The sequence below is a fragment of the Lacticaseibacillus boliensis genome, assembly GCF_054784775.1.
Window position 1 is genome coordinate 1 of record NZ_BAAIHN010000017.1, and the last position, 57,671, is coordinate 57,671.

The 57,671-nt window shown below is 52.3% G+C and carries 53 protein-coding genes and 2 pseudogenes; 31 read left to right on the forward strand and 24 right to left on the reverse strand.

Annotation, left to right across the window (positions count from 1 at the left end):
- On the forward strand, positions 1–271 hold a 271-nt coding region (locus tag ACYVRB_RS08185; protein ID WP_461214672.1), incomplete at its 5' end, for a transposase.
- A 116-nt stretch (positions 272–387) separates the two neighbouring features.
- Here ACYVRB_RS08185 and rpsR read toward each other — a convergent pair.
- The 11 genes from rpsR to dnaA all read right to left on the reverse strand — a co-directional run bounded on the left by rpsR (position 388) and on the right by dnaA (position 13,640).
- The gene (gene rpsR / locus ACYVRB_RS08190; protein ID WP_225049327.1) at positions 388–624 is read right to left on the reverse strand and encodes a 30S ribosomal protein S18; all 237 of its coding nucleotides are present in this window, start codon (positions 622–624) and stop codon (positions 388–390) included.
- A 27-nt stretch (positions 625–651) separates the two neighbouring features.
- Positions 652–1,245, reverse strand: coding sequence for a single-stranded DNA-binding protein (gene ssb, locus ACYVRB_RS08195; RefSeq protein WP_461214673.1), 594 nt, complete (start codon positions 1,243–1,245; stop codon positions 652–654).
- Positions 1,246–1,277: 32 nt separating this feature from the next.
- The gene (gene rpsF, locus ACYVRB_RS08200; RefSeq protein ID WP_461214674.1) at positions 1,278–1,574 is read right to left on the reverse strand and encodes a 30S ribosomal protein S6; all 297 of its coding nucleotides are present in this window, start codon (positions 1,572–1,574) and stop codon (positions 1,278–1,280) included.
- A 756-nt stretch (positions 1,575–2,330) separates the two neighbouring features.
- On the reverse strand, positions 2,331–3,035 hold the full coding sequence (locus tag ACYVRB_RS08205; RefSeq protein ID WP_461214675.1) for an MgtC/SapB family protein: 705 nt from the start codon (positions 3,033–3,035) through the stop codon (positions 2,331–2,333).
- Positions 3,036–3,099: 64 nt separating this feature from the next.
- Positions 3,100–5,673: a DNA gyrase subunit A gene (gene gyrA / locus ACYVRB_RS08210; RefSeq protein WP_461214676.1), complete on the reverse strand. Its 2,574-nt coding sequence runs from the start codon at positions 5,671–5,673 to the stop codon at positions 3,100–3,102.
- A 368-nt stretch (positions 5,674–6,041) separates the two neighbouring features.
- Positions 6,042–8,003, reverse strand: coding sequence for a DNA topoisomerase (ATP-hydrolyzing) subunit B (gyrB, locus tag ACYVRB_RS08215; RefSeq protein ID WP_461214677.1), 1,962 nt, complete (start codon positions 8,001–8,003; stop codon positions 6,042–6,044).
- Positions 7,996–9,126, reverse strand: coding sequence for a DNA replication/repair protein RecF (gene recF, locus ACYVRB_RS08220; protein ID WP_461214678.1), 1,131 nt, complete (start codon positions 9,124–9,126; stop codon positions 7,996–7,998). Before recF ends, gyrB begins: the two co-directional genes overlap by 8 nt.
- Positions 9,123–9,341 carry a S4 domain-containing protein YaaA gene (gene yaaA, locus ACYVRB_RS08225; RefSeq protein WP_461214679.1) on the reverse strand — a complete coding sequence of 73 codons (219 nt, stop codon included), beginning with the start codon at positions 9,339–9,341 and terminating at the stop codon, positions 9,123–9,125. Before yaaA ends, recF begins: the two co-directional genes overlap by 4 nt.
- Positions 9,342–9,532: 191 nt before the next feature.
- Positions 9,533–10,852 (reverse strand): hypothetical protein, encoded by a 1,320-nt coding sequence (locus tag ACYVRB_RS08230; protein WP_461214680.1) that lies wholly within the window; start codon positions 10,850–10,852, stop codon positions 9,533–9,535.
- A 119-nt stretch (positions 10,853–10,971) separates the two neighbouring features.
- On the reverse strand, positions 10,972–12,111 hold the full coding sequence (gene dnaN / locus ACYVRB_RS08235) for a DNA polymerase III subunit beta (RefSeq protein ID WP_461214681.1): 1,140 nt from the start codon (positions 12,109–12,111) through the stop codon (positions 10,972–10,974).
- A gap of 173 nt (positions 12,112–12,284) precedes the next feature.
- Positions 12,285–13,640: a chromosomal replication initiator protein DnaA gene (gene dnaA / locus ACYVRB_RS08240; protein WP_461214682.1), complete on the reverse strand. Its 1,356-nt coding sequence runs from the start codon at positions 13,638–13,640 to the stop codon at positions 12,285–12,287.
- A gap of 596 nt (positions 13,641–14,236) precedes the next feature.
- On the opposite strand from dnaA, the gene rpmH reads away from it, so the two are divergent.
- The 6 genes from rpmH (at position 14,237) to mnmG (ending at position 20,241) form a co-directional block, all read left to right on the forward strand.
- Positions 14,237–14,377: a 50S ribosomal protein L34 gene (gene rpmH, locus ACYVRB_RS08245; protein WP_003568442.1), complete on the forward strand. Its 141-nt coding sequence runs from the start codon at positions 14,237–14,239 to the stop codon at positions 14,375–14,377.
- A gap of 149 nt (positions 14,378–14,526) precedes the next feature.
- Positions 14,527–14,883: a ribonuclease P protein component gene (rnpA, locus tag ACYVRB_RS08250; RefSeq protein ID WP_461214683.1), complete on the forward strand. Its 357-nt coding sequence runs from the start codon at positions 14,527–14,529 to the stop codon at positions 14,881–14,883.
- Between the two features lie 71 nt (positions 14,884–14,954).
- A complete protein-coding gene (locus ACYVRB_RS08255; protein ID WP_461214734.1) occupies positions 14,955–15,737 on the forward strand; it encodes a YidC/Oxa1 family membrane protein insertase in 783 nt (260 codons plus the stop codon).
- Positions 15,738–15,813: 76 nt separating this feature from the next.
- On the forward strand, positions 15,814–16,533 hold the full coding sequence (jag, locus tag ACYVRB_RS08260; RefSeq protein ID WP_461214684.1) for an RNA-binding cell elongation regulator Jag/EloR: 720 nt from the start codon (positions 15,814–15,816) through the stop codon (positions 16,531–16,533).
- A 385-nt stretch (positions 16,534–16,918) separates the two neighbouring features.
- Positions 16,919–18,298 (forward strand): tRNA uridine-5-carboxymethylaminomethyl(34) synthesis GTPase MnmE, encoded by a 1,380-nt coding sequence (gene mnmE, locus ACYVRB_RS08265; protein WP_461214685.1) that lies wholly within the window; start codon positions 16,919–16,921, stop codon positions 18,296–18,298.
- Between the two features lie 44 nt (positions 18,299–18,342).
- Positions 18,343–20,241: a tRNA uridine-5-carboxymethylaminomethyl(34) synthesis enzyme MnmG gene (gene mnmG / locus ACYVRB_RS08270; protein ID WP_461214686.1), complete on the forward strand. Its 1,899-nt coding sequence runs from the start codon at positions 18,343–18,345 to the stop codon at positions 20,239–20,241.
- A 61-nt stretch (positions 20,242–20,302) separates the two neighbouring features.
- Here the strand turns inward: mnmG and ACYVRB_RS08275 are convergent, their stop codons facing one another.
- The 3 genes from ACYVRB_RS08275 to ACYVRB_RS08285 form a co-directional block, all read right to left on the reverse strand.
- Positions 20,303–20,479, reverse strand: a complete 177-nt coding sequence (locus ACYVRB_RS08275) for a hypothetical protein (RefSeq protein WP_461214687.1) — start codon at positions 20,477–20,479, stop codon at positions 20,303–20,305.
- 1 nt (position 20,480) lies between these two features.
- Entirely contained in the window at positions 20,481–20,741 is a 261-nt protein-coding gene (locus tag ACYVRB_RS08280) for a hypothetical protein (RefSeq protein WP_461214688.1), read from the reverse strand.
- 396 nt (positions 20,742–21,137) lie between these two features.
- Entirely contained in the window at positions 21,138–21,941 is an 804-nt protein-coding gene (locus tag ACYVRB_RS08285) for a Cof-type HAD-IIB family hydrolase (RefSeq protein WP_461214689.1), read from the reverse strand.
- 110 nt (positions 21,942–22,051) lie between these two features.
- Here ACYVRB_RS08285 and ACYVRB_RS08290 point away from each other — a divergent pair, with 110 nt between their 5' ends.
- The 10 genes and pseudogenes from ACYVRB_RS08290 to ACYVRB_RS08335 all read left to right on the forward strand — a co-directional run bounded on the left by ACYVRB_RS08290 (position 22,052) and on the right by ACYVRB_RS08335 (position 28,980).
- Entirely contained in the window at positions 22,052–22,960 is a 909-nt protein-coding gene (locus tag ACYVRB_RS08290) for an ABC transporter ATP-binding protein (RefSeq protein ID WP_461214690.1), read from the forward strand.
- Positions 22,960–23,733 carry an ABC transporter permease gene (locus ACYVRB_RS08295; protein WP_461214691.1) on the forward strand — a complete coding sequence of 258 codons (774 nt, stop codon included), beginning with the start codon at positions 22,960–22,962 and terminating at the stop codon, positions 23,731–23,733. Before ACYVRB_RS08290 ends, ACYVRB_RS08295 begins: the two co-directional genes overlap by 1 nt.
- Positions 23,734–23,745: 12 nt before the next feature.
- On the forward strand, positions 23,746–24,069 hold the full coding sequence (locus ACYVRB_RS08300) for a heavy metal-binding domain-containing protein (RefSeq protein ID WP_461214692.1): 324 nt from the start codon (positions 23,746–23,748) through the stop codon (positions 24,067–24,069).
- Positions 24,070–24,126: 57 nt separating this feature from the next.
- On the forward strand, positions 24,127–24,474 hold the full coding sequence (locus tag ACYVRB_RS08305; protein ID WP_461214693.1) for a transposase family protein: 348 nt from the start codon (positions 24,127–24,129) through the stop codon (positions 24,472–24,474).
- 308 nt (positions 24,475–24,782) lie between these two features.
- On the forward strand, positions 24,783–25,502 hold the full coding sequence (locus tag ACYVRB_RS08310; protein ID WP_461214694.1) for a GntR family transcriptional regulator: 720 nt from the start codon (positions 24,783–24,785) through the stop codon (positions 25,500–25,502).
- Between the two features lie 239 nt (positions 25,503–25,741).
- A pseudogene (locus tag ACYVRB_RS08315) lies at positions 25,742–26,401 on the forward strand (transporter substrate-binding domain-containing protein); the annotation flags it as partial.
- A pseudogene (locus ACYVRB_RS08320) lies at positions 26,390–27,166 on the forward strand (amino acid ABC transporter permease); the annotation flags it as partial. The pseudogenes ACYVRB_RS08315 and ACYVRB_RS08320, both read left to right, overlap by 12 nt.
- A complete protein-coding gene (locus tag ACYVRB_RS08325; protein WP_461214695.1) occupies positions 27,166–27,903 on the forward strand; it encodes an amino acid ABC transporter ATP-binding protein in 738 nt (245 codons plus the stop codon). The pseudogene ACYVRB_RS08320 and the gene ACYVRB_RS08325, both read left to right, overlap by 1 nt.
- A gap of 268 nt (positions 27,904–28,171) precedes the next feature.
- On the forward strand, positions 28,172–28,627 hold the full coding sequence (locus ACYVRB_RS08330; RefSeq protein WP_461214696.1) for a hypothetical protein: 456 nt from the start codon (positions 28,172–28,174) through the stop codon (positions 28,625–28,627).
- A 17-nt stretch (positions 28,628–28,644) separates the two neighbouring features.
- Positions 28,645–28,980, forward strand: coding sequence for a HesB/YadR/YfhF family protein (locus ACYVRB_RS08335; RefSeq protein ID WP_461214736.1), 336 nt, complete (start codon positions 28,645–28,647; stop codon positions 28,978–28,980).
- A 266-nt stretch (positions 28,981–29,246) separates the two neighbouring features.
- Here ACYVRB_RS08335 and ACYVRB_RS08340 read toward each other — a convergent pair whose 3' ends face one another.
- Entirely contained in the window at positions 29,247–29,834 is a 588-nt protein-coding gene (locus ACYVRB_RS08340; protein ID WP_461214697.1) for an NTP transferase domain-containing protein, read from the reverse strand.
- A 257-nt stretch (positions 29,835–30,091) separates the two neighbouring features.
- On the opposite strand from ACYVRB_RS08340, the gene ACYVRB_RS08345 reads away from it, so the two are divergent.
- The 3 genes from ACYVRB_RS08345 to ACYVRB_RS08355 all read left to right on the forward strand — a co-directional run bounded on the left by ACYVRB_RS08345 (position 30,092) and on the right by ACYVRB_RS08355 (position 33,067).
- Positions 30,092–31,915: a bifunctional diguanylate cyclase/phosphodiesterase gene (locus ACYVRB_RS08345; protein WP_461214698.1), complete on the forward strand. Its 1,824-nt coding sequence runs from the start codon at positions 30,092–30,094 to the stop codon at positions 31,913–31,915.
- A gap of 133 nt (positions 31,916–32,048) precedes the next feature.
- Complete coding sequence (locus ACYVRB_RS08350; RefSeq protein WP_461214699.1) at positions 32,049–32,750, forward strand: AzlC family ABC transporter permease; 702 nt, start codon at positions 32,049–32,051, stop codon at positions 32,748–32,750.
- The gene (locus ACYVRB_RS08355) at positions 32,747–33,067 is read left to right on the forward strand and encodes an AzlD domain-containing protein (protein WP_461214700.1); all 321 of its coding nucleotides are present in this window, start codon (positions 32,747–32,749) and stop codon (positions 33,065–33,067) included. Before ACYVRB_RS08350 ends, ACYVRB_RS08355 begins: the two co-directional genes overlap by 4 nt.
- 666 nt (positions 33,068–33,733) lie before the next feature.
- Here ACYVRB_RS08355 and ACYVRB_RS08360 read toward each other — a convergent pair.
- From ACYVRB_RS08360 to ACYVRB_RS08375, 4 genes are all read right to left on the reverse strand, one after another.
- Positions 33,734–34,090, reverse strand: a complete 357-nt coding sequence (locus tag ACYVRB_RS08360; RefSeq protein WP_461214701.1) for a cupin domain-containing protein — start codon at positions 34,088–34,090, stop codon at positions 33,734–33,736.
- Between the two features lie 50 nt (positions 34,091–34,140).
- Positions 34,141–35,394 (reverse strand): PTS ascorbate transporter subunit IIC, encoded by a 1,254-nt coding sequence (locus tag ACYVRB_RS08365; protein ID WP_461214702.1) that lies wholly within the window; start codon positions 35,392–35,394, stop codon positions 34,141–34,143.
- Positions 35,395–35,537: 143 nt separating this feature from the next.
- Positions 35,538–36,569 carry a LacI family DNA-binding transcriptional regulator gene (locus tag ACYVRB_RS08370; protein WP_461214703.1) on the reverse strand — a complete coding sequence of 344 codons (1,032 nt, stop codon included), beginning with the start codon at positions 36,567–36,569 and terminating at the stop codon, positions 35,538–35,540.
- Positions 36,570–36,706: 137 nt separating this feature from the next.
- Complete coding sequence (locus ACYVRB_RS08375; protein WP_461214704.1) at positions 36,707–38,134, reverse strand: PTS galactitol transporter subunit IIC; 1,428 nt, start codon at positions 38,132–38,134, stop codon at positions 36,707–36,709.
- Between the two features lie 457 nt (positions 38,135–38,591).
- Between ACYVRB_RS08375 and kduI the strand changes: the two genes are divergently transcribed.
- The 3 genes from kduI to ACYVRB_RS08390 all read left to right on the forward strand — a co-directional run bounded on the left by kduI (position 38,592) and on the right by ACYVRB_RS08390 (position 42,907).
- Positions 38,592–39,437 carry a 5-dehydro-4-deoxy-D-glucuronate isomerase gene (gene kduI, locus ACYVRB_RS08380; RefSeq protein WP_461214705.1) on the forward strand — a complete coding sequence of 282 codons (846 nt, stop codon included), beginning with the start codon at positions 38,592–38,594 and terminating at the stop codon, positions 39,435–39,437.
- A gap of 173 nt (positions 39,438–39,610) precedes the next feature.
- Complete coding sequence (locus ACYVRB_RS08385; protein ID WP_461214707.1) at positions 39,611–42,307, forward strand: HAD-IC family P-type ATPase; 2,697 nt, start codon at positions 39,611–39,613, stop codon at positions 42,305–42,307.
- Between the two features lie 90 nt (positions 42,308–42,397).
- Positions 42,398–42,907, forward strand: a complete 510-nt coding sequence (locus ACYVRB_RS08390) for a 3H domain-containing protein (protein ID WP_461214708.1) — start codon at positions 42,398–42,400, stop codon at positions 42,905–42,907.
- Positions 42,908–42,969: 62 nt separating this feature from the next.
- Here the strand turns inward: ACYVRB_RS08390 and ACYVRB_RS08395 are convergent, their stop codons facing one another.
- Entirely contained in the window at positions 42,970–43,770 is an 801-nt protein-coding gene (locus tag ACYVRB_RS08395) for a Cof-type HAD-IIB family hydrolase (protein WP_461214710.1), read from the reverse strand.
- 360 nt (positions 43,771–44,130) lie between these two features.
- Positions 44,131–45,363, reverse strand: a complete 1,233-nt coding sequence (recA, locus tag ACYVRB_RS08400) for a recombinase RecA (protein WP_461214713.1) — start codon at positions 45,361–45,363, stop codon at positions 44,131–44,133.
- Between the two features lie 222 nt (positions 45,364–45,585).
- On the opposite strand from recA, the gene ACYVRB_RS08405 reads away from it, so the two are divergent.
- The 3 genes from ACYVRB_RS08405 to ACYVRB_RS08415 all read left to right on the forward strand — a co-directional run bounded on the left by ACYVRB_RS08405 (position 45,586) and on the right by ACYVRB_RS08415 (position 48,373).
- Positions 45,586–46,575 (forward strand): aldose epimerase family protein, encoded by a 990-nt coding sequence (locus tag ACYVRB_RS08405; RefSeq protein ID WP_461214715.1) that lies wholly within the window; start codon positions 45,586–45,588, stop codon positions 46,573–46,575.
- Positions 46,576–46,702: 127 nt separating this feature from the next.
- Positions 46,703–47,515: an HAD hydrolase family protein gene (locus tag ACYVRB_RS08410; RefSeq protein ID WP_461214716.1), complete on the forward strand. Its 813-nt coding sequence runs from the start codon at positions 46,703–46,705 to the stop codon at positions 47,513–47,515.
- Positions 47,516–47,827: 312 nt separating this feature from the next.
- On the forward strand, positions 47,828–48,373 hold the full coding sequence (locus tag ACYVRB_RS08415) for a 5-formyltetrahydrofolate cyclo-ligase (protein ID WP_461214718.1): 546 nt from the start codon (positions 47,828–47,830) through the stop codon (positions 48,371–48,373).
- Positions 48,374–48,439: 66 nt separating this feature from the next.
- Here ACYVRB_RS08415 and ACYVRB_RS08420 read toward each other — a convergent pair whose 3' ends face one another.
- Complete coding sequence (locus tag ACYVRB_RS08420; protein ID WP_461214720.1) at positions 48,440–48,925, reverse strand: hypothetical protein; 486 nt, start codon at positions 48,923–48,925, stop codon at positions 48,440–48,442.
- Between the two features lie 422 nt (positions 48,926–49,347).
- Here ACYVRB_RS08420 and ACYVRB_RS08425 point away from each other — a divergent pair, with 422 nt between their 5' ends.
- The 4 genes from ACYVRB_RS08425 (at position 49,348) to ACYVRB_RS08440 (ending at position 54,108) form a co-directional block, all read left to right on the forward strand.
- Positions 49,348–50,532, forward strand: coding sequence for an RNA-guided endonuclease InsQ/TnpB family protein (locus ACYVRB_RS08425; protein ID WP_461214722.1), 1,185 nt, complete (start codon positions 49,348–49,350; stop codon positions 50,530–50,532).
- Between the two features lie 159 nt (positions 50,533–50,691).
- Positions 50,692–51,717 (forward strand): DUF916 and DUF3324 domain-containing protein, encoded by a 1,026-nt coding sequence (locus tag ACYVRB_RS08430; protein WP_461214723.1) that lies wholly within the window; start codon positions 50,692–50,694, stop codon positions 51,715–51,717.
- A gap of 330 nt (positions 51,718–52,047) precedes the next feature.
- Entirely contained in the window at positions 52,048–52,506 is a 459-nt protein-coding gene (locus ACYVRB_RS08435) for a WxL domain-containing protein (RefSeq protein ID WP_461214724.1), read from the forward strand.
- Positions 52,507–52,995: 489 nt separating this feature from the next.
- Positions 52,996–54,108 (forward strand): GGDEF domain-containing protein, encoded by a 1,113-nt coding sequence (locus ACYVRB_RS08440; protein WP_461214725.1) that lies wholly within the window; start codon positions 52,996–52,998, stop codon positions 54,106–54,108.
- Positions 54,109–54,181: 73 nt separating this feature from the next.
- Here the strand turns inward: ACYVRB_RS08440 and ACYVRB_RS08445 are convergent, their stop codons facing one another.
- A complete protein-coding gene (locus ACYVRB_RS08445) occupies positions 54,182–54,850 on the reverse strand; it encodes an EAL domain-containing protein (protein ID WP_461214727.1) in 669 nt (222 codons plus the stop codon).
- A gap of 167 nt (positions 54,851–55,017) precedes the next feature.
- Between ACYVRB_RS08445 and ACYVRB_RS08450 the strand changes: the two genes are divergently transcribed.
- The gene (locus tag ACYVRB_RS08450) at positions 55,018–55,407 is read left to right on the forward strand and encodes a helix-turn-helix domain-containing protein (RefSeq protein ID WP_461214728.1); all 390 of its coding nucleotides are present in this window, start codon (positions 55,018–55,020) and stop codon (positions 55,405–55,407) included.
- Between the two features lie 169 nt (positions 55,408–55,576).
- On the opposite strand, the gene pbp4 is transcribed toward ACYVRB_RS08450, so the two are convergent.
- Positions 55,577–57,565, reverse strand: a complete 1,989-nt coding sequence (pbp4, locus tag ACYVRB_RS08455; protein WP_461214730.1) for a penicillin-binding protein PBP4(5) — start codon at positions 57,563–57,565, stop codon at positions 55,577–55,579.
- Positions 57,566–57,671: the final 106 nt, after the last annotated feature.

Consider the following 57,671-nt stretch of genomic DNA (forward strand, 5'->3'; position numbering starts at 1 on the left):
GTATATCTCGGTACACGACGCGTTGATGAATCATGACACGCGGGCAGTCTGGCGTCTCATCGATACTTATCAACCCGCAGGGACAACGATGGATACCACTATTGAGACCCTGAGAAAGAACCGTAGTGGTGTGTTAGCCGCAACGGCAAGCCCAAGATCAAATGGGCCTATTGAAGGCACCAACCGTTTGATCAAATCCCTGAAGCGTTCATGTTTCGGCTTTCGCAATCAAACCAATTTCTTCAATCGCATCTACCAATTAACTGCCTAAAATAACAAAAAGCCTCCTATCATGGAGACTTTCCTAAAAGATAAATTTATTCTTCAACACCAGTTGACGCAGAGCCAAAAAAAGACCCACCCGAAGGCGAGTCTTCTCAACGCATATTAGTCTTCTGCAACGAATGGAAGCAGGCCCATGATACGGGCGCGCTTGATCGCAACGGTCAGCTTGCGTTGGTTCTTAGCGCTGGTGCCGGTTACCCGACGTGGTAAGATCTTACCGCGTTCGGAAACGAAGCGTTCCAACAAGTTCGTGTCTTTGTAATCGATATATTCGATATGGTTAGCGGCGATGAAGTCGACTTTGCGACGACGACGGCCACCACGGCGTTGTTGTGCCATGAATGTCACTCCTTTTCAAAGATTCTTTTAGAATGGTAAATCGTCATCTGAGATGTCGATCGGTTGGCCGTTGTTGGCAAACGGATCGGCAGTATTGTTATTGGCGTCGTTTTTCTTGTTGCCGCCAAAGTTCGGTTGGTTGTTGCCACCGTTGTTAGATGACGTATTCGAGGAAGAGGATGGATTACCGCCAAAATTATTCTGGTTAGGCTGTTGTGCCCCACCAAAGTTGTTTTGGTTGTTGTAACCATTGTTCTGATTGCCACCCTGGTCAGGCTCTTGCGGCCGCGCTTCGGTCACTGCCCGTGATTCTAGCAAAGCAAAGTTTTCAACGACCACTTCGGTCACATAAACCCGCTGGCCTTGGTTGTTGTCGTAGTTCCGGGTCTGAATATGACCCATCACGCCGAGCAACGACCCTTTACGCGTAAAGTTGCTGAGGTTTTCAGCACTCTTACGCCAGATCACGCAGTTAATGAAGTCAGTTTCGCGCTGCCCTTGGGCGTTCGTGAATTGCCGATCAACGGCAAGCGTGAACGTCCCGACGGCAGTCCCGCTTTGGGTGTAGCGCAACTCGACATCCCGCGTTAAGCGGCCCGTTAAAGATACACTATTGATCATCCCTTAGCTCTCCTCTCGTAATTCGCGATGAATTAGTCTTCGCGCTTAACGATCATGTGACGCAAAATGTCGCCAGAGATCTTGGACAAGCGGTCGAATTCGTTGATCGCGTCGGCGTTTTCTTCAGTTGCGTTCACAATGTGATACGTACCTTCAGTGTACTTGCCGATTTCGTAAGCGAACTTACGCTTTTGCCAATCCTTAGAATCGATGATGGTAGCACCATTATCCTTCAAAATATTGTCAAAACGTTCGATCAAAGCAGCTTTGCCTTCTTCATCCATGTCAGGACGAATGATGTAGGTAATTTCATACTTCGTTTCAGCCATTTTAACTTTCACCTCCTTATGGACTTTGGCCCATCGGTCACCCGTGGGCAAGGAGTCGATGGCCTAAAAGGCCACATACTCACAAACTAGAATTATACCATAGCCAACGCCATAACTCAACATTTTTCTGTAAAGGCTACACGACAATAATCACTATCCGGGTTGGTGGGTCATGGCGGTATGAGTACGGACGGGGTGCACTGTGACGGGAGATGGCTGGAACGGTGCGAGGCGCTCGGGAGCTAACTCTCCGCAACGCTTCGAGTGGATCTCCCTCAACGCCTTTGTTGTAAGCGGCAAGCCGCTAACAACAACGTCGCGCCTGAGCCATCTCCCGTCTCCGCACACCCCGTCCTCACTTCTGTGTTCAATCATCGAAGGTAATGGTTTCTAAGAAAATAGAAATAGAATAGCCCCGGCGATAATTCTCGACGTATACATACTATCGGTGATTGATAGATTGTCTAGCGTTCATCACAACAGATTAACCCAATACACAGAATCCAGGGTGTGGGCGAAAGTGACGGAAGCAGGTCGATCTGACGTGGTGGCATCGTTGTTGGTGACTTGTCGCCATACAACCAGCGCAGGTGAAGATCCACTCGAAGCAAAGCTTCGAGTTAGCTTCGCCGAGCACCGCCTCCACGACAGATCGATCCTACTGGAGTCACTTTCGTCCACACCCGGCAGTTAACTAATCACCAAACAACATAGCCATCTCATCAAATAGATTCGCAATAATGGCCTTTTGCGAACTTACAGGCTGACCGTTTGGATGCGCATGATGTTCTTGTTCAATGAAATGTCTTCGATGATATCTGGCAGGTTCTGGTCGCGAGGGATCGAGATTTCGTAGATGTTGACGTAAGTCGTCTGCTCGCCGCTTTGGGTGACACGAAAATTCACATCGTTCACTTCGATGTGATGCTGTTCGAAATAATCTTGCAGGAACTTTTTCGTCTCTAATTTATGGTCATACTGGATCTCGATGCGCTTCATCGCGTTGACGTGGATGATCCGTTTGAGAAACAGCAACACCCCCATCACTGCGATGGCGCTGGCGATCGCGATCTGATAATCGCCCATCCCGATCGCCAGGCCTAGCCCAGCGACCGCCCAGAGGCTCGCGGCGGTCGTCAAGCCGCGCACGGTGCGGTGTTGGACGATGATCGTGCCGGCGCCGAGAAAGCCGATGCCGGAAACGACCTGCGCGATCAGCCGGGCATCGTCTGCGCGGATGACGCCAGCAAGGTGCGGATGGGCGAGCGCGATATTGAGGGCATCAAACCCGATCTCTTTTTGCACCAGCGCGACGATACAGGCGCCTAAACACACCAGCACGTGCGTCTTCATCCCCGCCGGCCGATTCTTATGTTCGCGATCATAGCCGATCACCGCTGAGACCAAGATCGCCAGCATCAAGCGCCCGACGATCTCGATCAAGCTCAATCGAAAAGTCATCTTATCCCTCCTTTATCATAAAAAAAGCCGAGGCCTCTTTTCAGAGGCCCCGGCGCGGTGGTGCTTATTCATCGTCTTCGTTGTTATTTGTGTCGTCTTCTGCGCGGCGTAAGAGTTCATCCACCTGCGCGTTGGCATCCCCGGCAGGCGCATCAGAAGCTTGCGGTGTCGCTTGATCAGAGGCATCTGCGTCAGTTTCTTCATCGGGTTCCTTGGCGAGTTTAGCCACGGTGACGACCTTCGTGCCGTCGTCGACCCGCATCAACCGGACCCCTAAGGTTGCCCGGCCTGTTTGCGAGACGTTGTCGATGCTGAAGCGGATCATGACGCCGGCATCGGTCACGGCCATGATGTCTTCATCGCCGGAAACCGTGGTGACGATCGCCAGCGGGCCGTTCTTTTCAGTGATGTTGGCGGTCTTGATCCCTTTACCACCGCGACCCTTGACCGGATACTCATGAGCAGCGGTCCGCTTGCCGTAGCCTTTTTCAGAAACGACGAGCACTTCAGAATCAGGGGCCAAAACGTCTGCGCCGACAACATAATCGTCGTCACGCAACCGGATCCCGCGTACCCCGGTGGCACTGCGACCCATCGACCGCACGTCAGCTTCTGAGAAGGTGACCGAGTAGCCGTTGTGGGTCCCGATCAGCATCGTGTCGGTGCCGGTTGTCGGGATCACGCGGCTGAGCTCGTCGTCTTCATGCATGTTCAACGCGATCAGCCCATTCTTGCGAATGTTGAGGAACTCGCTGACCGGCGTGCGCTTGACGACGCCGTGCTTCGTGACGAAGAACAAGAAGCCGTCGTTGTCATCGCTTGGATGCACGTTGATCACAGTCTGGATCTTTTCGTTGTTGTCGATCCCCAGCAGGTTGATGATCGGAATGCCTTTGGCCGTGCGCCCATATTCTGGGATCTCGTAGCCTTTGGCCCGATAAACCTTACCTGAGTTGGTGAAGAACAGCAACACATCATGCGTCGAGGTCGTTACCAGGTGCTCGACAAAATCATCGTCGTGCACGCCAGTCCCTTGGATCCCCCGACCGCCACGGTTTTGCGTCTTGAACTCGTCTGCAGGCAGGCGCTTGACGTAACCGTTATGCGTTAACGTGATTACCACGGTTTCTTCTTCAATCAGGTCTTCGTCTTCGATGTTCAAGTCTTCGCCGACCAGCAACTCGGTCCGCCGCTTGTCGCCAAACTTGCGCTGGATCTCCAGCAGTTCATCATAGATGATCTGGTGAACCCGTTGCGGATTAGCCAAGATGTCTTTGTAGTCGGCGATCGCTTTGCGGATCTCGCTCAACTCGTTTTCGACCTTGTCGCGTTCCAGACCGGTCAGACGAACCAGACGCATGTCCAGGATCGCCTGGCTTTGCTTGTCAGACAAGTTGTACTTGTCCATCAAGACGACCTTGGCCTTGTCCCCGGTTTCACTCCCACGGATAATGCTGATGATCGCATCGATATGATCGAGCGCGATCTTCAACCCTTCGAGGATATGTTCGCGTGCCTGCGCCTTTTTCAGTTCAAAAGCGGTCCGCCGCCGGATAACCTGCTCTTGGTGCTGCAGGTAATAGGTCAGGATCTCTTTGAGGCTGAGCGTCTTCGGGGCGCCGTTAACGATCGCGACCATGTTGAAGGAGAAGCCGGTTTGCAACGGTGTCAGCTTGAACAAGTTGTTCAAAACGACAGACGCCGACATGTCACGCCGGATATCGATCGTGATGCGCATCCCTTCGCGATCAGATTCATCGTTGAGATCTGTGATCCCTTCGATCTTCTTTTCACGCGCAAGTTCTGCGATCCGCTCGACCAACTTGGCCTTGTTGACCATGTAGGGGATCTCGGTGACGATAATGCGTTCGCGGCCAGACTTTTCGGTGACGATATCCGTTTTTGCCCGCACCGTGATGACGCCTTTGCCGGTTTCATAGGCGCGGCGAATACCGGACTTACCCAGTACCAAGGCCCCGGTTGGAAAATCAGGGCCTGGTAAGGCCGTCATCAAATCGGCGGTGGTGGCTTCCGGGTTGTCCATCAAAATGTGTAGCGCAGAGATGACTTCAGAAAGGTTGTGCGGCGGAATGTTGGTGGTCATCCCGACCGCGATCCCGGTCGCCCCGTTGACTAACAGGTTAGGAAAACGTGCCGGTAAGACGACGGGTTCTTTTTCCGTGCCATCATAGTTATCTTGATAGTCGATCGTATCTTTGTTGATGTCGCGCAACATTTCCATCGTGATCTTGCTCATCCGCGCTTCGGTATAACGCATTGCGGCGGCACCATCACCATCGACAGAGCCGAAGTTCCCGTGCCCGTCGACAAGCATGTAGCGGTATGAGAAGTCTTGCGCCATGCGCACCATACCTTCATAAATCGAAGAGTCCCCATGCGGATGGTATTTCCCCATGACATCCCCGACAATACGCGCAGACTTTTTATATGGCTTGTCTGGGGTCACCCCGAGTTCGTTCATCCCGTACAGAATCCGACGCTGAACCGGCTTGAGGCCGTCGCGTACGTCAGGCAAAGCCCGGGCGACAATAACACTCATCGCGTATTCCAGGAACGATGTCTTCATCGTTTTAGCCAGATTAACTGATGTGATCCGGCTTTCTTGGCGGTCATCCATTGACGCAATTGCTCCCTTCAAAGTTGTTTCAAGTACAGCTGGTGGCTGTAGGTTACGGTTAAATTTTTACGTTATGCGGCGGGGTGCGGTCGGCTAGGTGCCTGACCCGCTAAGTGCCGTTTCGTCGAGCTACTCGAGGCAACGCGCTAGGCATAACGGTCCTATCAGTTACGCAAACAAGTTTGCTTACTGATAGCACACGTTCTGCTACGCGCTAAAACCGCCTCGATCCGCTCTGGGTTTTTCGTCGAGCTGCGTGGCGCAACGCGGGTACAGCTAGCTACGCTATCGCACTCGGGGCCAAACCCGCCCCAAGCGGCGATAGCTAGGCTACCTGACCCGCTAAGTGCGCGCCACTCCGCTCTGGTTTAGGCGTCAATGTTCTTAGCATCAACGTAAACAGCGTTGTCTTCGATGAACTTGCGTCGTGGTTCGACCTTGTCGCCCATCAACATTTCGAAGATCCCGTCTGCAGCTTCCGCGTCTTCTGGCGAAACTCGCAGCAAGCGGCGTTTGTCAGGATCCATCGTGGTTTCCCACAGCTGGTTGGCGTCCATTTCACCAAGCCCTTTATAGCGCTGGATTTCAGGCTTAGGACTCGGCTGCAATGTGCCCAAGACCTCATCCAATTCTTCGTCGGAATCGATGTAACGCATCATCTTGCCTTGGCGGATCCGATACAACGGTGGCTGGGCGATGTAGACAAAGCCTGCATCCAACAGCGGCCGCATGTAGCGATAAATCAGCGTCAACAACAGCGTGCGGATATGCGCGCCGTCGACATCGGCATCGGTCATGATGATCAATTTGTGATAACGCGCCTTAGCGACGTCGAATTCTTCGCCGAAGCCTGTGCCCATCGCGGTGAACAGCGTCCGAATTTCTTCGTTGGCCAAGATGCGCTCCATCGAGGCCTTTTCCACGTTCAAGATCTTGCCTCGAATCGGTAAAATGGCCTGTGTCAGCCGGCTACGACCGGACTTGGCGGAACCACCGGCGGAATCCCCTTCGACGATAAACAATTCAGAGATCTCAGGGTCTTTGCTCGAGTTATCCGCCAGCTTACCGGGTAAGTTAGAGATTTCCAACCCAGACTTTTTCCGGGTGACTTCACGGGCACGCTTGGCAGCGGCACGCGCTTTGCTTGCCAGCAAAGATTTATCGACGACTTGGCGCGCTTCTGCTGGGTGTTCCATCAAGTACTTGGAGAAATGCTCGGAGAACGTCCGGTCAGTCACCGTCCGCGCGTCAGCGTTGCCAAGCTTGGTCTTGGTCTGCCCTTCAAACTGCGGATCAGGATGCTTGACGGAAACCACGGCGGTCATGCCTTCACGCACGTCTTCACCAGACAAAGCGTCATCAGACTCTTTGAGCTGGCCCGACTTGCGCGCGTAATCGTTGATCACCCGCGTCAAAGCGGCCTTGAAGCCCGTTTCATGCGTCCCACCTTCGTAGGTGTGGATGTTGTTGGCAAAGGTCATCAAGTTGGTGTGGTAATCGTCGGTGTATTGCAACGCGACTTCGACCGTGATGCCGTTAGCTTGGCCTTCAACATAGATCGGATCAGCCAGTACCGCAGTTTTGCCCTTATCCAAAAAGGCCACGTATTCCTTGATCCCACCTTCGTAATGGAAAACAAGCTTTTCATGCGTCTCAGCCCGCTTATCAGTGAAGGTCAGCTTCAAACCCTTGTTTAAAAAGGCCAGCTCGCGGATCCGTTGCGTCAAAATCTTGTCGTCGTAGGTCGTGGTTTCGGTGAAGATGTCAGGATCCGGCACAAAATGAACCTTAGTGCCATGCGCGTGTTCAGGCGCATCCCCGATCACCTTCATCTTAGTAGTCACCTTACCGCGTGAGAAATCCATGTAATAGTATTTCCCATCATGAGCTACGGTAACATCCAAGGAAGTCGACAGGGCGTTAACAACAGACGCACCAACCCCGTGCAACCCACCGGAAACTTTGTAGCCGCCACCGCCAAACTTACCGCCGGCGTGAAGGATGGTGAAGACCGTTTCCAGCGCTGGCATCCCTGTTTGCTTTTGGATGTCGACCGGGATCCCACGGCCATCATCGAACACGGTGATCGAATTATCAGGCTCAACCGTCACATCGATCGTCGATGCAAATCCGGCTAAGGCTTCATCGATCCCGTTATCGATAATTTCCCAGACCAAGTGGTGTAGCCCTTGGCTAGAGGTCGTCCCAATATACATCCCAGGACGCTTACGGACGGCTTCGAGCCCTTCGAGGACCTGGATCTGGCTGGCGTCATATTCCGCCGCTTTTTCTTCTTTAGCCTCAATTTGGGCTTCTTCTTTGTCAGTCACGACTTGTTTCCTCCTTCGTCAACTGCCCGTCTGCCACGTGGTAGACGGCTGGTGTGTCAATGATCTCCCGCGCGATCCCATCTAAGCTAGTGGTCGTCAGGAAGGTCTGCACCTTATTTTGAATTGCTTTAAGCAAGTGGGTCTGGCGATCATCATCAAGCTCAGACAACACGTCATCGAGTAGCAACACTGGGTATTCGCCGGTTTGCGACTTCATCAAATCGATCTCTGCGAGTTTTACCGCCAAGGCGGTCGTGCGCTGTTGGCCTTGACTGCCAAAATTCGCGACGTTTTTGTCGTTCACGATAAACGCAACATCATCTCGGTGCGGACCGACCAGTGTCGTTCCTTGTTCCAACTCGCGTGCCTGGTGCTTGGCGAGTAACTCACCCATGGTCGCGTAAGTTTTTTCAACATCGTCACGCACGTCTTCCGGCACCTGACTTTGATATTGGAACGTCAGCTTCTCGCGTCCCTTGGTGATGTCGCTGTGAATCTCCGCCGCAAAACCCGCCATCTGTTTCAACAGATGTGCCCGCCGCGTCACGATCTCGGCGCCTGCCGCGGCCAGCTGGTCGGACAACACATCCAGCAACACCATGTCTTTGGCCTGGTGATATTTTAGCTGCTTGAGATACGCGTTTCGCTGGCGCAAGGCGATCCGGTACTCGCTGAGCGTCTGCAAATACTTGACACTCATCTGGCCGAACTCCATATCAATGAACCGCCTGCGATTAGCCGGGCTGCCTTTGACGATCGCCAGGTCTTCCGGTGCGAACAACACAACGTTAAAATGGCCGACATAAGTCGACAACCGCGGCTGTTCGATCTTGTTGAGACGCGCCTTTTTGCCTAGCTTAGAAATCACCAGCTCCAGCTGATGCTTCCCAATTTCACGCGCCACCGTCCCTGTGATCTTGGCGAAATCAGCGCCGAAACGAATCAATTCCTTATCATTATTCGTCCGGTGACTACGCGCTAACGCTAACACATACACCGCTTCAAGCAAGTTGGTTTTGCCTTGCGCATTCTCTCCAATCAACACATTGATCTGCGGAGAAAAATCGACATCGACCTTGGCATAATTGCGGTAATTGCGTAGCGTCAGGTGTGTCAGCCTCATTCTGAAGCAGCCACGGCAATCTCAGTGCCGTCAGGCAACGTCGCCGTGTCACCGACACGCAACTTGCGACCACGCCGCGTATCTGCTTCACCATTCACCAAGACCCGGTTTTCTGCCAGGAACCACTTGGCTTGACCGCCGCTGTCGATCACCCCAGCATCTTTCAGTAATTGTCCCAGCGTGATGTATTCAGTCGAGATCTCAACTGTTGCCATTGAACGTCCACTCCCTTTGCCGTTAAGTTAATACTACCTATATATTATAGCTTTTTTTGGTGTGAAACACAATGTCATTAAGCGATTATAAGCCGCTATCACGCGTTTTATAGCGAATCAGTATCCCGCTACGTATATGCCCTTAAACGGCAAAAATGGCCAAATTTTTGCATTTGACCATTTTTGCCATATTATTCCGGTCCTGAGATCACCGTGAAACGGACTGTCGCGTTATATTGGCCAACTACAGGCGTTAGCTGTTGCTGTAACAGCCACTCAGCCTGTGTCAACGCCAAGACCTGATCTCCGCTGAAAGCCAACCGTTTGGTCTCGCCACCGGCGACCTGAGTGCCACCGGGCAAAACTAAAGCCGCCGGCATCCTGACACCGCTATTGGTTTGTACCGGCGACACCGCCACCTCAAGCTGCCAATCGCCGGTTTGCGTGATCGGCCAGTCGGCGATCCTAGCGTTGACGTGAATATCGTGCTGTAGCAAATCACTCACAGCAAAGGTGGACGTTGCACGTATTACCTGGGGTTGGTAGTGATACGCCACAGTGTTTGATTTGATAGGCACAGACTTTCCATCATACGAATAAATAAGTGTCACATAAATACTGCCGTCAGCGTGCCAATTATCTGGAATTGGAAGCGAAGGCGTATCGCTGGCGATTGTTTGGGCTTTACCGCCTTTGACGGTATAAGTCCAATTAAATGTCAACTTGGTGCCAGGCATTGGCTTGAGGTACAAAGCATCCAAGGTTATGGGGTGCCCTTCTACTGCCGTGATGTTAGCGAGGCCATATGATAACGTTTGAGTTTGGGGCTGTCCGTTGAGATAGAACGTAAATTCCTGAGTTTGCGGGTCTATATTTATCATTGTTCCATCCCACCAGGTTAGTGGATAAACATAATATATTGGCTTAGTAAGTCTCCATATGAAGGCATGCTCTCTTTGGTCAGGCTCAAACTCTTTTTTAATTTCAAGAAAATTGTTGCCACCGCTGCTCGTTGTCTCAAGCAGCGTCGGTAGTGGTGATAGTAACCGTTGTTTAGGCAGTGGCAATAATTGCCGGCTATTCACCGGATCCGTCACGTGCACGATAACTGTCCGAGTTATCACTGAACTTTGAGCCTTATCTGTCGTTAACTTTAAGTCAACTCGGTAGTCACCAGTATTAGCGAATCGGGCAATCACACCTAAATTGCTATTATTAGGGGTGACATATCCCGTAGATGATTCTGGAGTTGTTATCGTGCCATCATCGTTTAGCTTATACCACGTGCTTGCGAGACTCGTACTCGTTGCGGTGGTAACCGATAGATTGCCGGGTGCCGCATAGCCAAACGGAATAAACTCCTCCGTATTTATATAGGTCAATATCTCTGCCGGTGGTTCCCAAAACACGCCACCCTGCGCAGGATCATACGACACCACCGCTGACACCGCACTTGTTGGCGTCCCCCACCAACTTAATCCGATCACAACAAGTAACCACAATTTGCGCATCACAATACCTCCTCACCCCGTTTAGGTATAGATACGCTTTTGACCACGAAAAAAAGCCACCCTACGCGTAGCTTTTCGATTTGATAATAAAAATCACTCTTCAAACAAATTAAATAACACTAGAAAGTCCGCACCGGCGTAATCAGCTGGATGAAGTGCGCGTGATCTTCGGATGGGACCAGCGTGAATGGACGCAACGGCGCAGTGAAATCGATCTCAATGGTTGTTTGGCCAAATCCTTGCAAGGCATCCTTCATGTAGTCTGGGTTGAAGGAAATCTCAAGATTCTCGCCTGAAAGATGGTTGAACGACAAGGCTTCTTCCACGTTCCCGACATCCGGAGAGTTCCCGTAGATCGTCGCGGTTTGGGCCACAGTGTCCAAGTTCAGCTTAACGACGTTGTTTGCACTTTCGTGACTCAGCAAACTTGCACGTTGGATAGCGGCCAACAACACTGGTGCGTCGAACTCGATTTGCGTCGTACTTGAAGTCGGGATCAGGCGGCTGGTGTCTGGGTAGTTGCCTTCGAGCAACCGTGAGTAAAAGCTTGTCGCTCCGGCCACAAAAAGCACCTGGTTTTCCGCGAAACGGATCTCGACATTGGCGATATCATCCGTCAGCGTACGGCTGAGTTCAGACAGACTCTTCCCTGGGATGATGACATCATACTTAGTGCTACTTGGATTTGGCAATTCGATGACCCGTTGCGCCAGACGGTGTGAGTCCGTGGCTACGGCCAACAATTGATTGCCTTCGATCACAAGGTGGACACCGGTCAGTGTCGGCCGGTTTTCTTGGTTGCTGACGGCGATGACGGTTTGGTTGATCAGCTGCTTCAACACATCCGCTGGGACACTAAGCGGTTCTGGGTTGACGATCTCTGGCAGGCGCGGATAGTTGTTGGCGTCCAACCCGTTGATCGTGAATTCAGACGACCCACTGGTGATGACGGTTTGGAAATTCTCTTGAACGTCCACGGTCATTTTGGCTTCCGGCAGGCGCTTAACGATTTCGTTGAAAAAACGGGCAGGCAAAACGATGCTGCCGGTCGATTCGATCAATAGATCGTTGGTTTCAGCGTTGGCGTCGATGCGGGCTTCGATCGAGATATCGGCATCACTACCGGTAAGGACTAAGCCGTTATCGCTAAGGACTAACTTTAAGCCGGTCAAAATCGGAATGGTACTTTTGCTGGTAATGGCTCGGGAAACATCGTTCAGCGTTTTGATGAATGTTGAGCGCGTGATGGTGAATTTCATAGCAGACCTCCTGTGTCGGTGACTGTATATATAATAATGCTTTTTAAGTAATAGTAGTAGGCCCTGTGGACCTTGTGGATAACCTCGTGAAACCCGGTGAGATAACTTTTCCACCTGTGGATAAAATGTACGGAAAACTGCGGTTAACTTTGTGAGTTTTCCACAACCGCGATTTAGCCGCGGTTCTTCAGGCGATTTTTGAGTTCTATAATTTCAGTTTTCAATTGCTCATCTAAACCGAGTTGCTCGGCAATTTTTTCATGGGCGTGAATGACGGTGGTATGGTCTTTGCCGCCAAATTCTGCGCCGATCTTAGGTAGCGATGAATCGGTCATTTCGCGAGAAAGGTACATCGCGATCTGCCGCGGCATGACGATTTGCTTGACCCGCTTTTTGCCTTTGAGATCTGACACCGTCACTTGATAGTACTTGGCGACGACTTGTTGGATCTGGCCGATGGTCAGCGCGGAATCTTTGTCGGATAACTTGAGGCTCTTCAAGGCGTCTGCAGCGAGGCTGGTGGTGATGTCCGAATGGTTCATGGTCGCGTAAGCCTGGACGCGCACCAAGGCGCCTTCGAGTTCCCGGACGTTGGAATCGATCTGCCCAGCGATGTAAGACAAGGTGTCGTCAGGGATGACGAGGTGTTCCGCATCGGCTTTGTTACGCAAGATTGCGATCCGCGTTTCCAGATCTGGTGGCGTGATGTCGACGGATAATCCCCATTTGAAGCGCGACACCAAGCGTTCTTGAAGCTTCGGGATCTCGTTGGGTAGACGGTCTGAAGTTAACACGATCTGTTTTTTGTTTTCATATAAAGCGTTGAACGTATGGAAGAACTCTTCTTGGGTCGCTTCCTTGTCGCCAAAGAACTGAATGTCGTCGACTAAAAGCAGATCAACGTTGCGGTATTCTTGCCGGAACTGTTCCTGCTTCTTGGTTTGGATCGAGTTGATGAAGTCGTTGGCGAAGGCTTCACTCGTCACATACTTGACGTTGGCGTTGGGCTTGTACTCAACGAGTTGATGGCCGATCGCCTGCATCAGATGGGTCTTGCCCAACCCCACGCCACCGTATAAGAATAACGGATTGTACAAAACGCCGGGTTCTTCAGACACGACTAAGGCCGCAGCATGCGCCATCTGGTTCCCTTTGCCGGTGACGAAGGTGTCAAAAGTATATTTGGGATTGAGATGCGTCGTTTCCTTATAAGTTGGCACCACCGGTTTTGGCGTCGGCGTTTGGGCCTGCATGCCCAGGTCGACCGTTTCTTCCGGTAAGCTTCCTGAAATTTCAATGATCGGACTAATTTCAAGATTGTTATAGGCGAACGCCCACTCGACGACTTTGGTGACGAGTTTCTTCTCCCAATAACTTTTGTGTAACTCTGAAGGGACGCTGATGGTTAGCGTTGTCTCTGTCAGGCGTACAGGCTTGGCGTCTTTGATCCATGTGTTGAACCCAGTTGCAGTCAAGCTTGTGCGGAATTTGTCTTGTAAATACGCCCACAGTTCTTCAATAGTTGGCACCCTGAACCCTCCTTTAGCAAACCCACCCAGTGTGGATCAGCAGTTTCGTTTTGTCGCAGATGTATAAATATTCACGTCAAAAAAGACGCGCTGACGACAAAGTATCGCGAGTTTCAGTTTAGCATTTTTAACGAAAGTTTTCCACAAGCAAACGCGTTTTCCACACGATACACAACTAGGGGATAAGGTTAGTGACAGGGGTGTCGAAAACTTTTCCACAAGGCGGTGAACAGCACTGCTTGATATTAAAAAATAGACAACTTATGCACAATGACGTAACACAAAAATACCGCCAAGCAATGCGTGTTTCACAAGTTATAAACAAGTTAAAAACAACCTGTGGATAACTATTCAACACCCATGTTCACTTCCGGATAACCTGCTGATAGGCTGTGGATGACTGAAAAAATAAGATAGGGCAGTTTCACAACTTATACACAGATTTTCCGGAATTTTGCCGATTTTGTGGAAAAGACTTTTGCGCGAATTTTCATAGTAATGCTTGACGCACCTCTATGCAGTCCGTATAATGGGATAATGTTTGATAAGTAAATAGCGTTACTGAAAATAGTAATCAATTAATAGGAGGTGCTACCATGACCACCAAACGGACTTTCCAACCAAAGAAACGTCATCGCGAACGCGTCCATGGCTTCATGAAGCGCATGAGCACGAAGAACGGCCGTAAAGTTTTAGCTCGTCGTCGCGCTAAGGGACGTAAAGTATTATCTGCCTAAAAACCCCACTGACCGCGTCAGTGGTTTTTTTTTGCAAAACCGCGCCTAAATTCGGGCAAAATTCAACCTACATATAGGAAATATCACGAAACAGGTGCGCCGGCTCGGTGCATCTTGTATACTTAAGGACAGATTGTGAGGGAGAACTCGTGCGTAAGTCGTATCGCATCAAAAAAGAAGCTGAATTTCAAGATGTGTTTGATCACGGGCAGTCGGTAGCTAACCGTAATTTCGTGATCTATCACCTGCGTCGAGACCAACCACATTTTCGCGTTGGCATTTCGGTCGGCAAGAAAGTCGGGCACACGGCGGTCATGCGTAACCAAATCAAGCGTTACATCCGCCAAAGCCTGCTAGAGCTCAAACCGCAGATCGATCCCCAGATGGATTTTCTGGTGATCGCGCGGCGTGGGGCTAGCAAGTTAGACATGGCAGAAACCAAGAAGAACTTGGTGCATGTCTTGAACCTGGCTGAAGTCTTGAGCCCCGATGTCGATATCATCTAGTACACGAAAGAAGGATACACGTGAGTAAGAAAACCGTTAAGCGGCTGGTTACCGTTCTCGGCTTGCTGTGCATGGCAGTTGTGCTGACGGCTTGCGGGACATCGACGGTTACCGTTCATAGTACTGGTTTTTGGGATCGGTACGTGATCTATAACGCCGCGCAGTTCATTCTATGGTTAGCCAAGCTCTTTGGAGGCAACCCCGGGATCGGGATCATCGTCTTCACCTTGCTGGTGCGGATCATTATCTTCCCATTAAGTTATATTTCGTTGAAGAGCATGGGCAAGCAGCAAGAAATCGCGCCGCAGCTCAAAGACTTGCAGAAGAAATATAGTTCTAAGGATCCTGACACGCAGCGTAAGTTGCAACAAGAGACGCAGAAGCTGTACGCAGAAGAAGGCATCAACCCGATCATGGGCTGTTTACCGATCGCGATTCAGATGCCGTTCCTGTTTGCTTTGTATCAGGCCATCTTCCGGACCAAGGAACTGAACACCGGCCATTTCTTGTGGCTTAACTTGGCGCAACCCGATCCGTATTGGGTAATGCCGATCTTGGCCGCGGTCTTCACGCTGTTGACCAGTCTGGTGTCGACGCTGGCCCAACCGCAGCGCAACAACATGTCGTGGGCGATGGTTGCGATCTCGCCGATCATGATTTTGGTCATGGCGTTCCAATTCCCAAGTGCGCTGGCAATCTACTGGGTTGTCACCAACGCCTTCTCGTTGGCCCAGACGTTCTTGATCCAAAATCCCTTCAAACTGCGGCGTCAACGTGAAGAAAAAGCACAGGCAGAAAGAGAACGCGAGCGTGCCAAGCGCAGAGCTTTAAAGCGAGCTTTGAAAAAGCATTAGTCGTGCAGACGCGCCGGTAGCTTGCTGCCGACGCGTTTTTTTGCCACTTAAGCTGGAGACGATTTGGAGGAGAAGCATGCCGACTTTTCAAGGAACAACGATTCAAAAGGCAATTGATCTTGGCTTGCAGACGCTTGGCGTTGCCCGTGAGGCCGTCAGTGTCGATGTGATCCAAGAAGGAAAAAAGGGGCTGTTCGGGCTCGGTAAAAAAGCGGCGATCGTCAACTTGAAGTTGCTGGCCCCGGAACCTGAGCCAGAACCAGCCCCGAAACCGGCCCCAAAACATCACCACCACCCGCAACACCATCCGGCGGCAGGCTCGCTACATAAGCGCGATGACCAAACTGCGATAGCGTTAGTCCAAAGCTACCTCGAAGACATCGTGCGTGAGCTCGGGATCACGGCGACGATCGATAGCACGCGGCACGGGGATAAGGTGTGGTTTGCCATCAATACGGACAAAGAAGCCCAGCTGATTGGTAAACACGGGAAGATCATCAACGCGATTCAATACCTCGCGCAGACTGAATTCAACCGCTATGGTAAATCCAAGTGGACGATCATGCTAAACGTCGGGGACTATCGCGAACGCCGTGACAGTGCCGTCAGACGACTGGCGGGTAAAACTGCGCGTGAAGTCATCGCGCGCGGGACTGCCGTTTATCTGGATCCGATGCCTTCGTTTGAACGCAAGGCGATCCACGCCGAACTGGTCGATAATGACTATGTCGAGACCCATTCTGAAGGCATCGATCCGCGGCGTTATGTTGTGATCACACCGAAGCGGCGGGTGTAGCTAGCTAACCTGATCCGCTAAGTGCGTGCCACTTCGCTCCGAATCGTCGAGCTACACAGGACAACGGTATTGCATATAAGCCGTCTCGGTCACGCGCGGCTTTGCCGCACGCACCCAAGCCGTCTTATATACATGCCTAAACCCGTCCTGTTTCGCTCTGGTTTCGTCGAGCTACGTGGCACAACGCGGGTACAGCTAGCTACGCCATCCGACCCGCTAAATGCGTGCCACTTCGCTCTGGGTTTTGACAAGCCGTGTACTTTTAGTTAGAATTAACACGAAAATCAACTGATGAAGTAGTCAAAGTGCTTTGTCCAGCCGTCGGTCATTCAATATGAGCGACGGCTGGATGGTGCGCTTTTTTGTTTGAGAAAGGAAGCATATTGTGGCAACGACCGTTACAGAATATGACACCATTGCGGCGATTTCGACGCCGCCTGGCGAAGGGGCGATCAGCATCGTCCGGCTTTCGGGCGAATCAGCGATCGCAACCGCGCAAGAGCTGTTCAAGGGTAAAGATCTGACGCAAGTCGCGACGCATACGATCAATTACGGCCATATCTTAGATCCGGACACCGATGCGGTGGTCGATGAAGTGATGGTCAGCGTGTTGCGCGCACCCAAAACCTATACCCGCGAAGACATGGTAGAGATCAACTGCCATGGGGGGATCGTGCCAACCAACCGCATCTTACAGCTGCTTCTTGGGCTGGGCGCGCGGTTGGCGGAACCTGGGGAATTCACCAAGCGGGCCTTCTTAAACGGCCGGGTGGATCTGACTCAGGCCGAGTCTGTGATGGATCTGATCCGGGCCAAAACCGACCGGGCGATGCAGGTGGCCGTCGATCAGCTCGATGGCGATCTGCGGCGCTTGATCACGAATCTGCGCCAAGAGATCCTTGATGTTTTGGCGCAAGTCGAGGTCAATATCGACTATCCAGAATATGATACCGATCAGATGACGACGCAGATGCTTCAAGAAAAAGCCCAGATGGTGCTGGCCAAAGTTGATGAGCTGCTACAAACTGCGAGTCAAGGCAAGGTCTTGCGCGACGGGCTGGCGACGGCCATCGTCGGCCGACCCAACGTCGGGAAGTCGAGTCTGCTCAACCACATGCTGCACGAAGATAAGGCCATCGTCACCGACGTTGCCGGCACCACGCGCGATGTCTTGGAAGAATATGTGAACGTCCGCGGCGTCCCGCTGAAGCTGGTCGATACCGCGGGGATCCGTGACACCGAAGATAAGGTCGAAAAAATCGGCGTTGAACGCTCACGCCGGGCGATCACGCAAGCCGATTTGATTTTGCTGGTGCTCGACGCCAGCCAGCCGCTGACGACAGAAGACGAGCAATTGTTGACGGCGACCGCCGACAAGCGGCGGATCGTGGTGCTGAACAAGCAGGATCTGCCAACGGCGCTGGAATTGGGCGGCCGGGTCGATAAATCACAGATTGTGCGGACGTCGATCACCACCGGCGCAGGCGTGGACGCGCTAGACACCAAGATCGCGGATCTGTTCAACGCCGGTATCGAGAACTCGCAGGCGACGACAATGGTCACCAACGCGCGTCAGATCGGGCTGCTGCGGCAAGCAAAAACGAGCCTGCAAAGCGTTTTAGACGGGATCCAAGCGGGGATGCCGATCGATCTTGTGCAGATCGATATGACGGCCGCCTGGGACAAGCTGGGCGAGATCACAGGGGATGCCGCGCCTGATGAATTGATCACGCAGCTGTTCTCCCAATTTTGTTTAGGAAAATAAGCTGGGAATATTTCCCGGGAAATTATCAGATTAAAGGAGTAGTCATGCCAGAAGTTCGTGAATATGAAGCCAGCACCTATGATGTGGTGGTGGTTGGTGCCGGTCATGCCGGTTGTGAAGCCGCGCTAGCCGCTGCACGGATGGGAAATAAGACGCTGCTGATCACCATCAGCTTGGAAATGCTGGCATTCATGCCTTGCAATCCAAGTGTTGGCGGGCCGGCCAAGGGGATCGTTGTGCGCGAAATCGATGCTTTAGGCGGCGAGATGGCACACAACATCGATAAGACCTACATCCAGATGCGGATGCTCAACACCGGCAAGGGCCCGGCGGTACGCGCCTTACGCGCCCAGGCCGACAAGGCGGCTTACCACCGGAGCATGAAGGCGACCATCGAAGCTGAACCGAATCTTGATTTGCGCCAAGGGCTGGTTGAACGCCTGCTGGTGGAAGACGGAACTTGTGTCGGCGTGGTCGCGGCGACTGGGGCACGTTATCGCGCCAAAAGTGTCGTTTTAACCGCCGGCACCTCGAGTCGTGGGAAAATCATCATCGGGGAGCTGATGTACTCCAGCGGCCCTAATAACAGCTTACCGAGCATCCGGCTTTCCGAGAGTCTGGAAGCTAACGGCTTCAAGCTCCGCCGGTTCAAGACCGGGACCCCGCCACGTGTGGTTGGGAATTCGATCGACTTTGACAAAACCGACGAGCAACCAGGCGATACAACGCCGAATCATTTTAGCTTCATGACCCCAGATTCTGTGTACCTCAAAGACCAGCTCTCTTGCTGGATGACTTACACTAACAGCAAAACTCACGATATTATCCGTGAAAACCTCGATCGTGCCCCGATGTTTTCCGGCGTGATCAAAGGCGTTGGCCCGCGTTACTGCCCGTCGATCGAAGACAAGGTCGTGCGGTTTGCCGACAAGCCGCGGCATCAGCTGTTCTTGGAACCGGAAGGCCGGGACACCGACGAATATTATGTTGGCGATTTCTCGACATCGATGCCGGAAGAAGTGCAGCTCAAGATGCTCCATTCTGTCGCCGGGCTCGAGCATGCTGAACTGATGCGGCCAGGCTACGCCATTGAATATGACATCATCGAGCCTTGGCAGTTGACCGCGACGCTGGAAACCAAAGTGGTGCGCAATCTTTTCACCGCTGGCCAGATGAACGGGACTTCCGGCTATGAAGAAGCCGCCGGCCAAGGCCTGATCGCTGGCATCAACGCCGGTTTGCGCGCCCAAGACAAGCCTGGCTTCACCCTACGGCGCTCTGATGCCTACATTGGTGTCATGATCGACGATCTTGTTACCAAAGGCACCAACGAGCCGTACCGCCTGCTGACGAGCCGTGCAGAATATCGCCTGATCTTGCGGCACGACAATGCGGACTTGCGCTTGACCGAGATGGGCCGGCAACTGGGCTTGATCCCGGATGCGCGCTACGCCCAGTTCGTCGCCAAAAAAGACGCGATCGAAGCAGAACGCAAGCGCCTTGAAACCACCCGCCTGCGGCCTAAGGATGTGAATCCTTGGCTGGCCGAGCGCAACCTGCCGGCATTAAAAGACGGCGTGTTGGCCGCTGATTTCTTGCGGCGGCCAGAGGTCAGCTATGCTGATTTGATGCAGTTTGTGCCCGCACCTGAGCCGGTTGGCCGCTATGTTTCTGAAGAAGTGACGGTCCAGATCAAGTACGCCGGCTACATCGACAAGGAGATGCAAAGCATCGCCAAGTTGAAGCGGATGGAAGCCAAGAAGATTCCTGACAAGTTAGACTATTCAGCAATCAACGGCTTGGCGACCGAAGCGCGGCAGAAGTTGACCAAGATCCAGCCGCAAACGCTAGCGCAAGCCAGCCGGATCTCCGGGGTCAACCCGGCCGACGTCGCCATCTTGTCGGTGTATATCGAACAAGGACGACTCGCCAAAGTACAATAACAACAAAATCGCCGCAACCAGAATATTTTCTGGCTGCGGCGATTTTTGACTGTTGGTGATTTTAACGAACGACCAACAAGCTGATCAAGACCCCAACTAAAACGACCCCGACGATCCCTTTGAGCGTGTAGGAAGCGCGGTTGCCGGTGTGGGTGCGAAGCTCTAACCCGATGAGGGCAACGGTGACGATCAAGGCGGTAACGACCATGATCAGCAGTTTGATGACAAGAGCATCCATGTTATACCTCCAAATCGAAGTAAGGGTTCAGGCGTTTTTGGATGGCATGGATCTGCAACAGGTCGATCTTCGGGAGCAGCCGGTAAATAAACCCGGCGAAGGTGTCGCGATGGAACTTATAGTCCATGCGGCCGAGACGCTGTTCATGATCGTTGTCGTCGCGCTCCCATACCTCAAGGTTATAAGGTGCGTCTGGGACGAGGGTAATATAACAATTATCGTTAAGCCAAACGATGGGTTTCAAAGACGATTGATCGATCACAACAATACCTCCAAGTTATCTTATCTGTGTGCAACGGATGTGGGATGCACATCCCAAGCGCCAACGCGGTTTCTATTATAGCAGAAATACCGCGCGACAAAATAATGGCGAGCTTGTGAATCATCGTTCACAAGCGTCTCGGTGGCATGCTGGCGGGGCTGGTGATGTCAAGGCTTAATTTGCTGATACAGGCCGGTATAACAGCGTTACCCGTTGACGGCGTAGCGACCGGCCAAGAAAATATTTATTTTCCCCCGCGGCGGGTGGTCCTGTTTCCTTCACAAACGCTGGTGTTGGCGCGGCGGCGAACGATGGCACAAAACGAGATTATTGTTAGCGCCATAAACGCCAATTTGAAGACAAGCAAACCGTTATAGACGTTATTTAATCGAGTGTTCAGATCAAATTGAAGTGGCGTAGCGCCTTAGGGATGCCACCGTGGAGGTAGTCATCGGTTTGATAATCAGCGATCGCGGCCACCTGGGGCAAGGCGTTGCCCATGGCCACGCCAACGGTCGCGGCTTTGAGGATCGTGATGTCGTTGTTGCCGTCACCGAAGGCATACGTGGGCAGGCCGGCCAAGTCGGGCTGTTGCATCAACAACTTAAGGCCAGTCGCTTTGGATTGACCGGCGTTGACGATGTCTAAGGCGTGTTCGCCGTTGCGATAGAAGGCAAATTCTGGGAAAGCGGCGCGATATTTTTCAGCGCGCGCGTCGCCTTGTTCGTTGTGCGCTAAGAAGATCAAGAGCATGCAGACTGCTTCGCGGGTGTAAAAGGTGGTGTCGATCGGTGGTGGGGTCTGGCGGGCGATTACGTAGTTGGCATCAGACTCTGCTGTGGTCATCGATAAGGCGGCACCGTTGGAGTTGTAATAAGCCAACGCGACATCATGAGCGGTCGCCAAGTTGGTCAGGCGGGTCAGCTGAGGTTGGCCCATCGGACTCTGATATAAGTGGGTGCCGGCGTGAAAGACGTCAGCGCCGTTGGCGGCGATGGCGCTGGGAATATGGCCGACGCGCATCCAATCCGCGAGCTCATAATAGTTGCGGCCGGTCGAGATGACAGTTAAGACGTGATTGGCGTTAAGTGCTTCTAAGGCCGCGAGGTTTTCTTCTGGAATCTGTTTTTGCGGGTTCAAAAGGGTCTTATCGAGATCGAACAGTGCGACTGCCTTGTATGTCAAAAGCGTGTCCTCCATAAGTAAAAGATGGTTCTAGTTTAGCATAGAATCCGCCTCTAGCAGGAGGTGCTTCTCGACAAACGTGGTACGCTAGACGCAACTGGGTATTTAATTGGAGGAGGAAACATATGGAAGCTTTATTGAAGGTATCTGGGCTGAAGAAATCATTTGGCAAAAAACAGGTGCTTCATGGCGTGGATTTTACCGTTGCTTCAGGACGCGTCGTTGGCTTAGTTGGGCCTAACGGTGCGGGGAAAAGCACGATCATGAAGGCGATTTTGGGCTTAATTCCCACCGACGCGGGCGATATCGCGATCGCCGGAGAGCCGGTGGCCATGACTAGCCACAAGGCGCTACGACATGTCGGCGCGCTGATCGAGTATCCCGGGATCTATCCGTTTTTGACCGGCAGACAGCACCTTGAGTTGTTTGCGGCCAAGCGCAACAAGGCGACACATGTGGCAGAAGTCACTGCGGCGCTAGGCATGACCGATTACATCAATAAACCAGCGAAGTCTTATTCACTGGGGATGAAACAAAAGCTTGGTATCGCCCAAGCCTTGGTCGATCGTCCCCAGTTGGTCATCCTCGATGAGCCGATGAACGGCCTGGATCCGCAGGCGGTCAAGGATCTGCGCGATACCATCCGGACGCAGGCGGCCAGTGGCACCAGTTTCTTGATCTCCAGCCACATTCTGGCAGAATTAGAGAAGGTGGCTGATGATATCTTGATCTTAGATCATGGCCAGATCGTTCGGCAAAGCACGATGGATGATCTGACTGAAGCTGGTGGCGTGGTTTATCTGCTCAAAACCGTCGATAATCGCGCGGCGCTGGCCGCGTTGCAGGCTGCCCACGTGCCGGTCGACGGCGACAACGCGCAACTGCGCTTGGCAGTTACCAACAGCACCGGATTGAACCAAGCGCTGACGTCACTGGTGAACGCCGGCATCGCGATTCAAGATATCACCAAGGCGCATCATGACCTCGAACAGTCCTTCTTGGACATGGTGGCACATGACAAGGAGGCGCAATAATGGGGACGTTGGTCAAACAAGAACTGTTCAAGCTCACACATAAAAAAGGAACCTGGTTTGCCGTGATCTTCATGGTCTTAGTCCAGGTCGGGTTTGCCGGGCTACGGCTGAAGTATCCAGATTTCATGGCGTTGCCTAGGTTGATTGCCAATGGTTATATCGGTGGGATGCTGGTGTTGTTTATCATGATCGCCAGTTGTGCATCGACGATCGCGATGGAGTTTCAATACGGCACGATCAAACAGTTGCTGTACCGCCAGTATTATCGTAGCCAAGTTTTCGTCAGCAAGCTGATCGTCTTGGTGTTACAACTGGTCGTTTTGCAGGCGATCGCCTGTGCTGTGTCGTTTTTGTTGACGGTGATCTTGTTCCCTGAATTTGACTGGCAACAATCCGTTGCTGGCGGGAACACTTGGATCCAACAATATGGGTTGGCGTTAGCCGGTAACCTGTTGATGATGCTATTATTATTGAGTGTGGTGGTGTTGCTGGCGACGTTGTTCAAAACCAACGCCGCGGCGATCGCGACCGGCTTCATTGGCTACTTCGTGATCCAGGCGGCTGCAAGTCTGATCTTGTTGCTGATTCAAAAATGGGAATGGCTGAAGTGGAATCCGTTCACCATGTTGCTGATTGGGTCGCAAATGGCGGCCCCAAAGGTTTATTCGCCGCTGACGCACCTCGACACCGGGATAATGGCGCTTTGTACGTTCGGTTATACGGTCTTGTTTACCCTGATTGCTTATCTCAGTTTCCGTCGCCGCAGTGTTTAAGGAGGAATTCTCATGTCAGAAATGCTTGTGACCACCACTGAAAATATTCCCGGTCGTCATTACGAGATCATCGGTGAGGTGTTTGGCCTCACCACGCAGTCCAAGAACGTCTTTTCGAATATCGGGGCCGGCCTGAAGAATGTCGTGGGCGGCGAAATTAAGGCCTACACCAGCATGTTGCACGACTCGCGGGAAAAAGCCATCGAGCGCTTGCGTGACGAGGCCGCGGCCAAAGGTGCAGATGCCGTTGTGATGATGCGCTTTGATTCTGGGGCGATCGGCGGGGATATGCAATCCGTCGCCGCTTATGGCACGGCAGTAAAGTTTATCGACTGATCCTGTAATGCCGCTGAATGCGCTATAATAAAGGCAAAAGCGCGAGGGGGCGGTCACGTGGCCACAGTCGAGTTGAATCGGTACACAGTCGTCAATGATCAAAATGAGTTTTTAGAAGCAGACAACTTATTGTTGTTGCCGGTGTGGACGCAAGACATCCGCAAAATGTGGTTGACCGCTAGCCAGCTAGAGGCCCAAAAAGTGGCCAATCAAGTCCATGCCACGGCGTGTCGGTTGCAGGTGACTGCATTGGCCGATAATCCCGCCGCAACAAAGCATCGTGGGATCCCAGTGGCGGTGCAACAACAGATCGTGTCGTTACGAGCGCAAAACATGAGCTACCGCCAGATCGCCGCACTGTTGCACATTTCTAAATCTACCGTCGGTAATATCTTGAATCGCTAGGCGGTTAAGGCTTGAAGCGTGATTTCCCGGGAAATCTGCTTCAAGCTTTTTTTGCGAAATTTTTGACAAGCACAATTAATAAAGACTATACTTTTCAGTATAAATGAGTACGTTTTATATGCATTGCTTGTCGGGAATGCGGGTCAATATTCCGGGGGGAAAGTTGCATCTCACATCGGGTTAAGATGTGAGATAATACTGATTGACAAGGTTTAGCGTTATCAAATCAACTGACGCGGGGTTTTTCTACTAAAGCCCGCGTCTATTGACGTATAATGGAGAATAAGGCAGATAAGGAAGTGATAAGCATGGCGGTCCCAAAATATCAGGTGATTGCAGACGAAATTCGGCGGCGGATCCATACGAACGTTTATCCGGCGAAATCGTTGATCCCTGACCAAAATTCGCTGGCAAAAGAATTCGGTGTCAGCCGGATGACGATCAAAAAAGCGCTTGATGGTTTGGCCACTGAAGGCTTGATCTACAAACGTTCCGGCTTGGGGACGTACGTTCTTGGTGACATTTCGGTTCACACTAGCGATTCGCCGGCCGAACGGTTTGATGGACTGACGCAGCAAGAAGGCGCAGGACACGTCACCTCCAGTGTGATCGGGTTTGATGTGACGATGCCTTCCGAACTGGTACAAAAAAAGCTTGATATCGCTGCGGACGAGCCGGTGTATATGATCGATCGTCTGCGTTTGGTCGATAAAGTGCCACGGGTGTTGGAGCACACGATCTTCCCGTTGAAGCTGGTGCCAGGCTTGACGCATGACATCTTGTTGGGGTCGATCTATGATTATATCCATCACGACCTCCACTTGAAGTTTGGTGGCGCCTTGCGCCGGATCAACGCGACGTTGGCGACAGACTATGATGTGGCCCATCTGCAGGCGACCAAAGGCGAGCCGGTACTCGAGGTCGAACAGGTGGTTTGGTTGCCGACTGGTGAGAATCTCGAATATTCGACCAGCCGCAACCTTGCGAGCTGGCGTGGTTACACGGTATTAGATATCAATAACGACTGACCTGAAGCTGCCGATCCTCGGCGGCTTTTTTTTGCGTATTGAGGGGTTGGTATGTTAGCTTAGAAACAGAGGATTAGTCTTTAATCTTACATGGATGTGTCAGCTAATATAACATGTCTCATGGACAAACGTTTGAACAATAGGTAGAATTTAAACTGGTTTTTCAAAAATCTGAGAAAGTGGTGTGTTGTATGAAACGAAAGTGGCTATGGTCCACCTTGTTCGCAGGCTTGTTGGTGATGTTGGGGTTAACGTTCTCGACTCAGCAGGTCCACGCCGCGCAAAAGACCTATACAATTGGGACTGACGTGACTTTTGCACCGTTCGAATTTGCCGACCAGAACAATAAATATGTCGGTATCGATATTGATTTGATGAACGCGATCGCCAAGGAAGAAGGCTTCAAGGTCGACATCAAGCCTTTGGGGTTCAACGCCGCTGTGCAGGCCCTAGAAGCCGGCCAGATCGACGGGGTGATCGCCGGGATGAGCATCACCAAGGATCGTCAAGAGAAGTTTTCGATGAGTGATCCTTACTACAAATCCGGTGTCGTGATGGCTGTCGCCAAAGGGTCTAAGGTGCAGTCACTCAAGGATCTTCGCGGTAAGAAAGTCGCGGTGAAAACCGGGACGGCCAGCGCGGATTACGCGAATTCGGTGAAGGCCAAGTACGGTTTTTCAACCGTCACCTTCGACGATTCTAACAACGTCTATGACAACGTCAAAACCGGGAACGCGGATGCCTGCTTCGAAGACAAGCCGGTCATGCAATACGCGATTTCCACCAGCTACAAAGATAGTTTGGAATTAGCGAAGAACTTCAAGATGGCGATGGCGAACAACTACGGGATCGCGGTCAAGAAGTCGGAAGCCAATACGCTGACCAAAAAGATCAACTCCGGGATCAAGAAGCTCAAGGCCAATGGTCAGTACACCAAGATCGTGGAGAAGTACTTAGGTAACGGTTCAGCCGCTTCCCAAGCCAAGAAAACAGCCAAGATGCAAGAAACCGACCGGAGTTTCTTCGGCTTGCTGAAGTCTAACTGGGGCACGTTGATGTCTGGGTTAGGCGAGACCCTGTGGCTGACCGTGGTCGGGATCGTCTTTGCGACGGTCGTGGGGATCTTGATCGGGTTGCTCGGTGTGGTTCCGAACAAGTTTGCTCAAGGCCTGTCGACAGTATTCATCTACGTCTTCCGCGGCTTGCCTATGATGGTTCTGGCACTTTTCATTTATTCTGGGGTGCCGACCTTGATCGACCAGAAGGTGCCGGCCTTCATCGCCGGGGTCATCACGCTGACGCTGAACGAAGGGGCCTACACCGCCGCCTTCGTCAAAGGTGGGATCTCTGCGGTCGACGTCGGGCAGATGGAAGCCGCACGTAGCCTTGGCCTACCATGGGGCAAGGCGATGAAGCGGGTCATTTTGCCACAAGGTGTGAAGATCATGATCCCAAGTTTTGTCAACCAGTTCATCATCACGCTGAAGGATACCTCGATCCTCAGTGTCTTGGGGCTGTTGGAACTGACCCAAACCGGGAAGATCATCATCGCCCGGAACATGGAAGGGTTCAAGATCTGGGCGATGGTCGCCTTGATCTACCTGATTATTATCACGTTACTGACATGGCTGTCTAACTGGGTTCAAAAGAAGGTGAATGCATAATGGCGACACGTGTTGAGATGAAAGACGTCCGCAAGGCATACGGTGACAACGAAGTCATCAAAGGTGTGGACTTGCAGGTTCAAGACAACGAAGTGGTGGTGCTGATCGGCCCTAGTGGTGCCGGTAAGAGTACCGTGTTGCGCATGATGAACGGGTTGGAAACAACCACTTCTGGTGAGATCTATATCGACGGGCAAGATATCGCCCATGCTGGCAAGAACATCGATAAGATCCGCGAAAATATCGGGATGGTATTCCAGCATTTCAACCTTTTCCCGAACATGTCGGTGTTGGGTAATGTGACGCTGGCACCGATCGAATTAGGCAAGAAGTCTAAGGCTGAAGCGGAAAAAGACGCCAAGAAGTTTCTTGATGTCGTCGGGTTGACCGACAAAGCTGACGCGATGCCAAGCTCCTTGTCCGGTGGGCAAAAACAACGGGTGGCGATCGCCCGGGCATTGGCGATGGATCCGGACATCATGTTGTTTGACGAACCGACCTCTGCGCTTGATCCCGAAATGGTCGGCGACGTGCTTGCCGTTATGCGCAAGCTCGCCAAAAGTGGCATGACCATGGTGATCGTGACGCATGAAATGGGCTTTGCCAAAGAAGTCGCTGATCGGGTCGTTTTCTTCGGGGATGGCAAGATCCTCGAACAAGGCGCACCGACACAAATCTTCGATAACCCGCAGCATCCGCGCTTGCAGACCTTCTTGAAGCAAGTGTTAGAGGCATAGATAAGCATCACCATAGGCGCCGGTGTAAGACAACTTTGTCTTGTACCGGCGTTTGGCGTTTCTAGAAGCAGTTTTCCCTTTTCGTGGTACAGTTATTAATTTCTGTAATACTGTGGCTAACTGTCTTAATTATGGTGTTTATCAATGATGCTGGTTAACTGGAAAAACGAGAAGATCACAGGTGATGACAGCGCTTGCCGGATTGTGCTACACTAGGCTTGAAACGTTATTGGCCGCATGGTCGAATACGCCTAGGAGGGTATATGAGATGACAGAACATACATTTGAACAGTTGGTGTTTCATTTTCGTAACGGGGACGAATGGACCGTCGCCCATGATGAATTGGCAGATATCTGGATCAGCCGCGTGACGACCAGTTATGGGCGTATTAACGGCGGGCGTATCCAAGAGATCCACCCATGCAAGAGCTTCCGCGTTGAGATCTTGCCGCAAGCAGACCATGTGAAGTCCAGTGACATCAACACAGGATCGCTGGAGCTGGGGATGTTCGGTCGCGCGACTAAGTATCAAGATATCGAACGCATGGATCTGGTGTTCAGCTCGGATCGAACAAGCCAGATCTACTTCCCGTTTGCGGCCAAGGACCCGAGCGGGCTAGATAACGCCTATCAGTCGAGTTACGCAGACCCGATTTCCGGGCATCTGTTCATCGTGATCGATCCGGAGCACGGGGTCAAAGATATTTATACCCAACTGCAGTAAAGAAGGAGGCCTGAATGATGGCAATCTCGGTAGATGATGAAGCGAGCGCTTGGTTTCGCCGTGAGCTCGATTTACCACAAGGTGCGGGGATCCGCTTCTTCGGTAAGGTGTACGGACAAACCAACGTTCATGATGGCTTTTCAGTAGGGATGAGTCGTGACGACGCGATTGAAGCGCCGGTGACCAAGACGGTCAAAGATGGCGTGACGTATTATGTCGATAGCAATGACGCTTGGTTCTTCGATAACCTCGATCTTGACGTTGGCTATGATGCCGCCAAAGATGAGCCGACTTACACGTTCATTCCTCAAGATGGACAAAGCGATGCCGTCAGTGGCGCCTCTAAAGCATAATCATGATAAGTTCTGGTAAGAATTGCGGGATCGCCCCGCTTCTCACCGGAACTTTTTTGGCTCGTCAAAATCAGCGAGACTGAAAAATAGACGCCGCTTTTAATTTGTGCGCTGATTTTAATCAGGCGTAGGAGGAGAACGAGACTTTTCGCTAGTGTGCTTAGCAATATAAATAGCTTGTTAATGATTATTTGAGTTATGCGAAAATGTAAAATAAAAGCCAACCTGTTTCCGATTGATCGTCGGGAACAGGCTGGCTTTGTTGATTATGCATCACGGGGCTGCTGAGGATTTTGCTGGTCGGGGATGATGCCTTGTTGATAGACATCGACATCTTGGATCGGGGTAATGACGTCCAGCGGCGGACAACCAGCGAGTTGTAACAGATCTTCCCACGCCCAATCGTGGGCGAGTACCTGCGTTTCTAGCGTGGTGAAGGCGATGTTGAGGCGGCAGCAAGTCCAGCGCGGGCCACTAGGGGTGTTGAGATAGCCGAAACGACCGACAAGCGGGGCGAGGGTTGCCAGATCGAGACCGCGGTAATCACACGCGACCACCAACACATCGCCGCGGGCTCTTGGTAAGGTGGCAAAATAGCTCCACAGCCCACTGATCGGGCCGCGGCCTAACACCGGTTGCCGGTCTTGGATCACGGTGGCACCTAATTCAGCGACCGCGCTTTGAATCGCGTTACGGTTATTAGCGTTGCAGGCGACGTAAACCTGGCCACACAAGGCTTTCAACAGCAATACTGCGTGGGTGACATTTGCAAGGGATGCAGAGTCGAAATGCGCTAATGCTTTATCTTGGCCGAAGCGCTTGGAGGCGCCGCCGGCGAGTACGAGTCCATCCATAATTCGCTATCCTCACCGTCATGATGTGTTCGCATGACTACCTTTCCCGCCTAGATAATCTGTTGGTGGCGTTTTCTTAACTATACCGCGATTTTTAAGAAATGGAAACCGTTTACACAAAAAGGGTGACTTCGAGGTTAATTATGAGCTTTTCGTCGTGATGTGATTTTCTCCTGAAAGTCTGCACAGGTCTGTTTGTTCGTATCAAATTGTGGGAGAATATAGATGAATTTATGGCTGGAAAGGGACGATTGGACATGAATTTTAATATTGGTGATTTATCAGCCGGGATGTGGCTAGTCCAAACCGTCACAGCCACTTTCTTTACGGCCGGGTTCGTTGCGCTGACGCAGTATATCTGGCGCCAGGCGTTTGCCACGAAGACTTCACTCAGCTATCGGGTGCTCTTGACGGTGTTGCCTCTCGCTTGCGCTGCTGTGATGGCGTTTGGAGGAGCCACCGGCTTTATGGCCGGGATGTTGTTTACGAATCTGAGTCTGTTTGTCTTGGTCATCCCGCTGTTTGACCAGCAGATCACGCTTGGCGAGTATTTGATCCGTGCCGTTGCGCTTTTAGGATTGTGGAGCGTCCATCACGTTGGGCACTTCACGGCCTGGGCGAGTGTCTGTACCGTTATCCTGATCGTGGCGCTGGTGGTGGTGCGCGTTCAGCGCAAGCAACTTGCGCATCGAACAGAGATGCTGTTTGGCCTGTCGACTTTCGTTGCGATCGCGTTTTGGTTGACGATCCCGCCGCTTGCCATGGGGCTACGAATGGACGCACGCTTGGCTGGGCAGGCGATCGCGATGTTTTTGATCATGGCGGTGGTCACCGATTATTACTGGGCACGTCAATGGCAACAATATCGCGCCCAAAAGCGACTCGAGGCGCTGACGGCGTATGATAATCTGACCAACGCGAAAACGTACAGTCACGATCAGGCCGATATCACGGCGCTGTTCGAACATGCCAAGACCGCGCAGGCACCATTGACGCTGGTCGCGTTAGACATCGATCGCTTAAAGCAGATCAATCAAGAATATGGGCACCTGGCAGGCAACGCGGTGCTGATCCAAGCGGCAGAAACGCTACTTGGGGTTTTGCGCCAACAACAATATCACGAGCATTTGTATCGGACTGGTGGCGAAGAGTTCAACATTGCGTTTCCGGATGCGACTCCCGATGAGATCAAGCCGGTATTGCGGGATTGCTGGCAGGCGATCCATGATGGGCAGTTCAGCTATGAAGGCGTGCCGATCCCGGTGACGATATCGATCGGGGCGACAGCCATTCATCCAGAAGATGAGGTGGTTGATGATCTTTATAAGCGGGCCGATGATAATCTGTACGCCTCTAAGCGGCGTGGCCGCGACGCGATCACGGTAGATGGGACACCGGTGGAAAAGTTAGACGAGACAGTGGCGCCGACGTATGCCTTTTACATGCAACCAATCAACAATGATCAAGAAGGCCAGCCGGTGGTGTGTGGCAACGAGTTGCTCCTGCGCACCTACGATAATGCCCAAGAATGCTGGGTATTACCGAATTCGTTTGATCTTGCCATTGACCAGCAGGTAGAGCTGATCTATCAGGCGGTATCACATGCGTCATGCAAAAACGTGGCGATCAACCTGACGCTTGCGCAGTTTGCGGATCCGCAAACCGCACACGCGCTGATCTCTTGTCTGCGCAGCGAAGACGGGCCTTCAGGTTTGACCGTTGAGATCGTCGACGTCCCCGACCTCGCCACCACCCGGCGCATCAGTGCGATCTATCGGGCCGCCGGGATCCGGATCCATATCGACGACGTGGGCTCAGACAACAGTTATGAACTCGTCCAACAGTTGTTACCTTACGTCGATGGGGTCAAGTTTGCCATCCAAAACCTCAGAAAAACCGAATCGCTCGACCGTATTCGCGAGCGTATCCGTTTTTGGGTGGGCGTTGCCAAGAAAAATCACCTGCGGATGATTCTCGAAGGGGTCGAGAATCAAACCGATGTGGATTTTGCCAGCGTGTTAGGCATTCGTTATTTCCAAGGTTATTTTTACGCAAAGCCGGCTTTGCCAGTAGCGGCTTAACGATACATAAACGAAAGGCTCTCGACCAAAATGAAGTCGAGAGCCTTTTGGCGTGCACGGTTAAGGTTGATTATTGAGAATATTCAGGTAAAATCTAATTAAGTTCTAATTTTTGATTAATGGAGGCCTGTGCATGAATGCAGAGCTAAATTTTAAAGCAGGAATCAAAGACGTCATGCCAACAGTCTTCGGCTATATTGGGGTAGGACTGGCATTCGGGATCGTGGCGCACACGAGCCATTTGTCGGTCTGGATGGTGTTGTTGATGTCGGTGATCGTCTATGCCGGCAGCGCTCAGTTTGTGATCACCAGCATGTTGCTGACAGGCAGTCCGATCGGGGCGATCGTGGTGTCGACGCTTTTGATCAACGCCCGGATGAGTCTCATGAGCATGACGGTGGCCCCTTATTTGAAAGACGCTTCAATGAAGGAAAATGTCGGGATCGGAACGCTGTTGACGGATGAAACGTTTGCGTTATCAATGAATAAGCTGAATTTGACCGATCATCACCTGCGGCCGTCGTGGTTCAACGCTGCGAACATCGTCGCTTATTTGGTTTGGATCGTGGCAACGGTCGTGGGTGCGCTGATCGGGAGCCTGATCCCGAACGCGAAGGCGTTTGGTCTGGATTTTGCGGTGGTGGCGATGTTTATCGGACTACTTTACCTGCAGATGATTACCGATCGCAGCAAGCCTTTTCTCCGTCATCTGACGGTCGCTGGCTTTGTGGGGGTAGTGATGGTGGTTTTGATGCGGTTCATGCCAGGATCGACAGCCATTTTGGTGGCGACGATCCTCGGGTGTCTTTTTGGAATGGCGGTGGAGAAGCGGTGAAAGTCCTTGTTGTGATCTTGTTGTGCGGGTTGGTGACCTGGCTGATCCGTGTCGTGCCGTTTGCCTTGGTCAAGGCGACGACGCTGCCGCAATGGCTACTCCAGTTCTTGAGCTTTGTTCCAGTCGCGATCTTAGCTGCGATTTTTATCGAAAGCCTGTTGGTGTATCACGCCGGACACTGGCCTGGCGTCAACGTTGAAAATTGCCTCGCGTCGATCCCCGCGATCCTGGCCGGCATCATCACCAAAAGTCTGCTGGCGGTAGTCATCGTCGGGATCGTTGCCATGGCAGCGATCCGCTTCTTCGGTTGGGCTTAATACTGAGATATACATATTGTCACTGTTCGGCAGCGTAAGTCTTCTTTGGGATGTGTTCGAGATAGTGGTATAGGTCGGGTTTGGTGTGTTCCGGCCCTAGAGATGGCTGGAACGGTGCGAGGCGCTCAGGAGCTAACTCGTTGCAAAGCTCCGAGTGGATCTCCTTCGACGCCTTTGTTGTAAGCGGCAAAGCCGCTAACAACAATGCCGCGCCTGAGCCATCTCGGGCCTCCACACACCAAACCCTAACGTTAGCGTCCCGCGTTTCCGAAAGTGACAACTTCCAAGAGAGTAGAGATGGACTAGTGGCTGACAACACATTTGATTACGAATAGATTAGTTGCGATCACGAATTTACTCAGTTATTCATGACACCAAGCTATCCAGATACGCAGAATCTAGGGTGTGGGTGAAAGTGACGGAAGCAGGTCAAGCTGACGTGGTGAGATTGCTGTTAGCGACTTGTCGCTTACAGCAAGGCGCAGGTGGAGATCCACTTCGTCGTAGACGAAGTTAGCTCCGCCGAGCACCCTCTCCACGACAGATTGAAGCCTGCTGGAGTCGCTTTTGCCCACACCCGACAGCGATTGAGCTATCTACACAGGCTACAGTAATAGGATAGAAAAACCCGTGATGCAATTTTGCATCACGGGTTTTTGGCTATGCTTAGGCTTTCAAGAAGTCTTCACGGATCGGGGTGAAGGAATCGAACAGTTGGCTGTCGTCCTCTAATGGAATGCAACCATGGAAGAGGTTAGCCGGGAAGTAGATCCCGTCGCCTTCCTTAACCACTTGAATGTCGTCGTGATCAGGATACTTGATGATGAACTTGAAGGAACCCTTCAGTACATAAGTGGTTTGGACATGAGGATGGTTGTGCGTTGGAATCTCGCTATCTGGATCCAGGCCCTTTGTGAAAATGATCCGTGCGTTCATCAGTTGGTCGCCATAAGCGAGCACTTCGCGTTGGGAGTTGTCATCAATTGTGTCTAAATGTAAGTCTTCTTTGTGAAAGAACATCATAATTTCCACCTTTCAAAATGTTGGCGTCAGATACCAATAAGATTATAGTGCTAGAACCACCGGAACAATACCCAGAAGATTGCGGCAACGGAGATCATATCTGGATCGGCGAAGGTCGTGCCATGAATGCCCAGCGCTGCGAACAATGCCATGGCCAAAGCCGGCATGAAGGCCAGCAAGACCCCGTCGGTAACCGCGGAGATGATCGCCCCGCGAATCCCACCTTCAGCGTTCCCTAAGATCGCGGAAGCACCCCCAGTGATGAAGCAGGCCATCAACCCAGGAACGATGACAGGCAAGCCCAAGACAGGTAGCAGGAACAAGGCAACCAGCCCAGTGGCAAAGGAAGTCAAGAACCCGATCAAGGCGGTGTTAGGCGCCTTGTCGAATAAGACTAAGACATCGACACCAGGAATGGCACCAGGCGCGACGATCTTGGCGAAACCTTTGAAGGCCGGCACGATTTCGTCGATGAACATCTTGATCCCGGCTTTAACAACGAACAGTCCGCCGGCAAAGGTCGCGGCTTGTTCCATTGAGTAAAGGATCGGGTTTTCCCCTGCCAAGACTTTGGTCGCTGCGGCATCGCCGTGAGCGAGCAAGGAAGTGACCAGGAACAAAATCAACATGGTCAACGTGGTCGCAACATTAGGATCTTTTAAAAACAAGATGCTGTCGTTCATTTTGATATTTTCAGCATCGTGTTTCTTGTTCCCAAACTTACGCGCAAGCAGTGCGCCGAGGATATAAGACAGCGAACCGGAGTGGGCAATGGTGAATTCGTCAGATCCGGTAACGTCTTTGGTGAACTTCCCAAGGATCGTTGGGCTGATCGACATGTACAGCCCTAACAAGATCCCGCCGGCTGTGATAGTGAAGACGGAATTCAGGCCGATCATCTTGGCAACCGCCGCAATGGCAAATGCGGTGAATAACGCGAGATGCAAGGATAAGTAAACAGATTTGAATGGCGTGAAACGCGCGGCGAGTAAGTTGACGACCAGCCCGACGACCAGAACTAAGGCCGCGGTAGAACCGATGGACTTCATCGTCATCGCCATCATCGCTTCGTTACTTGGCACGATGCCTTGCAGATGGAAGGCACTGTTGAATAATGTACTGAAGCCAGTTAACGTGCCGGCGATGAGGGCGCTCCCCATCTTGATCATGGTAAAACCAACGAACGAAAGTGTTGTTCCGACAATCACTTTAGATGGCTTGCTACGCATCGCGACCAAGCCGATGAACGCGACGATCGCGATGATGATGGCAGGTTTCTGAATGATTTGAAGGAAATCTGACATGGTTTAACCTCCTTTGGACGTGAGAGTGGCAGATAATGTAATCGCTAAACCGGTTTAGTAAATTGGGGAAATAAAAACCGGAGTGATTGCGAACAATGCTAAACCGGTTTATTACCTCATGACCTAACTTTAAAACGCTCGGTTTATTTTTGCAAGCGTTTTCTTATATCTATAACAGATTCACGTTCGTGGAGTGTGGGTGAAAGCCTTGTGATCACAGGGCTGGCTTGAGATTTGAGATGACGAATTTTTTTGAGTAAAATGTCTGCCGCGGTGACGCCAATGTCAGCGACTGGCTGCGAAATGGTCGTGATCGGCGGCTCCATGAACCGAGCAAACGAAACGTCGTCCAAGGAAATGATCGACAGGTCTTGACCAATACGCCGATCGGTCGTCCGCACCCAACTCAAGGTGTCTTCTAGGAGCATGTCGTTGGTGAGAAACAAGGCCGTCGGCGGCTGTGGCAAAGCAAACAGCCGGTTCAGGTGGTCTGGCACGGTTGGCCGGGTGCAGTTGATAATGTAGTCGTCGACCACCGGCAGCTGGTGGTCGCGCAAGGCCTTCTGGTAGCCTTCCAGCCGCTCCACCCGGGTCGTGATGTGATCGCCAAGTGGGAAGGTCAAGATCGCGATCTGCTCGTGACCGTTGGCGATCAAATAGTTGGTCGCCATGTTGGCGGCTTGGGGGTTGTCCAACAACACACTATCGATCGGGACATCAGGCAGGTAGCGATCGACGAAGACAATAGGGAAATCTTGGGCGGCAAGTGTGCGGTAGTAGGCCGAGTTAGGCTTGGTCGGAAAGACCATGATGCCGTCGACTTGCCGGCTGATGAAGGATTCGATCAGTGCCTTTTCAATATCGGGGTCGTCATCGGTGCGGGCGATGACGACGGTGTAACCGAGCTTTTGAAAGTAAGCTTCGACCGCAGAGATCAGATGGATCGAAAACCGCGACGACAAGGCCGCACAGATCAAGGCGATGATCTTGGTGCTTTTTTGTTTGAGGCTCTTGGCGATCTGATTGGGCTGATAGTTGAGTGTCTTGATGGCGTCTGCGATCTTGTCTCTCGTTGCGGCGCTCATGTAGCTGTAGTGATGGTTGAGATACTGTGAAACGGTACTTTTTGACACGCCGACGTAATCGGCGACGTCTTGCATCGTTGGCTTCATCATCAGCCCTCCTTAAGGTTAAAGTCACCCCTCCATTTTAAAGAAATCCTGGGCGTATAGCAAACGGATTCACTGCCAAACAGACGCCAAAAAGGCCTGCCCTTTGCATCGTACACAAAGGTCAGGCCGATAGGTGATGATTAGTCGTTGTTTTCAGCGGCGAGGTGGTCGTTTGCGACGGCTTCACCATGTTGGATATCGACAGTTTTTGTCTGTGCTGCTAACGCCGCTTTTTCCTCAGCGAGGATGCGGGAGCGGTTGTAGCCCATCAGCGCGATGACAAACACGGCGATGAGGATCGGACCGACGAAGCTGGCGTGGGCGCTACCTTGGTAGATCAACCAGGTCAGCGGGCTGGCGGCAAAGTCGACCGAAGCCACAGAGCTGGTGCCGGCCGGGATCAAGGAGCTTTGCACGAGGCGAACAGCGCTGGTGAAGATCGCAGCCAGGCTGGTGGCAGACAAGACGCCGATGATCATCGTGACCAAGCCAACGATGAAGGAGCGCACGACGTTACCCTTGGTGTAAGGCAAGATCAACGGGAAGATGTAGATCAAGCCGGACAGGGAAGCCAGTGGCAAGAATTCGTTACCTGGGATCACGACAGATAAGAACAAGATAACTGGAATCAACAGAAGCGAGCAAACCAGCGTCACGGGATGGCCGATCACCAGCGCCGGGCTCATCCCAATGTTAAAGGAACGGCCTGGGAAGCGCTTGGAGATCAGTTCTTGGGAACGCTCTGAGATCGGCTTAAGGCCTTCGATAAACAGCGCGGTGATACGCGGAATCAAGACCATGACAGCGGCGAGGATGATCGCCAGCTGCAGGGTTTTGGCGACGTTGTAACGGGCCAAGACGCCGATCAAGATCCCGACGATGACGCCTAAGAAGATCGGATCGCCGAGGATCCCGAAGCGTTTTTGCATCTTATCGGCATCCAGATCGATCTTGTTCAGGCCTGGAATGCGGTCGATGATCCAGTTGATCCCGATCGCAAACGGAATATAGGTAACACAAAATGCTTGTGGCAGCGAGATCCCAGACAGGTCTTTGCCGTAGAATTTCTCGACGGCTTTTTGGGAACGGTCTGCACCGACCAGCGTGATGATGTATACGGAAATCGCGGCGAAGGCACCCCAAGCAAAGCTCTTGGTAGCAATCGAGACGATCGAGCCGATGAAGGCAAAATGCCAGTAGTTCCACAAGTCGATGTTGACGGTTTTGGTGGTTTTGGTGGCCAACATGATGACGTTGACGACCAGGCCTAGCGGGATAATGATCGCGCCGACTTCGGTACCGAAGGCGACAGCAGAAGCTGCCGGCCAGCCGATGTCTAGCGTGTGCAGATGCAGGCCGTATGTTTTGACCATGGACGTGACAGCCGGGCCGATGTTATCGGTGAGCAACTGTGTGATCACGCTCAAGCCGACAAAGCCGACCCCGACGGACAATCCCGCCTTCAGACTCTTACCGATGCCCATCCCGAGCAAGAGCCCGAGGACTAAGAAAATAATTGGCATCATGACGCTTGCCCCTAAGGACATGATGTAATTGATGACACCCATGTGGATGGTTTCCCCCTTATAATAAATGCACAGCGGATCTGCGTTGTTTCTCAGTAAGAAATGATGTATCCGCTTAAGAAACGATGATGTGAGTATAGCCCGCCAACATCCAAACCGCAAGTTATTTTTAATTATGAAAACGCGCTAGACCGGTGCTGTTAGAACTTATGATGTCATGTTAAAAGCGATTCCCTGCTGTTGGCACCGCTTTCTGAAAGGCCTTAGTAAGACGATTACTTTCAAAAAATGGCTAATGGCTTTGATAGTTTGCAGGCGGCGTACTCGTGGCGATAGCCGAATCTTGAGCCGTGAAAAAAATGGTGTAAAGACGGGCATGCTGGTTGAAAAACAGTTTAGTGAGCTGTAACCGCTTGATTTTTTTTGCCTTGGGTCCTATATTAAGAGTGTTAACGATATATAAACAAGATTTCTAAATTGGAAATTTGGAGGCAAAGTTATGACTTTTAGTATGACGACCAACTACTCGCATAGCCCCAAGGATATCGAGCATTACTCTACTGAAGAAATGCGTGATCAATTCTTCGTTGAGAAGCTGTTCAACCCTGGTGACATCTTGTTGACCTATACTTACAACGATCGGATGATCTTTGGTGGGGTTACCCCAACCACCGAACCACTCGAAATCAAGCTCGACAAGCAACTCGGGGTTGAGTATTTCCTGCAACGCCGCGAACTCGGTGTGATCAACATCGGTGAAACTGGCTACATCACCATCGATGGCGATAAGCAAGAAATGGTTGCTCATGATGGTTACTATATCGGCATGGGCCGCAAGCACGTGACCTTCGAATCTGCAGATCCTGAGAAGCCGGCGAAGTTCTATGTGGTTTCCACGCCGGCCCACAAGACCTATCCAGACAAGAAGCTGCCATTTGCCAACGCTTTGAAGAAGCCAATTGGTGATCAAGAGCACATGAACAAGCGGGTCATCTACAAGTATATCGATGCTTCGCAGATGGATACTTGCCAACTGCAAATGGGCTACACCGTCTTGGCTCCTGGTTCTTCTTGGAACACCATGCCAGCGCATACCCATGCCCGTCGGATGGAAACTTACCTGTACATCGAATTCCCATCCAAAGACACTCGGGTCTTCCACTTCATGGGCGAGCCAAGCCAGTCCAAGCATGTGGTTATGACCAACGAATCTGCGGTCGTTAACCCATCTTGGTCCATCCACTGTGGGGTCGGCACCACCAACTACGCCTTCATCTGGGCAATGTGTGGTGAAAACCAAACTTACGATGACATGGATGCCGTCGCCATGAGTGACCTGAAGTAATTCAACGCAAAAGCACCACGCCGACAGCGACGTGGTGCTTTTTTGTGACCTGAAGGCACCAAGGGAGAGAATATTACCCGGGAAATTTCTAAGCAATTACTTGCCTGAACGATTAGATTCACTTAATATTAAACTTATAGTAAAAACTAAATTATAAAAAAGGATGATGATATATGGAAGATCCCGGATCGCAGAGGCCGATGACTCACTTGAGCGTCGAAGAGGTGCAGCAGGCGGTCAATACGCCTGACTTGGAGCAAGGACTAGATTCAACGGTTGCCGCTAAGCGGCTGGAAACCGATGGCCCCAACGCAATTCCGACACATCAAACGCCGAAGTGGGTCTTATTCGTGCGCCAATTCAACAACTTGATCATTTACATTTTGATCGGCGCGGCGATCATGACCATCTTGATGGGCCATGTGACTGATACGATTATTATTGCCCTGGTGATTGTGATCAACGCGATCATCGGTTACTACCAAGAGTCCAGCGCGGCGGATTCGCTGAACAAGATCCGCGGCATGTTGGCGCACAACGCGACGGTGTATCGTGACGGACAGCGGGTCGATGTGCCTGCCGCCGACTTGGTGGTTGGCGACGTGGTGTTTCTTGAGGCTGGGGATAATGTGCCGGCCGACTTGCGATTGATCGACGTTGATAACTTGATGGTTCAAGAAGCCGTGTTGACCGGAGAATCTAACTCGATCGCGAAGCAAACCGCGCCCCTACCGGCAGACACGATACTTGCCGAGCAGACGAACATGGCATTTGCCTCCACGGCAGTGGCCAGCGGTAGCGGCCTCGGGTTGGTCGTAGCTACTGGGGTACAAAGCGAGCTGGGGAAAATTTCCCAGGCGGTGGCCGGGGCCAAAACCCGCCAGTCACCGATGATGAAACAACTCGATGGCATCGGCAAGGGGATCTCTTATGGAATCCTCGGGTTTGCGGTGATCTTGTTTATTTATGGGTTGTTTTCCGGGCATTACACGCTCGGGACCTTGGCACTCGGGATCGTTACCATGATCGTGGGGTCGATGCCTGAAGGATTGCCGGCCACGACCAGTGTGATTTTGGCGATGGGCGTGCAGGACATGTCGAAACATGAGCACACCATCGTGAAGTCACTGCCTTCTGTTGAAGTCTTGGGTTCCGTCGATGTGATTGCAACGGATAAAACCGGGACCCTGACCCAAAACGAAATGACGTTGACGGAAGTCGTCACGCCTGAAGCCAACTACACGGTTTCTGGTACCGGGTATACCCCGAGTGGTGATTTTGCGTTGGCCAAAAAAGTCATCAAGCCCGACGATTACGCCGACTTGGCGGCGTTGTTACGGGCTGGTTATGAAGCCAACGACACGACGCTGGCAGAAATCGACGGTAAATACACGATCAACGGCGAACCGACCGACGGGGCGTTCATGACGGCGTATTACAAGGCGTATGCGACCGATCCGACCGATTGCGAAGAGCTCGACATGCTGCCATTTGATTCAGACTATCGCTACATGGCTAAGCTGGTGCGTATGAACGACGGCACCCACAAGCTGTATATCAAGGGCTCACCGGATAAGTTGCTACCGATGGCGACGGCGGCCGATCCGGATTTTGATGCCGACCGTTATTTGCAGCTGACCAGCGATTTTTCCAAGCGCGGCCAGCGGGTGATCGCGGTCGGGTGCAAGCTTGTCCCGGCTTCTGTCACCAAGATCAGCCATGAATTGCTCGCAGACGGGATCGACTTCTTAGGGGTGGCGGCGTTGATCGATCCGCCGCGGCCGGAAGTCATCGCGTCGATCCATGAGATGCGCAAGGCTGGCGTTAAGGTCAAAATGATTACTGGCGATCATCCCGAAACTGCCGGCGCCATCGCCAAGACTTTGGGCTTGGCGGAAAAGCCGCACGTGGTCACCGGCGCCGATCTGACCGCGATGTCGGAAGCACAACGACAAAAGACGATGGTGTCGGCAGACGTTTTTGCCCGCACCACGCCGGCAGATAAGCTGGAGATCATCAAGGCCTTGCAAGCGGCCGGCAACGTCACTGCAATGGTCGGTGACGGGGTCAATGACGCGCCAGCCTTGAAGCAGGCGGATATTGGGGTCGCCATGGGTGAGTCCGGGACCGACGTCGCCAAAGACGCCGCCGACATGATCTTGACCGATGATAAGTTCACGACGATGGAGCGCGCGATCGCGCAAGGCCGCCGGATCTATGACAACATCAAGAAGAGTATCTTGTTCTTGTTGCCGACCAGTTTTGCCGAAGGGCTCGTCATCGCGTTCACCGTTTTGACGCAAGATGACATGCCGCTGAACGCCAGCCAGATGCTGTGGATCAACATGGTATCTGCGATCACGATCCAGCTGGCGTTCATCTTTGAGCCTGCTGAAGACGGCTTGATGATGCGGCCGCCACGCAGTAATACCGCGGGCATGATGAACAAGCACGACGTCTTCCAGCTGATCTATGTTTCCGTGTTGATCTCTGGGATCGGGCTGATCGCCCATGACTGGCTGTTAAGAGGCGGCCTAGCGTCGCCTGCTGTTGCCAGCACGATGATGGTCAACATCATCATCTTGGGGAAGATCTTCTACCTGTTCAATATTCGCACCAGCGCGCTGGTGATTTCCAAACAGTTTTTCACGAATCCGCGCGCTTTTGCGATCATCGGTTTGATGATGTTGCTGCAACTAGGACTGACCTATCTGCCGTTCATGCAGTCGATCTTTGTCACCGCGGCGATGAGCTGGCGAGAATGGGGGATTGCGATCGCGGCTGGATTCATTACGCTGATCGTAACCGAAATCGACAAATTGATCCGGATGGGATTGCATCACCGCGCTGGCCGGGTGCGCTTTCATTAATTTGTTAATGGACTAGTCAGGCGTATCTTTTTAGCGTAAGCTAATGGATAGATAGTGCCTAAAATGGGTGCCAGCAACGGAGGTAGAATTATGTTAACGAGTGCTGAACGGCAATCACAAATTAAAATGGCCTTGGCAGATGCCCCAGAACCGATCACGGCGTCAGCTTTTGCAAAACGGTTTGGCGTCAGCCGCCAGACGGTCGTTGGGGATGTGGCATTGTTGCGCGCCCAGGGGACGGATCTGATCGCGACGCCGCGTGGTTATCAGTTTGAAAACAAGGCGGCCAAAACGGCGGTCATCGTCTGCAAGCACACGCCGGAAGAAGCGCTCAAAGAGATGCAGATCATCGTCGACAACGGCGGGTCGATCATCGATGTGCAAGTCGACCATCCGCTGTACGGTCAGTTGCGTGGCCAACTTGCGATCACTTCTGAAACAGAGATCAACCTGTTTCATTCCAAAATGTTGCAGCACGAAGGCCACATGCTTTCTGAACTGACCGGCGGCGTGCATCTGCACACGATCGGTTATGACAAGCCGGAGCAACTCAAGGCCATCAAGGCGAAGTTGCGAGACGCCGGGTTCTTGTTCGAATAGCTAACGATAACAAACACCGCCATACCACGATTTGTTTGAATCGCGGTACGACGGTGTTTTTGTTAGGCTTGTTTCAGTAAATTTTCGATGAATGCGATCACGCCGGCGTGGTTATTGTCGCCGGCACGGGCGTCTGCAATCGCGGCGACTTCGGGTTGGGCGTTGGCCATGGCGACGCCTAAGCCCACTTCTTGCAACATTTCTAAGTCGTTGCCACCGTCACCAAACGCCGCCATTTCTGCCAACTCGATATTAAGGACTTCTCCCAACTGACGCAAGCCGCTGGCCTTGTTCACGCCGGGTTGGACGATGTCGATATCACCGTGGCCGCTGGAGGTCGGTACGGCCAGACCTTTGCAATCCGCGGCGATCCGCGCCACCATGGTATCAGTTAGTTCTGGCGGGAAGTTCGAGGCGAATTTTAAGATGGGATCGTCTGGCAGCCGATCGAAGTCAGCGACCGGCTGCAGGCGGGTGTAATAGTGTTGGGTCTCGGCGATAAAGGCCGCCCCTTCGCGTTGGCGGATATAGGCGGACTGCTCGGCGCAGATGGTGAGCTTCAGTTCAGGAATCGCCAACAGCTTGTCTAACACCTTGCGCGCGGTTGTCGGGGTAAAGGTGTGACTGAACTTTTTCTCGGTGGCGGTGGCACAATACGCGCCGTTTTCCGCGAGGTACCAGACGTTCGGGTAATCCGTGAAGAAGCTGCGCAACTGGTAGTACTGATTGCCGCTGGCGACGACAAAATAGATTCCGCGTGCTTGCAGCTGCGGCATCAAGCGCGCAAAGCGCTGGCGATCGTAATCCTTGTGATCGTCTAAGAATGTGCCGTCCATATCCACGGCGATAAGCTTTGGTAACATCCAATATCCTCCTTCAGGTTCCAATACGTTTCAGTCTATCATGTTGGCAAGCGGTTGCAAAGCAGGCGCCGGCACGAAAAAAGCCGCCATGGGGTTGGCGGCAAAAAAGGGTTGGGGTTTCACTTTGGAGGAGTGATAACCAGATGTTGCCTTAACAACATCGAGTAATGAAAAAGTGGGGTGGTTGGATCTTTGATCCAGCCTAGAAATGAGGGGGTAGCTCGTTTCTATGTTGTTTATATTACCCAGCAGATGTGACGAAAGTGTGACGCGCATATGGTGGTTTTGCTAAGGCTTAAAGACAAATAAAAACCGGTCGGGGCTGTGACAAAAGTCACACCCCCGACCGGTTTAAATTGATTACAGCAACTGGATCGGGCCGTCACCGTTGGTTTTGGTATCCGGCTTGGGATCGTCGCCTTGATCGTCAGGCTTCGACGTTTCCGGTTTTGAAGCTTCTGGTTGCGGCTTAGGTGCAGCAGGCTTGGTGTCAGTCTTCTTCGCCTTGTCAGCTTTGTCATCAGCCTTATCGTCAGCTTCTGCATCTGGCTTCTTGTCGAACAACAACGCCCGCATCTTGGTGGTAATTTCGTCGAGCATATCTTGATGTTCCCGCAGGTAGTTGACAGCATTAGGGGCACCTTGGCCGAGACGCTCGTCGTTGTAGCTGTACCACGAACCGGATTTCTTGATGACATCGTGGGCAACGGCAAGGTTCAGCATATCGTCGACCGGTTCGATCCCGTGACCATAAGTCATGGTCGTTTCGATCTTCTTGAACGGTGGGGCAACCTTGTTTTTGACGACTTTGATGGTCGTGGTCTTCCCAATCGGGTCGTCTTCACCGGCGACTTTGATCTGCTTGGTGCCGCGGACTTCCAGACGAATGGTGGCATAGAACTTCAGTGCCCGGCCACCTGGCGTGGTTTCGGGGTTACCAAACATCACGCCGACTTTTTCACGGATCTGGTTGATGAAAATCACGATGGTCTGGGATTTGAAGATCTGAGCGGTCAGCTTCCGCAGCGCCTGACTCATCATCCGCGCCTGCAAGCCGACGAATTGATCGCCGATTTCGCCGTCGATTTCGGCTTTTGGCGTCAAGGCCGCGACGGAATCGACAACGACGATCTGCACGGCACCGGAACTGACCAAGGCGTCTGTGATCGCGAGGCCTTGCTCGCCGGTATCGGGCTGTGACAAAAGCAAGTTGTCGATATCGACCCCGAGCGCTCTAGCATAGGTGGGATCCATCGCGTTTTCAGCGTCGACGTATGCGGCGATGCCGCCTTGTTTTTGCACTGACGCAACGGCTTGCAAGGCGATCGTGGTTTTACCTGAAGATTCTGGACCGTAGATTTCGACCACGCGACCACGTGGGAAACCGCCGACGCCAAGTGCGGCATCCAACGACAAAATGCCGGTGGAGACGACTTCAACGTTCGTCAGAGACTTCTCGCCCATGCGCATGACCGCACCATCACCGAACTCCTTGGTGATCTTCTTAAGTGCTTTATCTAGTGCTTCTTGGCGTGCCGCGTCATCGGTGATCTGTTTGACGTTTTCGCGCGAATTCGTATTCTTAGATGCCATTAATATCCCTCCTGGGTTGGTTTACAATTACCATTATCGAACATTTGTTCATAAGGTGCAAGTGTTTTTAACCGAACGACAGAATTACTTCTATAGTTTAAGCTCCCGGTGCGACCCTGTCCAAGAATTCCCTTTGTAAGCGTTTGACAGTGTTGGCGCTTCCGCTATATAGTGAATGAGCGAGTACGTTGTTTCACATGAAACAGCAAGGGGAGGAAGAACATGACAGTTAGTTTGAACAATTACGGGCACCTGCACGGGGAACCATTATATGAAATCACGATGACCAACCGCAACGGCCTGCAGGTGGTGCTGCTCAACTATGGCGCGACCTTGGAGAAGGTCTTGGTGCCAGACGGGACCGATGTGATCTTATCGCTTCCCGAAGCGGCAGACTACGCCAAAGAACGCAACTTCTTAGGCGGCACCGTCGGCCGGTTTGTCGGCCGCCTGCCTGGCCATGTGTGGCAGCGTGGCGAGCAAACGCTGACCCTGCCAAAAGGGGAAGGGGAAAACGCGATCCACGGCGGCGCAGACGGGTTGGACATGCAAGTCTTCACAATGAGCTATCGCCAAGAGGCCGGCGATGATCGTGTCGAGATGGTGTTCCTCGATCCGGCAGGACACAACAACTTGCCTGGCAACGTCTTGGTACACGTGACGTATACGCTCGATGATGACGACCGGCTGACCTACGAGCTGCACGCCACCACTGACGAGATGACACTGTTCAATCCGACCAACCATGTTTATTTTGCCGTCGATGGTCCCAACACGACGATCGATGACACGACGCTGCGGCTGGCGGCGGATTACTATGCGCCGTTGAGCGACCACCTGCCGCTTAATGGCTGGACGAGCGTCACCGACACCCCGTTTGACTTCCGCCAAGGGCAACGTTTCAAGGACGTGATGCCACAGGTCTTAGGCGGGGCCGGATTTGACCATCCGTTTTTGATCAAGCAGGCACAGGCGGCCAAGCTGATCGGCGCCAGTGGTCGCAGCGTCACGATGACGACCAGCGCGCCGTCAGTGGTGGTTTACACTGCCAATCATTTTGACCACACCGGGATTGCGCACAATATCGGCGCGCATGATGGTGTGACTTTGGAAACCCAAGTCGCCCCTGTGAGCGGCCAAGACTGGTCAGCCATTACGCTGGTTCCTGAGCAACCTTATACGCTGACTACCAGTTGGCAATTCGGGTATTGAGCAATGACCGCAACCGTAACGCCGTCGGGGTTGCGGTTTTATTGTGGAAAATTGCGACGCTGTGCCTACGAATGGGGCGGGCGGCTGGCGACAGTGGTAGAATGTAAACGTTGTCTAACAAAGGGAGGTGAGCGTTATCGCCAAGTACATTTTTACCGCGCTTGATGGCGCTTTGCTGAACGATTTGGGAAATCTGACCACGACCACCGCGATGTCGCTCAACAACCTTGGGGTGCCGCTGTCGATCGTGACCGGTCGGGCGGCGTTTGAGATCAGACCGATCCTCAAGCGGCTGCAAACCGACGCGCCACAGATCGCGTTTCACGGCGCTTTGATCTTCGCACCACGGACGGGGAAGAAAAGTTTGTTGGGAGCCTGGCCGCTCCAACCGTTGGCGATGATGGCCTTGATCCGTTCGCTGTTGGCAAGTTTTCCAGAGCTGGGGATCAGCGTTTTCGATGCTGAACACGGCTATTCGGTGCGCGAGGCCGCAGGGTCGCGGTACAAGTTGCTCGGGCGCAAGCGCCTTGAGGTCTTACCGATGCAACAGCTGTTTGGCACCAAGCTCAAAGAGGTCTTTAAGATCAGCCTGATCACCCCCACCCCAGCCGGCGTCCAGGCGGTGGCAGATTTCTTACATCGACTCCATCTCCGAGATATCCGCACCGTTTCGGTGGGGGATTGTCAGCTCGACATCGTCAGTCGCGACGCCAGACCGACGCGAGGGATCGATTATATCATGACGCGCTATCGGTTGTACGCTGGGGACATCGTGTATTTTGGGTGTCACGACGACGAGGTGCGGGCGACGGATTTTGCCGGGGTGCAGATCGCCATGGGCAATGCGGAGCCTTCGGTGCGCGCGGATGCGGATTACGTGACGACCAGCAACAACGACAACGGGGTCGCGCTGGCGCTACAACGGTTTCGCTTATTATAGCGACCGGAGGCTCCGCATTTGCGAAAGAAAACCGCAAAAACATCATGACAGCGCTTACTTTTTCTGCTATACTAACAACAGGGAGGAAGGAGCGCCTCCCTGGGCAGTTCCGTCAGTGGGATGGCGGACAGTGGCAGTTTCCTCTTATGAATCAACCTCCAGTGGGGTTCAAGGTAGACTTGGACAAAAACTGTGGGTCAGGACCCTTACGGCGGTTCCTGGCCTGTTTTTTTGGCTAAGAAATCGGATAGTTCAGATGCTTGCATCCCTTATCACCACCAGGCATAATGGCGGTGATAAGGAGGCGTGGCGATGAATTCTGAGAAAAAAACGTTCCGAACCACCCAGATCGCGCGATTGCAGACCAATGCCGCCGCTACCAAAGCGGCTTCAGCGACATTGCTGGCTAAGCTGGTTGCATTGCCGGCCTGGCAACAGGCCCGCACGATCGGGGTCACCGTCAGCAATGGCTTTGAGGTGCCAACCGCACCGGTGATCGAAGCGGCGCAGGCGGCAGGCAAGCAGGTGTTGATCCCGCGGTGCATGCCGCAGCGTCAGCTCGCCTTTTTACCAGATCCCGGTCCAGACCACCGGATCAAGAGCAAGTTCGGGATCCCGGAGCCAGCTTATGATCCAGCGCTAGTCGACGACCAACCTGACCTGTTGCTCGTGCCAGGGATCGCCTATGCAATAGATACGCATTACCGGATCGGTTTTGGTGGCGGGTATTACGATCGCTTCTTGGCCCGCTACCTTGGCCACACGGTGACGCTGGCGGCACCTTCGATGGTGTACCCAACGGCTGCTTGGCCGGTGGAGGCATTCGACATGCGGATCCAGACGTTGATTACGGTGTAGAAGTTAAGTGCCGGTGTAGCATGACGCCAAGCAGTCGTGCTGTACCGGCGTTTTTGTGTGGCGCGCTCAGTCTGGAAAATAACCCAGTTCACGCAACGGCGGGGCGATCCGTGGCAAGGTTGCAGGGCGATGGTCGATGAAGGCGTCGAGGTCGCGTTGAAGTTGGAGGCGGGCGTTGGCGACGAGGGTCGGCCAGTAGTCGTTGGGCAAGACGTGCCAGAGTCTGGCGATGGGATCCGGTGGCGTGAAAGTTTGAAAACAGGTTAGCCGATCGAGATTACGATAGGTGTTGAAAAAAGTCGAGGCCGACACGATTCGTTCACCTGAGTTGGTTTGCGCCCAATCAGCTCGGGTGAGGACGCTCAGGGTCTCGTGGTAAACTGGAAACGCCGGATTCTGGGCCGGCAGTTGTGGCTGATAGGCGAGGAGTTGCCGGGTGCGACCGGCGTTGGCCAGGCCTGGTGAGTAAACCTCTCGGATCAAACCGACGATGAAACCGAGGCCATCATCGTCAATCGTGATGGTGTTGTAATAGACGCGTGGGGTTTCCATGTGTAGGGCACCTATGATATAAACCATGTGAGGATTATATTTCCTTTCGTCGTGATGATATTTTCTCTTTTAGTTTAGCGGCTATCTGGAAAATAGGTTGGCAAAGGTCGCTACACTTGTGGGTTGACGCCTGCTGACGATTAATCGAGAATAATCTTTATAAAGTTGTGGCATCACAAGATAAATCGGCAAGGAGATAACAAACAGTAATCATTAATGTACCACCATGTCCTGATTTGTGGTATCTGGTCATTCTGAAGTAATCAAGTGGAAGTCAGAATTACCAAGTGCTATGAAATGAGAAAATCGTGAAAAATCACTGACTGGTGCATGGCTAGATGGCGACAGCTTTCATCATGTCTTGACAGAGCGCTTTTACCTTCATTTGCTATGTTATTCATGAGCAGGATGGAGGTGAAAACATGTTTAGGACGCATAAGATCCGGTGTTATCCGAACGCGACCATGCGTCGAGTTTTGGCCCAAGCATGCGATTATCGACGCTATTGTTACAATCAAGCGTTAGCCACCTGGAATGAGATGTATGATGCATCAGTGGCTTTGGCGGATAAGACCGCGCGACCTAATGAATATCTGGTTCGTAATGAATTAGTCACCAATAAAGCCGACTGGCAATATAGCCGTTCAGCGCGAATCTTACAATTGGCGGTTCATGATTTAGCACAGGCCTGGAAGAATTTCTTCAACCCCGAGATGACAGATCATCGCAAACCGCGGTTTAAATCAAAAAAACGCAGTCGGCTTGGTTTTAAGACCGATCGGGCAATCATCGTTAATGGTAAGTTGCGGTTAGATAAACCGCAGGGCTATCATGATCGATGGGACGATATCCGCCTAGCTGAAGCACCACGTTGGTCAGGGCCTGTCAAACTTACTACGATTGTCAAAGAAGCAGATGGCTATTACGTTTGTCTAAGCATCGATGTGGCGAACCCAGAGCCACTACCCCAAAACCAACGCGTATGTGGTGTTGATGCCAATATTGGAAAATTCGTCTACAACGATAGTGAGACAATGTCTGCCACCTGCGTATTGACGGAACAGCTGGTCAGTTTGTATAACCGCGTGTCTTTGTACCAACGGCGCCTCGCCCGCAAGCGTCAGGCGAATCCCGAGCACTTTCGCTCTAATAACTATTGCGTAACGAAAACCAAGTTGCAGCGGATTTATCAGAAAGTGACGAGGATTCAAAATGACTTCTTACAGAAGTTGACGACTATGTTGGTGCAAGCTAACAGTACAATCGCTATTGAAAACTTGGACGCCAAGCGTATGAAGATGAACAAGCGACTGGCGAAGAACTTACATCGTTCGCTGTTTGGCCACTTCAAAGTGTTGATTAAAGACAAGACGCAGTGGTATGGGCGTCAGTTGGTGCTGGTTGATCGGTTTTATCCGAGCACGCAGCGGTGCAGTCGTTGCGGGTTGGTGAAAACTGGCGATGACAAGTTGACTCTGACAGGTAACGCCCGCCATGGCACCAAACATCACGAGTTTCATTGCTACGGCTGTGGCGTTCAGCTTGAGCGAGACGAGAATGCCGTCCAGAATTTGATTCAATACGCTCAGGGGCAGGCTATGTCCTAAAGGTTCAAGAGCCAGTCAATGTTGCGAGGTGTATGCCGAGGTAAGAATACTGGTGTTGACGGGACCAAATAAAATCACGAATGTACAACTATGAAAGGAAATATATAATCCTTTACTAGTGTCAGTAGGCATTCTTCCACATTTTATATAGCAGAGAAAATGAAACGATTGTGGCTATTACTGGTGTTGTTAGCGGGGCTAGCGGCACCGACCCAAACGGTGCGAGCCGAGAACTTACATTATTCCGTGGCGGCGCAGCTGCCTGACAACCAGATCGATCAGCAGGTTTCGTATTTTGCCCTCAAAGTGGTGCCAGGAAGCCAGCAGACGCTGACGCTCACGATCACCAATAAGGATACGCAAGCCCATCGCTTTCAGGTGAGCATCAATCGCGCCACCACCAATACTAATGGGGAAGTCGATTATACCCGGCATGAGCTAGCGGCCCCGGCGTCGTTGGAAGCTAACATCGAGCAGATGGCGACGACCCCCAAGACGGTGACGGTACCGGCACAGTCGGCCAAGCCGACCACCATCCAGTTGCGCGTGCCGGCCAAGCCTTTTGCCGGTGTGGCGCTAGGTGGAGTCCGCGTCGTCGAGGTCGATTCGACGGCGGCCTCCAGCCACAAAGGGCTTCAGCTGACCAATAAGTTCGCCTATGTTGTGGGGCTGTCAGTGCAAGAAACTGACGACTACAAAACGATTGCCCCTAAGCTTGAATTACGTCGCGTGACCGCCAAACAGCTGAATTATCGCAACTACATCGCTCTCGATTTGGAGAATACGAAGCCCAATTTGATCCACCGCTTACAGCTTCAAGTGAAGGTACTCAAAAAAGGCCAAAAGCAGCCGTATATCACCTATACGAAAGATCGGTTGGCGCTGGCCCCAAATAGCCGTTTCACCTTTCCCGTCAGCACAGGAAACCAGCAGCTACAGGCCGGCAACTACACCATGATCCTCGATGCGCACGCTGCAGAAGGCAACTATCGCTGGCATTTTCAGCGGCAATTTCGCATCACCAATACCAAGGCGAGACAGCTCAACCATACCGCGGTCGATCAGAAGCGTCCGCAAGGCAGCTTGTTATTGCGGGTGCTGTTGATCGTCATCGGCCTGTTAGTCGTGGTGCTAGGATTGGTCCTTGTATTGATGTGGCATGATAATAAAAAACGACATCGTTAAAATAACAATAATGATTTTAGGAAGTCCCTAATAAAAAAGGGGTTTGGCCACGATTAAGCGCTCAAAAGCAAGATGGGATCGATTCAAATTTGAATAAATAATTACTATTTTTATGGTATTGATCCTCGACCTGTGGTATAACATTAAAAGAACTACACATATTTGAATCACTTGTCACTAAATGGTTTGGGGGAATCGTTTTTGAACAAGCACTTTATTTTGGTGGCTCTAGGTGTCTTTAGTGCGGTTTTTGCCGCGCTATGCGCACTTGGAACTCCTGTTGTTGCACACGCTGATACTGCAACGTCGACGGCATCAGTTTCTTTTACAATGCCAAAAAACAGTTGCGTCGCAATCGATAAAGTACCGAACATCGATTTTTCAGCGGCAAAGTATTCTAGTAAGGCACAAGATGTCGACGCCAGCAGCGTCGATACGGCAGTGTCAGTGACCAATCCCGGCTTTGCTAATGGCTGGTCGGTTTCGGTTGCTGCCACCGATTTTGTCAGCGCAGACGATCAAGATCAGATCCATTCAGCACAGCTGACGTTCGACCAAGCGGCGGTCCAAAGTGCCACAACGGCTACGGCGTCAAGCGATACGGCGTCGACCACCATCACCACTGGTGGGGATGCAGCGACGTTGATCAGCACCAATGCGCAGTCGTCTCGTGGGACAACCACTGCTAAATATGCTGCTACCGCGATCCATCTGCACATTCCTGCAGGTAATGCTAAGGCTGACTACAACGCGAATCTCGACTGGACGTTGAGCAACGCGGTCCAATAGAACGAATAACTTTATCATAAACAGGTTGCATCTAGCCCAAGTAAAGGTTATGATGTTACTCGTAGGCAAGAACAATTGAATTTAAAAGCTCACCCAGATGACAGGCCTTATGGCATATCTGGGACGACCCGTACGCAGGGACTATCTTCGGATAGTCTGCTGTGACGGGTCGTTTTGTTCTTGTTCAGGTTTCTTGATGATCTTCCCCCAAACCATCATCGAGTGATCATATGTGTGCAAATACGAGCCGTTCAATCGGCAATAAGTTTCGCAAATTCGCCATCAAATCGATGGCTTTTTGCGTTAACAAGGACTTTTTTCCGAAACTGAGAGTCAGTCGCTAGGCGGCTGGCTTTTTTGTGGTACGATTGTGAAAAATTAATCTTTAAATAACAATGAATGCTGTATTCAATTATAAAATGTTGTATGCTTAACCATGCATGGCTGAACTTGGGTCGTGCCCTTTAGTCTGACGATGGGAGTTCCAGAATGGAATTAGTTGGCAATACGTTCTTTTGGACATTTTTCTATATGATCGGGTTCGTGGCATCATTGGAAATCGTCGAAGAACTCGGTCCACAATTTATTGAGCGCTGGATTCATCGGCGTATTCCCGCTCCAGTATTGATCGCGATCTATGTCGTCGCGGTGATCTTCTTCATCCGCGCACTCCGGCTGTTTGGGACGACGTATACTTGGACCGCCAACGCGCTGCGCAACGGGACGTTGATCTACATCTCCAAGCGGCTCAACGACCGCAAAGCGTTCCGGTGGCTGCTCCTCGGGGTGTTCATCTCATTTTGGCCGTTTTGGCACTGGGACATCCCGTCGTTGGTCGGGTTTATCCTGACACTGTTGATCTTGATCCCGATCAACAACCACCAAGTCTGGATCAAAGCAAACCATGTCCGGCATGGCATTGTCTTGGTCAGCGTTTCGCTGATCTATTGGCTTTTTGACATGTTCAGCTATCATTATGAGTTGCTGCCGACCTTAGAAGTCACCTTGACCTTCGTCATCGTGGTGGCGTTGGCCCATGTGTACGACCATCTGCTGGTATACCGGCGCAAAGAAGCCGATTCGCTACAATATGATAACCAACACGACGCGTTAACAGGTGCGTATAGTCTCAGCAAGTTCACGACCGACTTCACCCGGTATCGTCAGCTTGCCGTTTCCGGTTCGCCGGTGGAGGTCCATCTGGTGATGATCGACATCGATCATTTCAAGGCCGTCAACGACACTTATGGGCACTTGGCAGGTAACGACGTGTTGAAGACTTTCGTCGCCGATTTGACGCAGTATCTCGATCAGATCAAGTATCCGAGTGCGCTGTATCGTACAGGTGGTGAAGAATTCAGCATTTTGCTGTCTGGTGGCGCTAATGACGAGGAAGCCCGAGCGTTGGTCGCTCATTACAGCAAGCACCTGCAACAGCTGAAGATCCATACGTCAGGCACAACGTTGTCGCTGACGATCTCGGCAGGCATCACCCGGGTCTTGGCTCAAGACGCTCAAAACGATCGCACGATTGCGCGGGCAGACGCCCATCTGTATGAGGCCAAAAACGCTGGCCGCAATCGCGTTGTTGCAGACACGTAGTCAATAACAACAAAAACGGCGAGGTTGGCTGATATCTGAGATGATATCAGCCAACCTCGCCGTTTTTGATGGCTTAAGCCGTGGTCGCCAACAGTGCCGGATGGCCAAAGTAGTAGCCTTGAAGGACATTAGGGGCATACGCATCAGCGATAGCAAGGTCTTCGGGTGCTTCTAAGCCTTCGATCGCAAACAGCTTGCCTTCGGCGACCGCACGATCGTGCCATTGGCGTAACAGCGCTAGCGGCACCTGCATGTTGTCGTCGGTACGGAAGTTTTGTAAGGCAAACTTGTACTCGACGGTATAAGGCAACAGCGCCATGGCCATGGCGGCCTGATTGGCGCCGGTGCCGACGTCGTCTAAGCAGACGCGCAACCCGGAATCGGCGTACTGCTTGGCTGCCTGCGACAGGCGTTCGGAGGCGACATGTTCGTCGCGCTCGGTCAATTCGACGACTAAGTGTTCCGGATGCAGGAGTTCTCCGGCTAAGGCGGTGAGTTCTCGCAAAAACTGGGCATCAGCAAATTGTGCTTGATCCAGGTTAAAAGAAATCAGTGGCAGCGTTGCTGGCAAGGCGCCAAGTGTTATGCGCAACAGCTCCGTGATGTCGGTCGCACTGTATTGGGAGAAGTCTGTGGGGACGCCCCATCGTCCATTTTGCCATTCACGTAACAACAATTCGTAACCGATCAATTCATCGGATTGCGGATAGCGATATTTTGGCTGGCCAAAAAAACGAATCAATAAGAACGCCTCTTTCTTTACGACAACTACCATATATTGGGTGTCAAGATTTAGCTTAAGCCTACAATGCATAATGCGTTGCGTCAATTACATTCATACGGTTTGCACGAAAAAAGATAGTTGTACCCGAAAGTGTATTATGCTGAATGAAGATGGAGGTGGAAAATGTGAATGCAGAGCGACTTGCAGATCTTCGACACGAGCGGCCGAAAACCCGGCAGGCCGACGTCGCTCAGATGTTAGGGATCGGCACGAGTACTTATTCGATGTACGAACAAGGGTTACGCGAGCCAGATGACGAAACAAAAGTTAAGATCGCCCATTATTTTGGCGTTTCTGTCGACTATTTAGTGGGTAACAGCGATAGTCGCACGGCTCAACCAACGCGTTCACTCGATGCAGAGTTATTAGCCTTACAGCACCAACTACGCGATAACGAAGCAACCCCAACTTATCACGGTAAGGTGCTGACGGCGACGGCAAGACAAGGCATCGCCGCGTTGATCGACGGTGTTCGCAAAGCCGCAGACGCGCTAGTTGACTTAACCGATGATTGATAGCGCTAACTTATTTAGCTATTAATAGAATTTACGAAACATTCATTTTTGCTACCGTCATGGGTCGGTAAAAAGCGAACCGTATTTAAAATTATGGTCGCGTTCGTGCAATAAAGACCGGACAAGCAAAGGGAGACAAGGCGCATGCGCCTTGTCTCCCTTTGTGTGTTCAGTATAGACTTTGCAAATAAGGCTTGCTCATGGTGACAACGGCCTCAGAACCGGTGTTTTCCAATGAAGCGACGGTGAGATAGGTGTTGTTATCAGCATCGATGGCAACGAGGAAGCCATTCTGCTTGCCGTCGGTGTCTTGCTTTTGTTTCAGCTCCGCGGTACCAGTTTTAGCGGCGATGGTGTGACCGGCGAGCTGCAAGTCATGAGCGGTACCGTTGGTGTCAGCCACCACATGGGTGAGCGCCGTCTTGACGGTGCTGGCGGCATCTTTGGCCAAAACGGTCGTGCGTTGGCCGTGACCGGTCGGCTGCAGGGTCGGTTGTTGCATCGTGCCGGCGTTGGCGATGGAGCTGTACATCGCGGCTTGTTGGATCGGCGACAACAGGAGCTGGCCTTGCCCGTAAGCCGTGTCAGCTAGTAGTGTGCTTGATTTTAGCTTGTCAGTATTTGAAATCTGGGCGCGGTTTTGCGTAACCGGCAAGGTGGCTTGCGTTTTGAACAGTGGGGCGAGGCCTTTGAGATAGGCGCTGGCGCCCATTTTCAAGGCGGTTTGGGCAAACCAGATGTTATCGGAGTTCACCAGCGCCTGGGTCATGTTCTCCGGGCTGGCGTCGACGGTCCGGGTCACCTTGTAGCTACCCCAGCTGCTGTCGGCTTGCCACTTGAGGCCAGAGATGGCCTTGGTGGTGTTGGCGGTGATCGTGTGGTTTTGAAGCGCGATCGCGGCGGTCAGCATCTTGAATGTCGAACCTGGTGCATAGCGTTGGGCAAAACGGCTGACGAAAGGCAAGGCGCTGTTGTTGGCGTATTTGGCATAATCGGTTTGGGAGATGCCGTTGACGAATTTATTCGGATCGTAGCTTGGCGCACTCGCCAGGGCCAGTAATTGGCCGGTTTTTGGTGCCATGGTCACGATGCTGCCAGGCTTATTAGCCAGCGCGGCAAAGGCGGCTTTTTGCTTGGTGCTGTCGATCGAAAGCGTCAGATCCTTACCGTTTTTAGGGGCGGTTTTAAGCAGGGTGCGGCTATTGTCGCCGTTTTGGATGGCGATTTTGCCGCCGTCGACACCGCGCAGTTGCTTGTCGGCGGTTTTCTCCAGCCCTGCTTTGCCCAGGACTGAATCAGCGGTCAGTGACGGGGATTTGGCGATGTCGTCTGCAGTGGCGGTTCCGACATAGCCGATCAGCTGGGCGGCGGCTTCACCGAGCGGATAGGTGCGCGACCCAATCGTCTGGTAGCTGGCGCCGGTCAACGCTGGCGCTGCCGTCACCACTTTGACCGGCACGAAGGTGTCAGCGGTCACCCAAGACTGGTTGAGCAAGGTTTGGAGACTGGCGACTGGCACCGACCAGGCGGTGGCGATTTTTTGTAGGTTGGTCGTGCGGGTGGTGCCGCTGCCTAATTGTTTAGGCAGCAGTCCGGCTTGAATGACCGTGCCGTTTTTGGCGAGCAGCTGGTGGTTGCGGTCGTAGATCTGCCCGCGGGTCGCAGGGATCGTGGTCAGCTGAACTGTGTCTTGGCCGTCCATATTAGGAAACAGTAGCGACGGCGACCAGCGCACGCGCCAGTCGTTCCCGACTTTGACGAGCGTGGTGCGATAGTGTTGCGCCTTGAGTTGGCCGATCTTCGTCGTCATAGTGGCGGTGAAGGTCAACGGGGCCGAGGTTTTGCTGGCCTTGCCAACGTTGAGGTGAGAGATCTTGATGTTGGTGGCGCCGACCCGGGAAAAAACGGCTTGGTTGCGGGCGATCAGCGTTTTTTTCGTGTAGTGCCAGCCGGTGCCTGTGAGGTGGCTGGTGTCGACTTGCGCGGCCAGCTTGGTGTAGTTGCGCGAAGCAAACGCCTTGGTGTAGGCGGAAGCGGTGGCCTGCATCGCGGCTTGTTGGGTCTGTGTCTGATGCCAGCGATACCAGCCGAAACCGCCGGCGATGATGATGACGGCGGCCGCAATGCCACCGGCAAGCGTGAGAGACGATTTTTTCATCCGAGGGACTCCTTTTTTCAGTGGGGGGACAGAAGCTAGCTCCATTGTACCTGTGAATAACGGCTGATGCCCGTTAAATCAGATAGTTATCAACAAGTGGATAAGT

What these genes read in the sequence shown, in the direction of transcription:
- rpsR (WP_225049327.1), bottom strand. Translation starts at nt 624, where the DNA reads ATGGCACAACAACGCCGTGGTGGCCGTCGTCGTCGCAAAGTCGACTTC.
- ssb (WP_461214673.1), bottom strand. Translation starts at nt 1,245, where the DNA reads ATGATCAATAGTGTATCTTTAACGGGCCGCTTAACGCGGGATGTCGAG.
- rpsF (WP_461214674.1), bottom strand. Translation starts at nt 1,574, where the DNA reads ATGGCTGAAACGAAGTATGAAATTACCTACATCATTCGTCCTGACATG.
- ACYVRB_RS08205 (WP_461214675.1), bottom strand. Translation starts at nt 3,035, where the DNA reads ATGACTTTTCGATTGAGCTTGATCGAGATCGTCGGGCGCTTGATGCTG.
- gyrA (WP_461214676.1), bottom strand. Translation starts at nt 5,673, where the DNA reads ATGGATGACCGCCAAGAAAGCCGGATCACATCAGTTAATCTGGCTAAA.
- recF (WP_461214678.1), bottom strand. Translation starts at nt 9,126, where the DNA reads ATGAGGCTGACACACCTGACGCTACGCAATTACCGCAATTATGCCAAG.
- yaaA (WP_461214679.1), bottom strand. Translation starts at nt 9,341, where the DNA reads ATGGCAACAGTTGAGATCTCGACTGAATACATCACGCTGGGACAATTA.
- ACYVRB_RS08230 (WP_461214680.1), bottom strand. Translation starts at nt 10,852, where the DNA reads ATGCGCAAATTGTGGTTACTTGTTGTGATCGGATTAAGTTGGTGGGGG.
- dnaN (WP_461214681.1), bottom strand. Translation starts at nt 12,111, where the DNA reads ATGAAATTCACCATCACGCGCTCAACATTCATCAAAACGCTGAACGAT.
- rpmH (WP_003568442.1), top strand. Translation starts at nt 14,237, where the DNA reads ATGACCACCAAACGGACTTTCCAACCAAAGAAACGTCATCGCGAACGC.
- ACYVRB_RS08255 (WP_461214734.1), top strand. Translation starts at nt 14,955, where the DNA reads ATGGCAGTTGTGCTGACGGCTTGCGGGACATCGACGGTTACCGTTCAT.
- jag (WP_461214684.1), top strand. Translation starts at nt 15,814, where the DNA reads ATGCCGACTTTTCAAGGAACAACGATTCAAAAGGCAATTGATCTTGGC.
- mnmG (WP_461214686.1), top strand. Translation starts at nt 18,343, where the DNA reads ATGCCAGAAGTTCGTGAATATGAAGCCAGCACCTATGATGTGGTGGTG.
- ACYVRB_RS08275 (WP_461214687.1), bottom strand. Translation starts at nt 20,479, where the DNA reads ATGGATGCTCTTGTCATCAAACTGCTGATCATGGTCGTTACCGCCTTG.
- ACYVRB_RS08285 (WP_461214689.1), bottom strand. Translation starts at nt 21,941, where the DNA reads ATGGAGGACACGCTTTTGACATACAAGGCAGTCGCACTGTTCGATCTC.
- ACYVRB_RS08290 (WP_461214690.1), top strand. Translation starts at nt 22,052, where the DNA reads ATGGAAGCTTTATTGAAGGTATCTGGGCTGAAGAAATCATTTGGCAAA.
- ACYVRB_RS08295 (WP_461214691.1), top strand. Translation starts at nt 22,960, where the DNA reads ATGGGGACGTTGGTCAAACAAGAACTGTTCAAGCTCACACATAAAAAA.
- ACYVRB_RS08300 (WP_461214692.1), top strand. Translation starts at nt 23,746, where the DNA reads ATGTCAGAAATGCTTGTGACCACCACTGAAAATATTCCCGGTCGTCAT.
- ACYVRB_RS08310 (WP_461214694.1), top strand. Translation starts at nt 24,783, where the DNA reads ATGGCGGTCCCAAAATATCAGGTGATTGCAGACGAAATTCGGCGGCGG.
- ACYVRB_RS08325 (WP_461214695.1), top strand. Translation starts at nt 27,166, where the DNA reads ATGGCGACACGTGTTGAGATGAAAGACGTCCGCAAGGCATACGGTGAC.
- ACYVRB_RS08330 (WP_461214696.1), top strand. Translation starts at nt 28,172, where the DNA reads ATGACAGAACATACATTTGAACAGTTGGTGTTTCATTTTCGTAACGGG.
- ACYVRB_RS08335 (WP_461214736.1), top strand. Translation starts at nt 28,645, where the DNA reads ATGGCAATCTCGGTAGATGATGAAGCGAGCGCTTGGTTTCGCCGTGAG.
- ACYVRB_RS08340 (WP_461214697.1), bottom strand. Translation starts at nt 29,834, where the DNA reads ATGGATGGACTCGTACTCGCCGGCGGCGCCTCCAAGCGCTTCGGCCAA.
- ACYVRB_RS08345 (WP_461214698.1), top strand. Translation starts at nt 30,092, where the DNA reads ATGAATTTTAATATTGGTGATTTATCAGCCGGGATGTGGCTAGTCCAA.
- ACYVRB_RS08350 (WP_461214699.1), top strand. Translation starts at nt 32,049, where the DNA reads ATGAATGCAGAGCTAAATTTTAAAGCAGGAATCAAAGACGTCATGCCA.
- ACYVRB_RS08360 (WP_461214701.1), bottom strand. Translation starts at nt 34,090, where the DNA reads ATGATGTTCTTTCACAAAGAAGACTTACATTTAGACACAATTGATGAC.
- ACYVRB_RS08365 (WP_461214702.1), bottom strand. Translation starts at nt 35,394, where the DNA reads ATGTCAGATTTCCTTCAAATCATTCAGAAACCTGCCATCATCATCGCG.
- ACYVRB_RS08370 (WP_461214703.1), bottom strand. Translation starts at nt 36,569, where the DNA reads ATGATGAAGCCAACGATGCAAGACGTCGCCGATTACGTCGGCGTGTCA.
- ACYVRB_RS08375 (WP_461214704.1), bottom strand. Translation starts at nt 38,134, where the DNA reads ATGGGTGTCATCAATTACATCATGTCCTTAGGGGCAAGCGTCATGATG.
- kduI (WP_461214705.1), top strand. Translation starts at nt 38,592, where the DNA reads ATGACTTTTAGTATGACGACCAACTACTCGCATAGCCCCAAGGATATC.
- ACYVRB_RS08385 (WP_461214707.1), top strand. Translation starts at nt 39,611, where the DNA reads ATGGAAGATCCCGGATCGCAGAGGCCGATGACTCACTTGAGCGTCGAA.
- ACYVRB_RS08390 (WP_461214708.1), top strand. Translation starts at nt 42,398, where the DNA reads ATGTTAACGAGTGCTGAACGGCAATCACAAATTAAAATGGCCTTGGCA.
- ACYVRB_RS08395 (WP_461214710.1), bottom strand. Translation starts at nt 43,770, where the DNA reads ATGTTACCAAAGCTTATCGCCGTGGATATGGACGGCACATTCTTAGAC.
- recA (WP_461214713.1), bottom strand. Translation starts at nt 45,363, where the DNA reads ATGGCATCTAAGAATACGAATTCGCGCGAAAACGTCAAACAGATCACC.
- ACYVRB_RS08405 (WP_461214715.1), top strand. Translation starts at nt 45,586, where the DNA reads ATGACAGTTAGTTTGAACAATTACGGGCACCTGCACGGGGAACCATTA.
- ACYVRB_RS08415 (WP_461214718.1), top strand. Translation starts at nt 47,828, where the DNA reads ATGAATTCTGAGAAAAAAACGTTCCGAACCACCCAGATCGCGCGATTG.
- ACYVRB_RS08420 (WP_461214720.1), bottom strand. Translation starts at nt 48,925, where the DNA reads ATGGAAACCCCACGCGTCTATTACAACACCATCACGATTGACGATGAT.
- ACYVRB_RS08425 (WP_461214722.1), top strand. Translation starts at nt 49,348, where the DNA reads ATGTTTAGGACGCATAAGATCCGGTGTTATCCGAACGCGACCATGCGT.
- ACYVRB_RS08430 (WP_461214723.1), top strand. Translation starts at nt 50,692, where the DNA reads ATGAAACGATTGTGGCTATTACTGGTGTTGTTAGCGGGGCTAGCGGCA.
- ACYVRB_RS08435 (WP_461214724.1), top strand. Translation starts at nt 52,048, where the DNA reads ATGCCAAAAAACAGTTGCGTCGCAATCGATAAAGTACCGAACATCGAT.
- ACYVRB_RS08440 (WP_461214725.1), top strand. Translation starts at nt 52,996, where the DNA reads ATGGAATTAGTTGGCAATACGTTCTTTTGGACATTTTTCTATATGATC.
- pbp4 (WP_461214730.1), bottom strand. Translation starts at nt 57,565, where the DNA reads ATGAAAAAATCGTCTCTCACGCTTGCCGGTGGCATTGCGGCCGCCGTC.